At 37.3% G+C, this 57,671-nt stretch carries 59 protein-coding genes, 4 tRNA genes, 1 pseudogene and 1 riboswitch (1 of these 65 only partly in view); of the genes and pseudogenes, 5 read left to right on the plus strand and 59 right to left on the minus strand.

Annotated elements, in window-relative coordinates; genetic code table 11:
* The 5 genes from OC533_RS03795 to OC533_RS03815 form a co-directional block, all read right to left on the minus strand.
* Window positions 1–909 carry the 5' portion of an NAD-dependent succinate-semialdehyde dehydrogenase gene (locus tag OC533_RS03795; protein WP_194323331.1) on the minus strand. 558 nt of this gene lie to the left of the window's left edge, so only the first 909 of its 1,467 coding nucleotides appear in the window; the start codon lies at window positions 907–909; its stop codon lies off the left edge, out of view.
* Window positions 910–1,131: 222 nt separating this feature from the next.
* Window positions 1,132–1,944, minus strand: coding sequence for a formate/nitrite transporter family protein (locus OC533_RS03800; protein WP_003766162.1), 813 nt, complete (start codon window positions 1,942–1,944; stop codon window positions 1,132–1,134).
* A 114-nt stretch (window positions 1,945–2,058) separates the two neighbouring features.
* Entirely contained in the window at window positions 2,059–2,562 is a 504-nt protein-coding gene (locus OC533_RS03805; protein ID WP_003771151.1) for an effector binding domain-containing protein, read from the minus strand.
* Window positions 2,563–2,664: 102 nt separating this feature from the next.
* Window positions 2,665–3,768, minus strand: a complete 1,104-nt coding sequence (locus OC533_RS03810; protein WP_194323330.1) for a DUF1648 domain-containing protein — start codon at window positions 3,766–3,768, stop codon at window positions 2,665–2,667.
* 2 nt (window positions 3,769–3,770) lie between these two features.
* Window positions 3,771–4,163 carry a GntR family transcriptional regulator gene (locus tag OC533_RS03815; RefSeq protein ID WP_003761337.1) on the minus strand — a complete coding sequence of 131 codons (393 nt, stop codon included), beginning with the start codon at window positions 4,161–4,163 and terminating at the stop codon, window positions 3,771–3,773.
* A gap of 141 nt (window positions 4,164–4,304) precedes the next feature.
* Here OC533_RS03815 and OC533_RS03820 point away from each other — a divergent pair, with 141 nt between their 5' ends.
* On the plus strand, window positions 4,305–5,441 hold the full coding sequence (locus OC533_RS03820; RefSeq protein ID WP_003761335.1) for an AI-2E family transporter: 1,137 nt from the start codon (window positions 4,305–4,307) through the stop codon (window positions 5,439–5,441).
* 42 nt (window positions 5,442–5,483) lie between these two features.
* Here the strand turns inward: OC533_RS03820 and OC533_RS03825 are convergent, their stop codons facing one another.
* The 30 genes from OC533_RS03825 to OC533_RS03970 form a co-directional block, all read right to left on the minus strand.
* Window positions 5,484–6,158: a histidine phosphatase family protein gene (locus tag OC533_RS03825; RefSeq protein ID WP_003761333.1), complete on the minus strand. Its 675-nt coding sequence runs from the start codon at window positions 6,156–6,158 to the stop codon at window positions 5,484–5,486.
* A gap of 28 nt (window positions 6,159–6,186) precedes the next feature.
* Window positions 6,187–7,536 (minus strand): glutathione-disulfide reductase, encoded by a 1,350-nt coding sequence (gorA, locus tag OC533_RS03830; RefSeq protein ID WP_194323329.1) that lies wholly within the window; start codon window positions 7,534–7,536, stop codon window positions 6,187–6,189.
* 35 nt (window positions 7,537–7,571) lie between these two features.
* Window positions 7,572–8,069 carry a tyrosine phosphatase family protein gene (locus OC533_RS03835; RefSeq protein WP_003766152.1) on the minus strand — a complete coding sequence of 166 codons (498 nt, stop codon included), beginning with the start codon at window positions 8,067–8,069 and terminating at the stop codon, window positions 7,572–7,574.
* A gap of 130 nt (window positions 8,070–8,199) precedes the next feature.
* A complete protein-coding gene (locus OC533_RS03840; RefSeq protein WP_070753394.1) occupies window positions 8,200–8,874 on the minus strand; it encodes a YdeI/OmpD-associated family protein in 675 nt (224 codons plus the stop codon).
* A gap of 117 nt (window positions 8,875–8,991) precedes the next feature.
* Window positions 8,992–9,372: an OsmC family protein gene (locus OC533_RS03845; RefSeq protein WP_194323328.1), complete on the minus strand. Its 381-nt coding sequence runs from the start codon at window positions 9,370–9,372 to the stop codon at window positions 8,992–8,994.
* Window positions 9,373–9,499: 127 nt separating this feature from the next.
* Window positions 9,500–9,572 (minus strand) — tRNA-Asp (locus tag OC533_RS03850).
* Window positions 9,573–9,598: 26 nt separating this feature from the next.
* A tRNA-Glu gene (locus tag OC533_RS03855) sits at window positions 9,599–9,670 on the minus strand.
* Window positions 9,671–9,870: 200 nt separating this feature from the next.
* Window positions 9,871–10,584 (minus strand): GntR family transcriptional regulator, encoded by a 714-nt coding sequence (locus OC533_RS03860; RefSeq protein ID WP_194323327.1) that lies wholly within the window; start codon window positions 10,582–10,584, stop codon window positions 9,871–9,873.
* 80 nt (window positions 10,585–10,664) lie between these two features.
* Window positions 10,665–11,951 (minus strand): PTS cellobiose transporter subunit IIC, encoded by a 1,287-nt coding sequence (gene celB / locus OC533_RS03865; protein WP_010990670.1) that lies wholly within the window; start codon window positions 11,949–11,951, stop codon window positions 10,665–10,667.
* A gap of 142 nt (window positions 11,952–12,093) precedes the next feature.
* The gene (locus tag OC533_RS03870; RefSeq protein WP_003761325.1) at window positions 12,094–12,486 is read right to left on the minus strand and encodes an iron chaperone; all 393 of its coding nucleotides are present in this window, start codon (window positions 12,484–12,486) and stop codon (window positions 12,094–12,096) included.
* 113 nt (window positions 12,487–12,599) lie between these two features.
* Window positions 12,600–12,687 (minus strand) — tRNA-Ser (locus tag OC533_RS03875).
* Between the two features lie 3 nt (window positions 12,688–12,690).
* Window positions 12,691–12,764 (minus strand) — tRNA-Asn (locus OC533_RS03880).
* Between the two features lie 53 nt (window positions 12,765–12,817).
* On the minus strand, window positions 12,818–13,285 hold the full coding sequence (locus tag OC533_RS03885; protein WP_003761323.1) for a SprT family protein: 468 nt from the start codon (window positions 13,283–13,285) through the stop codon (window positions 12,818–12,820).
* Window positions 13,285–15,462: a Tex family protein gene (locus OC533_RS03890; RefSeq protein WP_185625187.1), complete on the minus strand. Its 2,178-nt coding sequence runs from the start codon at window positions 15,460–15,462 to the stop codon at window positions 13,285–13,287. The genes OC533_RS03885 and OC533_RS03890 overlap by 1 nt, the downstream gene beginning before the upstream one ends.
* A 67-nt stretch (window positions 15,463–15,529) precedes the next feature.
* On the minus strand, window positions 15,530–17,164 hold the full coding sequence (locus tag OC533_RS03895; protein ID WP_262265226.1) for a SulP family inorganic anion transporter: 1,635 nt from the start codon (window positions 17,162–17,164) through the stop codon (window positions 15,530–15,532).
* A 203-nt stretch (window positions 17,165–17,367) separates the two neighbouring features.
* A complete protein-coding gene (locus OC533_RS03900; RefSeq protein ID WP_003771134.1) occupies window positions 17,368–17,967 on the minus strand; it encodes a PP2C family serine/threonine-protein phosphatase in 600 nt (199 codons plus the stop codon).
* Window positions 17,968–18,747 carry an RNA polymerase sigma factor SigB gene (gene sigB / locus OC533_RS03905; protein WP_010990669.1) on the minus strand — a complete coding sequence of 260 codons (780 nt, stop codon included), beginning with the start codon at window positions 18,745–18,747 and terminating at the stop codon, window positions 17,968–17,970.
* The gene (rsbW, locus tag OC533_RS03910; protein ID WP_003761314.1) at window positions 18,725–19,198 is read right to left on the minus strand and encodes an anti-sigma B factor RsbW; all 474 of its coding nucleotides are present in this window, start codon (window positions 19,196–19,198) and stop codon (window positions 18,725–18,727) included. The genes sigB and rsbW overlap by 23 nt, the downstream gene beginning before the upstream one ends.
* Window positions 19,182–19,526 (minus strand): anti sigma b factor antagonist RsbV, encoded by a 345-nt coding sequence (gene rsbV, locus OC533_RS03915; RefSeq protein WP_003721460.1) that lies wholly within the window; start codon window positions 19,524–19,526, stop codon window positions 19,182–19,184. The genes rsbW and rsbV overlap by 17 nt, the downstream gene beginning before the upstream one ends.
* Before the next feature lie 149 nt (window positions 19,527–19,675).
* Window positions 19,676–20,680, minus strand: coding sequence for a PP2C family protein-serine/threonine phosphatase (locus OC533_RS03920; RefSeq protein ID WP_070753402.1), 1,005 nt, complete (start codon window positions 20,678–20,680; stop codon window positions 19,676–19,678).
* A gap of 16 nt (window positions 20,681–20,696) precedes the next feature.
* On the minus strand, window positions 20,697–21,107 hold the full coding sequence (locus OC533_RS03925) for an anti-sigma regulatory factor (protein WP_010990667.1): 411 nt from the start codon (window positions 21,105–21,107) through the stop codon (window positions 20,697–20,699).
* A gap of 2 nt (window positions 21,108–21,109) precedes the next feature.
* The gene (locus tag OC533_RS03930) at window positions 21,110–21,466 is read right to left on the minus strand and encodes an STAS domain-containing protein (protein WP_003721457.1); all 357 of its coding nucleotides are present in this window, start codon (window positions 21,464–21,466) and stop codon (window positions 21,110–21,112) included.
* 5 nt (window positions 21,467–21,471) lie between these two features.
* Window positions 21,472–22,308, minus strand: coding sequence for an RsbT co-antagonist protein RsbRA (locus tag OC533_RS03935; protein WP_003771126.1), 837 nt, complete (start codon window positions 22,306–22,308; stop codon window positions 21,472–21,474).
* 251 nt (window positions 22,309–22,559) lie between these two features.
* Window positions 22,560–22,907 (minus strand): type II toxin-antitoxin system PemK/MazF family toxin, encoded by a 348-nt coding sequence (locus OC533_RS03940; protein WP_010990666.1) that lies wholly within the window; start codon window positions 22,905–22,907, stop codon window positions 22,560–22,562.
* Between the two features lie 3 nt (window positions 22,908–22,910).
* Entirely contained in the window at window positions 22,911–23,189 is a 279-nt protein-coding gene (locus OC533_RS03945; protein WP_003761302.1) for a CopG family ribbon-helix-helix protein, read from the minus strand.
* Between the two features lie 205 nt (window positions 23,190–23,394).
* Entirely contained in the window at window positions 23,395–24,501 is a 1,107-nt protein-coding gene (gene alr / locus OC533_RS03950; RefSeq protein WP_010990665.1) for an alanine racemase, read from the minus strand.
* 18 nt (window positions 24,502–24,519) lie between these two features.
* On the minus strand, window positions 24,520–24,876 hold the full coding sequence (gene acpS / locus OC533_RS03955; RefSeq protein WP_003761296.1) for a holo-ACP synthase: 357 nt from the start codon (window positions 24,874–24,876) through the stop codon (window positions 24,520–24,522).
* Between the two features lies 1 nt (window position 24,877).
* Window positions 24,878–26,257 (minus strand): protoporphyrinogen oxidase, encoded by a 1,380-nt coding sequence (gene hemG / locus OC533_RS03960; protein WP_185484316.1) that lies wholly within the window; start codon window positions 26,255–26,257, stop codon window positions 24,878–24,880.
* 150 nt (window positions 26,258–26,407) lie between these two features.
* Window positions 26,408–27,892, minus strand: a complete 1,485-nt coding sequence (locus tag OC533_RS03965) for a PH domain-containing protein (protein ID WP_160464035.1) — start codon at window positions 27,890–27,892, stop codon at window positions 26,408–26,410.
* A complete protein-coding gene (locus tag OC533_RS03970; protein WP_262265227.1) occupies window positions 27,885–28,367 on the minus strand; it encodes a PH domain-containing protein in 483 nt (160 codons plus the stop codon). The genes OC533_RS03965 and OC533_RS03970 overlap by 8 nt, the downstream gene beginning before the upstream one ends.
* Window positions 28,368–28,500: 133 nt before the next feature.
* On the opposite strand from OC533_RS03970, the gene OC533_RS03975 reads away from it, so the two are divergent.
* A complete protein-coding gene (locus OC533_RS03975) occupies window positions 28,501–28,977 on the plus strand; it encodes a hypothetical protein (RefSeq protein WP_185501398.1) in 477 nt (158 codons plus the stop codon).
* A 40-nt stretch (window positions 28,978–29,017) separates the two neighbouring features.
* Here the strand turns inward: OC533_RS03975 and OC533_RS03980 are convergent, their stop codons facing one another.
* The 9 genes from OC533_RS03980 to OC533_RS04020 all read right to left on the minus strand — a co-directional run bounded on the left by OC533_RS03980 (window position 29,018) and on the right by OC533_RS04020 (window position 38,430).
* Window positions 29,018–30,409, minus strand: a complete 1,392-nt coding sequence (locus OC533_RS03980; protein ID WP_185543219.1) for a collagen binding domain-containing protein — start codon at window positions 30,407–30,409, stop codon at window positions 29,018–29,020.
* Window positions 30,410–30,523: 114 nt separating this feature from the next.
* On the minus strand, window positions 30,524–31,291 hold the full coding sequence (locus tag OC533_RS03985; protein ID WP_194323326.1) for a sugar phosphate isomerase/epimerase family protein: 768 nt from the start codon (window positions 31,289–31,291) through the stop codon (window positions 30,524–30,526).
* A gap of 17 nt (window positions 31,292–31,308) precedes the next feature.
* Window positions 31,309–32,262, minus strand: coding sequence for an aldo/keto reductase (locus OC533_RS03990; protein ID WP_194323325.1), 954 nt, complete (start codon window positions 32,260–32,262; stop codon window positions 31,309–31,311).
* A complete protein-coding gene (locus tag OC533_RS03995; protein ID WP_262265228.1) occupies window positions 32,262–32,990 on the minus strand; it encodes a glucosamine-6-phosphate deaminase in 729 nt (242 codons plus the stop codon). The genes OC533_RS03990 and OC533_RS03995 overlap by 1 nt, the downstream gene beginning before the upstream one ends.
* A gap of 22 nt (window positions 32,991–33,012) precedes the next feature.
* Window positions 33,013–34,338, minus strand: a complete 1,326-nt coding sequence (locus OC533_RS04000) for a PTS sugar transporter subunit IIC (RefSeq protein ID WP_003771099.1) — start codon at window positions 34,336–34,338, stop codon at window positions 33,013–33,015.
* A gap of 19 nt (window positions 34,339–34,357) precedes the next feature.
* Entirely contained in the window at window positions 34,358–34,693 is a 336-nt protein-coding gene (locus OC533_RS04005) for a PTS sugar transporter subunit IIB (protein ID WP_003766106.1), read from the minus strand.
* Window positions 34,694–35,023 carry a PTS lactose/cellobiose transporter subunit IIA gene (locus OC533_RS04010; RefSeq protein WP_003766105.1) on the minus strand — a complete coding sequence of 110 codons (330 nt, stop codon included), beginning with the start codon at window positions 35,021–35,023 and terminating at the stop codon, window positions 34,694–34,696.
* A 14-nt stretch (window positions 35,024–35,037) separates the two neighbouring features.
* Complete coding sequence (locus tag OC533_RS04015) at window positions 35,038–37,056, minus strand: BglG family transcription antiterminator (protein WP_070753412.1); 2,019 nt, start codon at window positions 37,054–37,056, stop codon at window positions 35,038–35,040.
* A 207-nt stretch (window positions 37,057–37,263) separates the two neighbouring features.
* The gene (locus tag OC533_RS04020; protein WP_077957581.1) at window positions 37,264–38,430 is read right to left on the minus strand and encodes an MFS transporter; all 1,167 of its coding nucleotides are present in this window, start codon (window positions 38,428–38,430) and stop codon (window positions 37,264–37,266) included.
* 127 nt (window positions 38,431–38,557) lie between these two features.
* On the opposite strand from OC533_RS04020, the gene OC533_RS04025 reads away from it, so the two are divergent.
* A complete protein-coding gene (locus OC533_RS04025; protein WP_003727117.1) occupies window positions 38,558–38,911 on the plus strand; it encodes a winged helix-turn-helix transcriptional regulator in 354 nt (117 codons plus the stop codon).
* 293 nt (window positions 38,912–39,204) lie between these two features.
* On the opposite strand, the gene OC533_RS04030 is transcribed toward OC533_RS04025, so the two are convergent.
* From OC533_RS04030 to OC533_RS04040, 3 genes are read right to left on the minus strand one after another with little or no spacing between them, the layout of a single operon-like run.
* Window positions 39,205–40,716 (minus strand): UvrD-helicase domain-containing protein, encoded by a 1,512-nt coding sequence (locus OC533_RS04030; RefSeq protein WP_149061098.1) that lies wholly within the window; start codon window positions 40,714–40,716, stop codon window positions 39,205–39,207.
* Window positions 40,713–42,395: an ATP-dependent nuclease gene (locus OC533_RS04035; RefSeq protein WP_194323323.1), complete on the minus strand. Its 1,683-nt coding sequence runs from the start codon at window positions 42,393–42,395 to the stop codon at window positions 40,713–40,715. The genes OC533_RS04030 and OC533_RS04035 overlap by 4 nt, the downstream gene beginning before the upstream one ends.
* Before the next feature lie 41 nt (window positions 42,396–42,436).
* On the minus strand, window positions 42,437–42,679 hold the full coding sequence (locus tag OC533_RS04040; RefSeq protein ID WP_149061096.1) for a helix-turn-helix domain-containing protein: 243 nt from the start codon (window positions 42,677–42,679) through the stop codon (window positions 42,437–42,439).
* A 158-nt stretch (window positions 42,680–42,837) separates the two neighbouring features.
* Here OC533_RS04040 and OC533_RS14900 point away from each other — a divergent pair.
* A pseudogene (locus OC533_RS14900) lies at window positions 42,838–42,983 on the plus strand (TetR/AcrR family transcriptional regulator); the annotation flags it as partial.
* Between the two features lie 31 nt (window positions 42,984–43,014).
* On the opposite strand, the gene OC533_RS04045 reads toward OC533_RS14900, so the two are convergent.
* From OC533_RS04045 to OC533_RS04090, 10 genes are all read right to left on the minus strand, one after another.
* Window positions 43,015–43,503: a QueT transporter family protein gene (locus tag OC533_RS04045; RefSeq protein ID WP_003724800.1), complete on the minus strand. Its 489-nt coding sequence runs from the start codon at window positions 43,501–43,503 to the stop codon at window positions 43,015–43,017.
* A 5-nt stretch (window positions 43,504–43,508) separates the two neighbouring features.
* Window positions 43,509–43,556, minus strand: a riboswitch (PreQ1 riboswitch).
* Between the two features lie 95 nt (window positions 43,557–43,651).
* Complete coding sequence (locus tag OC533_RS04050) at window positions 43,652–43,828, minus strand: hypothetical protein (protein ID WP_077957582.1); 177 nt, start codon at window positions 43,826–43,828, stop codon at window positions 43,652–43,654.
* 128 nt (window positions 43,829–43,956) lie between these two features.
* Window positions 43,957–45,507: a degradosome RNA helicase CshA gene (gene cshA, locus OC533_RS04055; RefSeq protein ID WP_077918158.1), complete on the minus strand. Its 1,551-nt coding sequence runs from the start codon at window positions 45,505–45,507 to the stop codon at window positions 43,957–43,959.
* 451 nt (window positions 45,508–45,958) lie between these two features.
* Complete coding sequence (locus OC533_RS04060; protein ID WP_194323322.1) at window positions 45,959–47,632, minus strand: phospho-sugar mutase; 1,674 nt, start codon at window positions 47,630–47,632, stop codon at window positions 45,959–45,961.
* Window positions 47,629–48,696, minus strand: coding sequence for a glycoside hydrolase family 130 protein (locus OC533_RS04065; protein WP_003761245.1), 1,068 nt, complete (start codon window positions 48,694–48,696; stop codon window positions 47,629–47,631). The genes OC533_RS04060 and OC533_RS04065 overlap by 4 nt, the downstream gene beginning before the upstream one ends.
* A gap of 21 nt (window positions 48,697–48,717) precedes the next feature.
* Window positions 48,718–49,632, minus strand: a complete 915-nt coding sequence (locus OC533_RS04070; protein ID WP_194323321.1) for an MTP-1 family protein — start codon at window positions 49,630–49,632, stop codon at window positions 48,718–48,720.
* Window position 49,633: 1 nt separating this feature from the next.
* A complete protein-coding gene (locus OC533_RS04075) occupies window positions 49,634–51,166 on the minus strand; it encodes an alpha-glucosidase (RefSeq protein WP_194323320.1) in 1,533 nt (510 codons plus the stop codon).
* A 15-nt stretch (window positions 51,167–51,181) separates the two neighbouring features.
* Window positions 51,182–52,015 carry a carbohydrate ABC transporter permease gene (locus OC533_RS04080; RefSeq protein WP_003724791.1) on the minus strand — a complete coding sequence of 278 codons (834 nt, stop codon included), beginning with the start codon at window positions 52,013–52,015 and terminating at the stop codon, window positions 51,182–51,184.
* Complete coding sequence (locus tag OC533_RS04085; RefSeq protein WP_033533234.1) at window positions 52,002–52,880, minus strand: carbohydrate ABC transporter permease; 879 nt, start codon at window positions 52,878–52,880, stop codon at window positions 52,002–52,004. Before OC533_RS04085 ends, OC533_RS04080 begins: the two co-directional genes overlap by 14 nt.
* A complete protein-coding gene (locus tag OC533_RS04090) occupies window positions 52,877–54,199 on the minus strand; it encodes an ABC transporter substrate-binding protein (protein WP_003761234.1) in 1,323 nt (440 codons plus the stop codon). The genes OC533_RS04085 and OC533_RS04090 overlap by 4 nt, the downstream gene beginning before the upstream one ends.
* Window positions 54,200–54,443: 244 nt before the next feature.
* On the opposite strand from OC533_RS04090, the gene OC533_RS04095 reads away from it, so the two are divergent.
* Window positions 54,444–55,469 (plus strand): substrate-binding domain-containing protein, encoded by a 1,026-nt coding sequence (locus OC533_RS04095; protein ID WP_262265229.1) that lies wholly within the window; start codon window positions 54,444–54,446, stop codon window positions 55,467–55,469.
* Window positions 55,470–55,479: 10 nt separating this feature from the next.
* On the opposite strand, the gene OC533_RS04100 is transcribed toward OC533_RS04095, so the two are convergent.
* A complete protein-coding gene (locus OC533_RS04100) occupies window positions 55,480–56,193 on the minus strand; it encodes an alpha/beta hydrolase (protein WP_003761230.1) in 714 nt (237 codons plus the stop codon).
* Window positions 56,194–56,259: 66 nt separating this feature from the next.
* Window positions 56,260–57,633, minus strand: coding sequence for a UDP-N-acetylmuramoyl-tripeptide--D-alanyl-D-alanine ligase (gene murF / locus OC533_RS04105; protein WP_010990643.1), 1,374 nt, complete (start codon window positions 57,631–57,633; stop codon window positions 56,260–56,262).
* Window positions 57,634–57,671 lie beyond the last annotated feature (38 nt).

Consider the following 57,671-nt stretch of genomic DNA (forward strand, 5'->3'; position numbering starts at 1 on the left):
TTTGATTTCTTTTGCGACAAATATGCGGTTTGGTGATACACATACTTGACCATTGTTACGGAATTTTGCTGCGATTAAATCATCTACAGCAGCTTCAAGGTTAGCATCCGCAAATACGATAAATGGTGCGTGTCCTCCGAGCTCAAGCGAGATTTTCTTCAATGTGTCAGCAGATTGTTTAAATAGGGTTTGACCGACTTTTGTAGAGCCTGTAAACGTTAATTTGCGGACATCATCACTATCTGTTAAAGTTTCACCGATTTCTTTCGAGCTACCCATGACGATATTAGCAACGCCTTTTGGTAAGCCTGCTTCTTCAAAAATTTCAAAGATAGCTAAAGCCGAAAGTGGGGTATCTCCAGATGGTTTTAACACAATTGTATTACCTGTAGCTAGCGCTGGTGCGAGTTTTCGTGTCACCATTCCACCCGGGAAATTCCACGGAGTAATTGCTGCTACTACGCCAATTGGTTGTTTTTTAACGATAAACGCATGGTTGTTTGGAGCTGGGATTGTTTCACCGTATAGTCTTCTTGCTTCTTCAGCCGCGAATCGGAAGTTTTCTGCGCCGGTTAAGACTTCTCCTTTTGATTCTTTTAATGGTTTACCTTGTTCTAAGGTCATAATTTTTGCTAAAGTATCTGCTCGTTCTTCCATTAAATCAGCAATATTATGCAAGAGTTTAACACGGTCAGCTAGTTCCATTTTGGCCCAATCAGGAAAAGCATCTTTTGCAGCTTTAATCGCTTGTTTTGTTTCTTTAGGTCCTGCTTGAGCAATTTTTGCGATGACTTCGCCGTTTGCTGGATTTACAATATCTTTTGTTTCTTTATTATCGCCGTCTGTCCATTTTCCATTAATAAATAATTTAGTTTGAACTTTTGGTAAGGCTGTTTCTTTAATACTCAAAAATACCACTCCTTAGTAAATTTTTCTGTCCGAATCTATCGTTGCTTATAATAGTGTTTTCCACAAATCGAAAAATTTAATCAGGATTTTCTTCTTAAACCCAGAAAATGGCTTATAAGAAAACTTGCTCCATCCCGGCATGATGGGCACGAGTGACTTTCTAAAAAACTTTAATTTTTTTCAAAAAAAACTAGCTGCAACGGGTGCAACTAGCTTTTTTGATTAATTTTCTTCAATTGGTTGATGTATTTCTTCTTTTACTTTTTTCGGTGCGTTTTTCTTATATGCAAGGAAATAGAAAAGGCTGACAAAAACTGCTCCGCCGACTACATTTCCGAGGTATACTGGGATGACGTTCCAAATAAAATCTGCCCATGAATAGTATCCAGCGAAAATTGCGGCTGGGATAATAAACATATTGGCGACAACGTGCTGAAATCCGATAGCTACAAAAGCCATGACGGGGAACCAAATACCGAGGATTTTCCCAGCAAAGTCTTTTGCCGCGTAACAAAGCCAAACAGCAATTCCAACAAACCAGTTACACCCGATACCTGAAACGAAAGCAACCCAGAAAGGATCGTTAATTTTTGCTCCAGCTGTTGCAAGTGTTTTTGGTAAAAAATCTCCTTCAGTTAAGCCGACGAAATGCCCAAAGAAGTAAGCAACGAAAAAAGCGCCTACTAAGTTCATGACGGACACAATCGCCCAGTTTCTAAGTAATTGTTGGAAGGAAATCTTTTTGTCATACCAAGCAATCGCTACCGCCATCATGTTGCCAGTGATTAATTCTCCTCCACCGAGTAAAATGCACACAAGCCCAACTGGAAAAAGGCTCGCACCAATAAACGTTGCAAAACTGCCCCATTCGTGAGGCATTGTTCCTACTGCACGTATGTATAATAAGTAACCAAGAGATATAAAGGCGCCACCCAAAAAACCTAGTAAAACGAGCGTTAATGTACTCGAATTTGCTTTTTGTGTTCCTTTTTCAATCGTAATCTCTGTTACTTCCTGCGGGCTATAATATCCCACATGAATCCCTTCCTTCTTGTTAAAATAATCACAAAATTGCGTTCTTATTATAGCATAATCAAAAACAGCTTGCTAGTATCAAAAAGCCCGGCACAAAAGTCCCGGGCTCGCGTTTTACGTATGGAGTTCTTTTACTACGGGTATCCTAATTTCAATATCCGCACTTTCCTCACCGTTTTTCGCATAAATTTCTAATTTAAATGGTAAAGGATCAAAAACTGGATTGTTTGCAGTAATATACGGCTTGTACTCTTTTTGTTGTATTGCTCGAGCTATTTCCTCGTAACTTTCTAGTATATCGGTCTCTGCTATATGTTCCGCTACAAAATAAGTATGTGCTGGAACTTCAATCCATTCAAGAGGTTCTTTTAAATGAGCGTACTTTTGCTCAACTGGGATAACAGCGTAATGCGTTATACCATCTTCTATATTATGGACGGAAATACCATAGACCTCTTTTAGTTCTGAAAAATCATCTAATTCTTGCGCAAGATTGAGCATTTCTTTAAAAGCTGTTTTAATTCCGGTATGAAATGCTTCTGTTTTTAGTCCTTCGTGAACAAGCGCAATCCCCGTGAAACCTTCCCATTCTTCTAATCGTCCTTGTCTAATCGCCATGATTAACACTCCTTTTAAAAAGAATATTACGGCAGAAGATTCATAGATGATTTTAATTTTTTTATCCGCATAACACATGATAAATACCCTACTAAACTTTACTTAAAACAAGATACTAAGGAAAATAATCGCTGCAATAATAAAAACAAAAGTGAGCCATGCAACAGGACGAGCAGTGTTGATCGTCCAGCCAATGCCAAAACGTTTTTCAACAAATAAAGCAGGATCATTCCTGTTAAAATAGATTACTCCAGCTTTCCAAAACGCATCATCATCACGAATTGGTTTATTCACATTATCTGGTTCGTTAGCAAATTTTAGCCTACTTCCACCTTGTCCTACTTTTACGGCTAGAAGAACTGTTCCAAGTAAAATTAAAATGATAGAAATGCTCATGGTAATCATCATAATTTCAGGCGAGAGTGAAAGTAAAATAACTGCTTGCATTACGAGAAAATCAATAACCAGAATAACGCACATAATCAACATTGCTTTACTAGAAATTTGTCTAAACAGCATATTCCGTTTTAATGAATCTGCCGGGTTTTCATTTTCCACCGTTTGTTTGCTTCTCGCAATAACGAAATTAATAAATATAAATAAAGCAATCATCCCTAATTGTAGCATTGGTAAAAGTAAAGCAGCTCTCACCGATTTTTGAACGGTGTCAGTCACAATCCCATTCATGTCAAAATGGACTGGAAAAGCCTCTGGTGCAAGCGGATAGAATACGGCTGTAATGGCAAGTGTGATAATAAAAATAAGTAATGGTACTACAAACCAAGTATACGAAATAACCATTTTCCTGCGATGAAAACTAGTATCTACCATGATAATAGAATTGGTTGAAATTTCGCCAGACTCGATTTTTTCTCTTTTCCACTGTAATGTTGTGTGATGAAAACGATAGTAAATAATGAAAGAAACAATTAATTGACCAAACATGGATATGATAAAGATTCCCGCTTGGATGTTTTCACTCCAATGGAAACCTTGAATTAACGCAATTCCAATGATAGCGACCAATACAGTCCACAAAATCACTTGACCAACATATTGTTTTTTAAGTTGGGTTAGTTCTGCATTTCGATTAGCTCGTTCGCCCACATTTACCCCGAAACATTCGGATTTACGTATTACAAATGGCGTAATTGCTTGCAGTGAAATAATAGCAATACTGACAAAAATATAAATGATGATTTCCATAACTACTCCACTCCCCGCCCTTTTATTTCGTCAAAAATAGCTTTACTAATTTCTAGCCACTCTTCCTCACTCACGCTACGCACAATCGATTCTGCAATTAATGGTCTTAGTTTTGTTTGCAGCTTAGTGAAAAATAGTTGATCTGCTTTTGCCACGCCATCTGGATGTATAACTACTCCTTTTTGGCGGTGTATTTGAATAAATCCTTCTTGCTTTAAGATTTGGTATGCTTTATTTACGGTATGAAAATTAATACCAATATCCGCACCAAGACTCCGCACGGAAGGAAGTTTATCTCCCGGTAAAAGTTCCCGTTTTGCCATGCCTTCAATAATTTGATTACATATTTGTGTATAAATCGGCTCGTCTGATTGTAAGTCAATCGCGAGTAACATACAAACACCTCTCCTCTAACTGTTATACATATTGTATAACACATATATTTTTAAGTCAACATCATAAATTCAGTGGCTATTTAAAGCAGTTAATGGTACTATAAAATTTAACAATAAGGTTTATAGAAAGAAGGGGATCATTTGAAATTTTCACGTTTTAGGGATAGTAAATTGTTTTTTTGGACTATTGAAATTTTAGCAGTTGTGGCAGTTTTATTTATTCTGTTGCAGATGAAGTACATATTTTCACCAATCGGTATAATCGTTTCCACTTTATTTATGCCTATTCTAGTAGCAGGATTTTTATTCTATTTATTCAATCCGCTAGTTTTATTTTTAGAAAAGAGAAAAGTTCCGCGACTTTTAAGTGTTATTTTGATTTTTATCGCGTTTATCGCGCTTGTTGTTCTAGCTGTAATGCAACTCGGTCCAACACTTGCTGACCAAGTAGCTGAACTTGCAAAAGCAATACCAGGTTACTGGCAAGATTTTGAAAAATGGCTACAAAGTCTCTCAAATAATTCTGCATTAAAAGATATTGATATGAAACAAGAACTTTCGAAACTCAACATTTCCTTACCGAAAATTATGTCTGTGGTAGTTGATGGGGTAGCTTCTAGTTTTGGCGCGATTATCTCGTTTGTTTCTGGTTTTGTTATGATTCTTGTAACAGTTCCATTTATCGTCTTTTATATGTTTAAAGATGGTCATAAATTCGTTGAGTCTTCTGGCAAATTTTTCCCAGCAGGCATTCGTACTGAAGCGAAACAAATTATTAAAGAAATGAACAAAACAATTTCTACTTATATTAGTTCTCAAGCGATTGATTGTATGTTTGTTGGTTTGTTTACTTTTATTGGTTACTTAATTATTGGTCAACCATATGCGCTTCTGTTTGGATTTATTGCAGGTGCAACGAACATTATTCCTTATCTTGGACCATTCCTTGGAGCAGCTCCCGCGGTTATCGTGGCGCTATTCACTTCTCCAGTTCAAGCTTTACTCGTAATTGTTGTCGTTACTATCGTTCAACAAATTGACTCTAACTTACTTTCTCCATATATTATGGGTAAATCATTATCAATTCACCCGCTCACTATTATCATCATCTTGATTGTTGCAGGTAATTTAGCAGGAATTTTTGGAATGATCTTAGGTGTTCCACTTTACGCGGTAGTAAAAACAATTATCGTCAATGTGAATCGGTTAATTAAATTAAGGCGAGGACAGCTGGCAATTGATAATAATCCACCTGGGTCTAATCCGCCGACAGAATAAAAAAACGAGCTTTGGGAAACTAGTTCCTAAAGCTCGTTTTTTCTATGCTTTTTTAAAATGAGAAGTATCGTTTAAACGTTCTAATTTGAATAAACCATTTTCATAAGCTAAAACAGTAACACTCGCATTGTCTAGAATGACCGATTCGTCCATGGATGGTTCTAGTTCGTGGACAATATTGCGAATGGTATTTCCGTGAGCGACAATTAGAACATTCCCGCCTGTTTCACGGTGCCGGTTAATGACATGTAAGAAACCTTGTTCTACCCGAGTCCAAAATGTCATAAAATCTTCCGCATCACCAGTTGGGTCAGCGGCTTTCGTGCCATTCATCGTTTCTCGAACATCTGCGTTTTTGAATAATTCGTCTTGATTTGCGTAGCCCATGTGATGAGCGATTTCGTTCCAAGCTACATCGCCTTTTTCACCTTCATAGGAACCGAAGAATGTTTCCCGAAATTCGCTTAGTGGTTCAAGAGTTAGACCGAATGCATGTTTATTTTCTTTTAGTAAGTGTCCTGCTGTTGCGATTGTACGGTGTAAGTCACTTGAATAGGCTGCGACGAATTCCGTTTCGGCAAGTCCGCGACCACTTTCTTTTACAACTTCAATTCCTTCTGGTGTAAGCGGCGTATCAGCCCAGCCCTGCATACGTAGATTTTTGTTTAAATATGTTTGACCATGTCTTACAAAATAAAGTGATAATTTTTTTCCCATTACGTACTTCCTCCTCCATCGTTGTTTTCTATTTCATTGTAACAAATTCTTCAGATCCTGTTGGGTGGATAGCAACTGTATTGTCAAAATCAGCTTTTGTTGCTCCCATGTTAATAGCAACGGCGAATCCTTGAATCATTTCATCCACTCCGTAACCAATACCGTGCAGGCCGATTACGCGTTCTGTTTTCCCTTCACAAATCAATTTCATCCGGCAAGGTTCGCGGTGGTCTGTAATAGCTGTATACATCGACGTAAAGCTAGACGTATATACTCTAATATTTTCTTTGCCATATTTTTCAATAGCTTCTGGTTCTGTTAAGCCAACTGTACCAATAGCTGGATGGCTAAAGACAACAGTTGGAATATTTTCATAGGTTAAATGAGCATCTTTTTTATTATTGAAAAGGCGTTCTGAAAGACGACGACCAGCAGCAATCGCAACTGGAGTCAATTCGTAATGCCCCGTTACATCGCCAACTGCATAAATCCCGTCTACATTAGTATTTTGGAATTTATCTACCGCAATATGCCCGCTATCTACAAGTTCAACGCCCGCTTTTTCGATTTGAAGCCCTTTAATAACCGGTTTACGTCCGATTGCCCAGATTAAAGTATCTACTGTTTCCGTACGACCATCTTCTAAAAAGATAGTTAAACTACCATCCGAGTTTTTTTCCACTTTTTGAGGAACGGCATGTTTATGCAAAGTCATGTCAGATTGCTCGATCAGCTCAGTCAATGTATCTGTTAAAATCGGGTCAAAATTACGAAGAGGAGCATGTTTACGTACAAAAAGATGCGTATCTGATCCAAATTGCTGTAATACACCGGCTAACTCAACAGCAATATAACCCGCGCCAACAACCGCCACTTTTTTAGGAAGTTCTTTTAACGCAAAAAAGCCGTCTGAAGTAATGCCATATTCTGCGCCAGGGATGGAAGGAAGTGCTGGTTCGCCGCCCGTCGCAATTAAAATATGATCCGCTGTCACTAATTCACCATTCACTCGTAACGTTTTTTCATCGACAAATTCGGCGTAACCTTTGATCCATTCAACTTTATTGTTATCAAGTCCATTTTTGTAGGAACCACGAATTCGTTCAATGTAAGCTTCTCGGTTTTCTACTAATTTTTGGAAGTTAAAGCTTGAATCCACTTGGTAACCATAAGCATCTGCGTATAAATCCATTGCTTCTTTGATTTGTGCGCCGTACCACATTACTTTTTTAGGAACGCAGCCAACATTTACACAAGTACCACCTAAAAATTTTGGTTCAATTAATGCACACTTTGCCCCGTGCATTGCCGCGCGGTTAATAGAAGCAATCCCGCCACTACCGCCACCAATCGCAATATAATCATAATGCTTCTCCATACAAAATCTCTCCTAACATTTCTTCGTTTTCGTTTTTATAAATACGCTTCGCCCCGCATAATCGCGAGAACCCGCGGATTTGGTAAGTAACGTTTAATCACTTGAAGTTTTTCATAGGTGTCGGTATCTCCTAAATGTTCAGCAATACCCATAGCAACGGCGCTACTTCGACTGACTCCAGCATGACAATGGACTACGATTTGCGTGAAATCTGGATGTTCATCCACAAAATCATAAATCAAGTCACGATGAACCTCATTAAACAGCTTCATCTCGGCCTGCTCTTTGTCACTTAATCCCCAGTAATCGTCTTCTTCGTTTATGTCGTTAAAATGAACGGGCAAAATAGCTTCAAAAAGTGCTTCGTGTTTGAGCGGCTGATACGTTGCGCCAACATCCGCAATACGAATAAGTAAAGTATGTTCTGAGCGCGGCTTAAATTGAACCGCTACTACTTCTGGTACGGCAATTATCCGTAAATCAAATGGATCAAAATCAATTTGGCGCCTTTCTTTGTTAATATAATTCGCCATCCTGCATGTCCCCTTTTCCAGTGCAACAAGATTTTCCTTCGCCTTATTCCTCCTCTATTCTATCACGGTTCCACACTTTTACATAAAGAAGCAGTTTCAAACGCAAAAATAACCAAATAAAATTATCTGGTTACTTTTTTCCTTGGCGGTAAAGATCTTTTGTTTTGTATCCTTGACTCAAAATATCGACCATTTCTACGCGTCTTTTTTCTTGAGTGGCTGGTTGTTTGGCAGAATAAATATAACGCGCCCAAACACGCTGGTATCCTGTCGCTAAATTATTGTAAAATGCTTGTAAATCACCTTTATCTGCTAAAAATTCTGCGACAAGCGGTACATAATCGGCATATTCATCTGCGGAAGGATTATTTTTCTTTACGCCCTTCGCTTTTAGTTTTGCTGCTTCTTTTAGACCAACAACCGTGTATGTTTCATCAAGCGCAACCATTCGCGTGAATTTGAGGGTGCTACCGTCGACGTAACCTTCCTCATCGGTTTTAAGCGCCGGCATGAGTTCATCGCGGTGGACATATGTAGCGAACTTTTTATTGCCTTTTTTCGGATAAGCGAAAAATAAATAACCATTCGCGGAAAGTTTTTTAGTAGCAATGACTTCTTTCGTAAAAGACACCAATTCTTCTAGCGTTTCAACAAAATCGAAAATTAAGTCATATTGCTTATTTGCTAGTTTTTCTTCGTAATTCGCTAGATTTCGAAAATAATCCGCTCCATCTGGTTGATTTAGGATGACTGCTTCTTTGTATTTAGTCAGTTGTAATTTTTCTACTATTGTCTTCTCTGCCATATTCCAGCACCTCGTTTGTATAGTTTGGTTTCAGTATATAGCCTTCCCTCCAAGTAATCAAGCCAAACTCAATGTAAAAAAATAGACCGAGCAATGGGGCCCGGTCTACTAATCATTTTATTTAAAAACAACAATCTCGTTAATTTCAATCGAAGGGTCTAAACTTTTCGCAACCGGGCAGGCATCTTTCACTAAATGCACGGCTTTTTCGGCTTTCGCTTCGTTACTTTTATCCACTAAATCAACTGTGAAAGTAACGTTAATTTTCGTTAAAACATGCACGGCACTTTCTTGATTTTGCTCATAATCGGTATGAATGCTTAAATCATTTATCTCAATTCGTTTTTTCTCAAGTAATGTTTGATATACATATCCGCTGCAAGCCGCAACCGCAGCCACTGTTATTTGAACTGGAGAAAAACCTTCATCTTTAATTAATGTCCAGTTTCCATTTGGATGTACAAGTTCTAATACTTTCCCATTTTTCACTAAATCCATGATTAATTCCTCCAATTTAATTCTTACAATTCTTATATGAATAATAAGATTATAGCTCAAATAAAAAGCCATGTCCAATTTCCGATACGAAAAAAAGAATCCAAGTTAAACTTGGATTCTTTTTGAGCGGTCCCGACGGGATTTGAACCCGCGATCTCCTGCGTGACAGGCAGGCATGTTAACCCCTACACCACGGAACCATATGTATAGAAAATGAATAAAAAAGTGACCCGTACGGGATTCGAACCCGTGTTACCGCCGTGAAAGGGCGGTGTCTTAACCGCTTGACCAACGGGCCAGATAAAAAACGAAAAATGAATATATATTCAATTGAATTCATTTCTCTTACACCAGCTTTTTTATTATAACATAATCTCAGTCACTGTCAACGGCTTTTTCTAATTTTATTTACAATTTTTTTATCTCATGATTTTTATGCATTTTTGCTAGTATAAAATAAAGTCAGCTATGCTTATAAAAAGGCACGCTGACTTTATTTTACTTTTCTCGGTGATCTACCATAATAAAACTTCTCGTATCATAGCGATGTCTTGAACGGGAATATTCGACTGGTCTACCATCTTTTAAATATACTACTTGCTCCACTTCTAAAACTGGATCATGTTCCCCGCACGCTAAATATTCTTGGTCATATTCAGATGGCTTATCGGCATTAATTTTTCGAAATGCACCACTTAAAACAAGTCCTAGTGTGTCTTGTAAGTATGCATAAATAGAATGATGCAAAATCTCTCTCGTTAAACCTGGAACTAAATCTGCTGGCATGGTTGTATGCTCTAATACATACGGCTCACCATCTAACAGGCGCAAACGAATCAATTTATACACTGGTTGGTCTACTTTAATCAAGAGTTGTTCTTGCGTTTTTTCATCTGGGAAAGCAATATCGAATGCAATGATTTTACTTCGGATTCGATTGTCTCCCATCATTTTTGTTAGACCGTCATAATCTCGCAAACTCGCATCTTGTTTATTAGCTAAGGCATTTTTCATCACAAAAGTTCCTGCACCACGTTGTCTGTAAACAAGTCCTTCAAGCGCCAGTACGTCAAAGGCTTTTTTTATTGTCATTCTGCTACAATCATACGCTTTAGATAAGCTCACTTGATCAGGAAGAATGGATTCTGGTGGATAAGTACCGTTGTTTATTTTTTCACGGATTTCTGCGGCAATCAGTTCATACTTAACCAAGTCGATCGCTCCTTCGTTTGAATTAAAAATGTCTAGCCATTTCCAATCAAATTATAGCATATCGAAAAGGAAAACATAACTTATTTGATAGCTGCTTCGGATTCTCTTGCTATATTCGTGCGGTCAACAAGTTTAAGGAATGGATACCAGATGATTAAGACGATGAAGAAATCCACCACTTGAAGTGCCCCGCCGAGCCATGAGTTTGTTGCTAAAATTCCATTGATGATAATTGGCACTGTCCAAGGTACAGATACCCCAGTTGGAGCTGGTACAATTCCAGCAGCCATCACAAAGTAATTAAGTGTAGTGACAACTAATGGTGCAAGTATCCACGGAATTAAAATCGTTGCATTTAACACGATTGGCATCCCGAATAATACCGGTTCGTTTACATTAAAAATACCAGGTCCGAGCGCTAAACGACCGATTTCCTTGCTTTGTTTGCTCTTCATTAGAAAAGCGAGCGCGATTACTACAGCAAGTGTCATCCCAGATCCACCCATGCCGACAGTAAATACTTCCATGAATGGTTTTGTAATAATATGTGGTAACGGAGACCCAGCTTTATAGGCATCCAGATTTTCAAGCATTAACGTATTCCAAATTGGGTCCATTACCGAGTTTACAATAATTTGACCATGTAACCCGAAGAACCACAATACTTGGACAAAGAAAAGTGCAATCAGAGTTGGTATAATTCCCGATCCTAAACCAACAAGCGGTTTTTGAATAACCGTGTACACGACATCATGTAAGTTGGTATTGAAGAAGAATTGAACAATAATATTAATTACTAAAAAGATACTTAATGTCAAAACTGCTGGTATTAATGCAGCAAATGATTTAGCAACTGCTGGAGGCACCCCATCAGGCATTTTAATCGTCCAATCACGTTGCACGAAGAAACGATATAATTCTCCAGCAATAAAACCAGTAATCATCCCAATAAACATACCTTTTGCGCCAAGTCTGTCTAAAGAAAGTGCTCCAGTAACTAATTCCCCATTAGCACTATTAAAGAAAAATGGCGTTAAAATCAAGAAACTAGCGAGCGCAACAGCACCACCATATATAGCTTCTACTTTATAATACTTCGATAACGAATAACCAATACCAAAAACGACAAAAACCGTCATAATACTCATCGTCGCATTTTGGGCATTTCCTAAATAAAGTTGTAAAGTAGCTTTCGTTTCATCACTCCAAAATGGCAGATTCATCAAAACTACAGCAATAGAACCAAACATTGTCAGTGGAAACGCTAACATAAAAGCATCTCGTAAAGTCGTTAAGTAACGATTCTCCCCTAACTTTGCAGCAAGAGGCATTAATTTATCCCCAAGCAACTCCATAAATTTATTCACTTTTCTTCCCCCAAACGTATTTTTTTCTATAAGAAAACGTTTTCTATTTATTATTATACTCATTTATTTTTAAATGTCTAGTCTTTTTAAAATAAAAGACCAAACAAAAAAGGCTTCCATCATATTGATGAAAGCCTCAAACTTATTTTTTCTTTTTCTTTGCTAGCTTTTCTGCTGCTTTTTGTTTATTTTCTGCTAATCGGAAAAGTGTCATTTCTTTAATTAATTCATAAGGAACTTCTTCTTTGATAGGAAATTGAACCGCACCTTTTGAATACTTATACTTTCCTAATTGCTTCTCAAAGGCCGAAATGCCACTAGGCGCTGGATAAAACCCGTAATGATTTTTCGCGACTGCAAAATGCACTAGATTGCCTTCAAAATAAAAAGTTGGCATTTGATAGCTGATTTTCTCAGTTGCTTCTGGGGCAGCAGCTTGAATTGTCTCTCTTATTTTTTGCAACACTTCTTTTGTTTCCGGTGGCGCTTGGGTAATATATTCATCAATCGTTGTAAATTCTAGTTTATTATCCATAGTCCATTCCTTTCTGAAACGTTTTTCTTATTATAGCAACTCTCTTCTTAAATGCCAATTTTAGCGCGCAAAAAAGGTTACCTTAACATTTATAAGGTAACCTTTCTTAATTACGGAGAAGGAGGGATTTGAACCCTCGCGCCGCGTGAGCGACCTATACCCTTAGCAGGGGCACCTCTTCAGCCACTTGAGTACTTCCCCAAACGCAACAGGCAGGATTCTTGTTCCTGCGCCCACTCGGTTAACAGCCAATTACGCTATCAACGGAGCTACTGTTGAATTATCTGACTTCCATTAGTATACGCAGAATTAAGCAAAAATGCAAGGCTTTTTAGGGGGATTCTGTATAAACTTTTTTTGAACCAGTTTGCTTTAATCTTCCGCCGCAACTGCCACAGCGATAACGGTTTACATTAAATCTGCGTTGTCTTAAAAATGACTTCCCGCAACTTTTACATGTATATTCATGCATTGTAATTTCACGCGGAATCGCAGCACAAAACCTTGGGGCGTCTACTTTTTTTAATAATTCACGAAAATCCTTGTCGCGATGTTGGTAGCCTTTTTTCTCTAAATGAAGGTGATAATGACATAATTCGTGTTTCATAATGCCGAAAAAGTACTCTAAGCCAAAGTTTTCTAAGTACTTAGGGTTCATTTCGATATTGTGGCTTTTGAGTAAATATCTTCCGCCGGTTGTTCGTAAACGCGTGTTAAAAACAGCTTGGTGACGGAATTCTTTTTGGAAAAATTGCAGCGACACTTCTTCCATGTGCTGCTGCAATTCTGTTTGATTCATTATTTGACACTTCCATCTGGATTACGCATTGTTAAAGCAATTCGATTTTTCTTCGTGTCTACTTCATCAACCCAAACTGTTACAACGTCTCCTACTGAAACGACATCCATCGGGTTTTTAACAAAGGAATTACTTAGTTTTGAAATGTGCACAAGTCCGTCTTGTTTCACGCCAATATCAACAAAAGCGCCAAAGTCAACAACGTTACGAACAGTTCCTTGTAACTCCATTCCTTGTTTTAAATCTTCCATCGAAATAACATCTTGTTTTAATAGTGGAGCTGGTAGTTCATCACGAAGGTCACGTCCTGGAGCAATTAAGTTATCAATAATGTCGCGCATCGTTTCTTTACCAATGCCTAGTTTTTCTGCTTCTTCTGGGATACTAAGAGCTTGTAATGCTGCTTTTAAATCCTCACTACCAATATCATTCAAGCCAAAACCAGCTGCTTTTACAATTTGCTCTGCTGCTTTATAGCTCTCAGGGTGAATAGCTGTTTTATCAAGCGGATTTTCGCCCTCTAAAATACGTAAGAAACCGATACTTTGTTCATATGATTTCGCGCCGAGACGAGGAACTTTTTTCAACTCTTTACGAGAAGTGAAAGAACCGTTTTCTTCGCGATATTTACGAATGTTATTTGCAACCGTTTTGTTTAAACCGGCAACATATTGTAAAAGTGATGCAGATGCTGTATTTACGTTGACGCCTACTTGGTTAACGGCTGTTTCAACGACAAAAGTTAGCGTTTCATTCAAGCGTTTTTGGGCAACATCGTGTTGATATTGTCCTACTCCTACTGATTTTGGATCAATTTTTACAAGTTCTGCTAATGGATCTTGTAAGCGGCGTCCGATGGAAACTGCGCTACGTTCTTCTACTTGATAATCCGGAAATTCTTCACGAGCTGTTTCACTAGCAGAATAAACACTTGCGCCTGCTTCGTTGACAATACAATAATAAGCGTTTGATTTCGATTCGCGAATAACTTCTACGATAAATTGCTCTGTTTCACGAGAAGCTGTTCCGTTACCAATCGCGATAACTTCTACTTGATAAGTGGATAAAATCTCAGCTATCTTTTGTTTTGCTTCTGGACGTCGCGCCTTAGCAGTATGCGGATAAACAACACCGATTTCTAGCACTTTCCCCGTTTGATCTAATACAGAAAATTTACAACCTGTTCTAAAAGCGGGGTCAACGCCAAGGATGATTTTTCCTTTTAAAGGTGGTTGTAATAGCAGTTTGCGCAAGTTCTCGGAGAAAATATGGATTGCTTGTTCTTCTGCTTTATCAGTCAGTTCACCGCGAATTTCACGTTCAATTGCCGGACCGATAAATCGTTTATAGGCATCTAAAATCGCTTCTTCTACGTATGTTCGTGTTGCAGAATTACGGTTTTGGATTACTTTTTCAAAAAGATATTGGAAGATTTTTGTTGTGTCTACTTGGACTTGTACGCGTAAAATATCTTCTTTTTCACCACGATTAAAAGCAAGTATCCGGTGACTAGCAACTTTTCCAATCATTTCATTAAATTCGTAGTACATTTCGTAAACGCCTTTTTCATCAGCTTCTGCGTTTTTTGCTCGTGATTCAATCATACCGAATTTTCTAGTGAAGTTACGAATCCATTCACGGAAAGTAGGTTCATCACTGATTTGTTCGGCAATTATTTCATGTGCGCCTAGTAAAGCGTCTTCTGCTGACGTCACTTCTTTTTCTTCAGAGATGTATTTGGCAGCTTCTTCAAGTGGATTTGCTTCACCCGGAAAGCTCATTAACCAATCGGCTAGAGGTTCTAAGCCTTTTTCTTTGGCAATGGTTGCTTTGGTGCGTTTCTTTTGTTTATAAGGGCGGTATAAATCTTCTAATGCTTGATGCTTTTCAGCTTTTATGATTGCAGCTTTCAGTTCATCTGTTAATTTTCCTTGTTCATCTATTAAGCGAATAATTTCTTCTTTACGATTTTCTAATTTAGTAACGTATTCAAACGTTTCTTCAATATCGCGAATTTCAACTTCATCTAGGCTACCAGTCATTTCTTTACGGTAACGTGCGATAAATGGAACAGTGTTGCCTTCTTCCATTAGTTTAATTACGGCGTTAATTTGCGCTGGTTTATAAGTTAGCGATTTTTGGACTAATTTCATTATTTTTTCTTGCATTTGTTCCATACTTGATAGCCTCCAATTATTTCATTATCTATTAAGTGTAACATAATTACGTTTCAACTGACAAAAGCTATCTGCTAAGCTCACTTAAAGCATTTTCCGCGTAATGGACCGCGTCTTCGGTGTGTAAAAAGAAGTGTTCTTCCCCAATTCGGTCATAAAGTCCGCTACCTTTCAGACTTTCTTTTGCTTTGTCTGTTAGGCCCGTAATCAAGATTTGCCCACCTTGCTTCGAAAATTCTTTTTCAATTTGATGGAAATAACCTTCTGCCGTAGCATCGATAATTGGCACTTTTCCCATTCGCAAAATAAGAAATTCTGGTTTCACATGGATTGCTTTAATAATATTTTGTTGAAAAATTTGTGCTGCTCCAAAGAAAAGCGGACCGCGAATCGTAAATATGCTAATTTTATCATGTAAATGAGGAGCTATTTCGGCGCCTTCTGGTTCAATTTCTTCAATTTGCATCGAGCTGCCCATTTGTTTAGCGAATAGCACGACCGCAAGCAATAATCCCACTTCAACCGCTACTGTTAAACTTGCAAAAACCGTTAATAAAAAAGTAATAACAAGCACTAAAGTATCGCCTGATTTTAATTTGATAATATGTTGGAATGTTTTTCGTTCGCTCATATTCCAAGCAACTAACATCAAAATCGGCGCCATTGCTGCAATCGGAATATTAATAGCGACTGGTGCAAGGACAAGTAACGTAAGCAATACAAAAATCCCATGAATAACTCCTGAAACACGACTAGTGGCACCATTATTAATATTGGTCGCTGTTCTTGCAATTGCGCCAGTTGCTGGAATACCACCAAACATTGGCGTCACTATGTTTGCAATACCCTGCCCAATCAATTCACGATTACTATTATGTTTTGAATTCGTCATCCCATCCGCTACAACAGCCGAAAGAAGCGATTCAATCCCGCCGAGCATCGCAATAACAAAAGCCGGCCCAATCAATTTACTCATATTAGCAAATGTCATATCAGGAAATTGGAATGGTGGAAAAGTACTCGGGATTTCTCCGTATGCCGATCCAATTGTTGGAAGCGCGTCTTTGAAAAACAGCATAGCAATCCCGGTCGTAATCACAAGACCAATGAGTGGTGCTGGAATTCGTGGTAAAATTTTTGGAAAAACAAATAATACAAACATACAAATACAGGAAATCAACACGCTATAGAAATTCCATGAATCTAAGTGTAGCCAGATCTCTTTCATATTTGCTATAAATGATTCATGTTTTTCCATTCCAGTTAATCCAAGGAAATTCCCCACTTGCCCCATAAAAATCGTTACGGCAATTCCCGCTGTAAAACCGATAGTTACCGGGCGCGGAATAAATTTAATTAACGTTCCAAGTTTGAAAATCCCCATTAAACAAAGTAAAACCCCAGCCATCATCCCAGCTACAAGTAAATCCTGATAACCATAAGTTAAGACGATTCCAAGTAATACAGGAATAAACGCCCCAGTCGGCCCCGCTATTTGAAATCTAGAACCACCAAAAATGGAAACAATAATACCAGCAACAAAACTTGAATAAATCCCGTATTCAGGCTTTACTCCTGAAGCAATCGCAAATGACATCCCCAGTGGTAAAGCAATGATGCCCACGATAATCCCCGCAAGCAAGTCTTTTCTAAATCTCGCCCACGTATAACCTTTTACACTATTCGATAAAACTTTCTTCAATTTGCTCCTTCTCTCTTATTTATATTTTAATCCGCGCGAAAAAACGCAAAGCAATATCGCTTCACGCTTACTAAGTGATTTTTATCACATGATTAAGTATAAAAACTAGCGCTCTATTCTAATATACCATAAATAGACTAAGTTCTCACACCCGATTTTAAAAAACACCTTTTAAACCATCGCTCGTTTAAAAGGTGTTTTCGTTATTCTGGAAATTTTCCAATCATGAAAGTTACATCATCTGTTGGAATATCAAGTATATTTCGCTCGATTAAATGTCCTATTTTCACTACACAAAGTGGTGATTCGAGACTTTTTCGAACACGAGAAAGAACAAGCCCATCTGAATGCATCAAAAACTTACTGCCTGGTTTGTATTTAAAAGATTGCATCCGGTACTTCTGTTTTCTTCCGGATAAAAATCCAGAGCCAGAAAGCGGAAAAATAAGCTTATCTTCTATACCAATCATATAAAATCGGATATTACCCATACCAGTATAGTAAAGTGTTTTCGTTAAGTAGTCACCTTTAATAATTGCTATCGCAGCACCACGAAGTCCAGAAACGGCCTGGTTAGCTTTTTCAAGCATATCAGTAATATCCGCATGAATATCTTCCTTTATGGCTTCAACGGTCGCTTTGGCGGCTCTATTCGCCTCAAGCCCACTTCCGAGTCCATCAGAAAGAACATACAAAAAACCATTTTTGTCTTCATGGGTAAAATAAACATCCCCGCAGTATTGTTGTAATGCTTTAGAACGTTGAAATACAAATAAATTATTTGATTCAACCGCCTTGTTCATTTACTCCACTTCCTCATTCTGCAACGCCTCTCGAAGTTTTTTAATAGCTTGACGTTGGATTCTAGACACATGCATTTGTGATATATCGAGTAGTTCACCAGTTTCTTTTTGACTACGATTTTCAATGAATGTATATTGCAATATTTTCTGTTCTCGCTCATCTAAAACAGGGAGAACTTTCTCTAAAAGCATACGTTGATTCACACGTTCAAATCCATCATCCGTACCACCAACTACATCAAGTAAAGTAATGGTACTTCCATCCGAATCTGCTTCAATCGAATGATCTACAGAAAGTGCTTGGTAACTTTTTCCCATTTCCATTGCTTCTAAAACTTCTTCTTCCGTGACACCAATAAAATCTGCAATATCGCTAATTTGCGGTGAGCTTTGTAGTTCTCTTGTTAGCTCTTCCACGGCATTTTTAATTTTTGGACCTAATTCTTTAATTCGACGTGGTACATGAACGCTCCATGTTTTATCACGTAAAAAACGTTTAATTTCGCCAACAATTGTCGGCACAGCAAATGCTTCAAAGCTTTTCCCAAAAGTAGCGTCATAACGTCTAATAGCACCAAGCAAACCAATATTTCCAACTTGAACTAAATCTTCGTGAAAAGATTTACCTTGAGAATATTTGCGGGCAATTGATTCTACTAAGTTTTTATAATGAATGACTAAATTATATTGGGCATCTTCGTCACCGTCTTCTTGGTAAGCGGCAATCCAAATATAGACTTTTTCTTTTGCTTCTTTATCAGGTTGAGATACTTTTGGCATTCTCCTCCACCTGCTTTTCATTAATATATTTGGTCATTACGACAGAAACCCCTTCATCGTAATAAAGTTTCACATCATCCATTAATGTTTCAATTAAAAATAAACCTAGCCCTCCGATGCGCATCATCTCCGCATCTTCACCCACTTCATAAGGGCCAATTTCTTGTTTACGAGTTTCTAGGTCGAAGCTTGTTCCATTATCAGAAACACGAACTTCTAATTTGTCTTCATAGATATGGTATTCTACAGTAATTTCACCATCTTCTTCACCTTTAAATGCATGTTTTACGGAATTAGTGATGGCTTCACTTACAGCTATTTTCAAATCTTCAATTGCTTCATAAGAAAATCCTGCGCGACTTGCAATTCCTGATAATGACAGTCTACCTAAACTAACATATTCAGGTTTGGCAGGAAGTTGTAATGTAATTTTGTCATGCATTGTTGCCATTCATTTCACCCTCTACATTTTTGATTTCAATGATATCTGACAATCCTGTGATTTCAAACAATCGGAAAAGTCGGTCGCTTAAACCAAACAAGACAAGTTCACTTTGGCGTTGTCGTAAGCTTTTGAAAGCCCCTACAAATACGCCTAAACCGGTGCTATCCATATAACTTACTTCTGTTAAATCAATTCTAAGTACAATACCCTCTTTTACTTGATATACTTCAAGTGCTTCTTTTACCTTTGGCGCTGTATAAGCATCGATCTCCCCAGCAACAAATATGTCTATGTGGTCAGTATCACGTTCTTTTATTTCTATACTAATATTCATCACTTCACCCCATCTAATTTAAGTATACTGTCGATTTTACCCTAACAAATAAAATTAAAACATTAAAAAATAAAAACGTTCCACTCTTTAAATACGTTTACTCACCAGTAAATGCTCTTTAAAGAATGAGGTACGTCTCTACTTTGGACTTATTTAGTTCGTTTAATACAAATAAGTGTAAAGTCATCATGCAATTCAAAGTTTTGCATTTTAACTAATTGATCATAAATTGCATGTACCATTTTTTCAGCTGATAATGAAATATGCGCTGCTATAATTTCTGTTAACTCTTCTCGTTCGATAAATCCATTTGCTGTTCTTGTTTCAGTAACACCATCTGACATAATAAAAATAGCGTCTCCAACTTCAATTTTCTTATCAAATTGACGATAAACAGCATTTTTATCAACACCAAGAGGTAAACCTTTGGCATATAAATCAGAAAAGCTGTTTTCTTTATGTTGGTAATATAAACCTAGTTCGTGTCCAGCAGAACCATATTCAAACAAATGCGTATCTTCATGATAAAGCCCGTAAAACATCGTGATAAACATATTATCATTAATGTTCTCTTCCGCTACTTGGTTCAGTGTTTCTAGGACGATGGATGGTTTTCGGTCGTCACCAGTCATTCCTGCTAGAGCATATTTTATCATCGAGATACTAAATGCAGCCGGGATTCCTTTACCAATAACGTCAGCGAGCGCGATACCAATTTGCTTATCACCTTCTTCTGTAAAGCTATAGTAGTCGCCACTCATTTGTCTTGCTGCGACACTTATAACGCCAAAATCAAGTGCATCATGTTCTGGCACATCTGTTTTCATTAAGGTTTTTTGCATATCTTCTGCTTGAGCAATTTCGCTACGTAACGCTTTTTGTTCGGTTCTTAGACTCAGATGTTCCATATAAGCTAAGCCGTAACCTACCATTATTTCGAGTAATACATCAAATGATAATCGTACAAAATCTGGCAACTCTTTTCCGTATAATTCAAGAACTGAGCGATGTAAATGGACAATTTCTTCTGGTGAAACTCGCTCTTCCATAGCTTCTCTGGATAATTTTTCGCAAGTATAAAGAATTTCTTCATCTTGATGTTCTAAATATTGAATAAGAATATCACGGTATTTTCCTTCAAAAGCTTTTTCCATTTTTTTCTAGCTCTCCTTACCGAACCCATTTCGTTGTTGTAATTACCGTTCCTCTTGTGTCGCCTTCAATGCTGGATTCAATATCAAAACTGTCCATTAAGCGTTTAACTCCCGGAAGACCTGCTCCAAGACCGCCAGATGTAGTATAACCATCTTGCATTACTTTTCTAATATCTACAATTCCTGGGCCTTTATCTTTGGCCACAATAATCATTCCTTGCTTACCGGATTCGCTTACTTTTTCAATGCAAATCTCTCCTCGTCCAGCATAAAGGAAAATGTTTCTTGCTAGTTCACTGATGGCTGTTGTAATTCTTGCTTGGTCAACCGTTCCAAAGCCAATTTCTTTGGATATTTTTCTACCTAATTGTCGTGCAGCCACAATGTCCCATTCATTAATTATCTTTACACAGGATTGGAATGTCATGTTCATTCCCCCAATTCCTGTTTAAGTTTTTCAAGACCACTTTCAAGATCCATCGCCGAAAGCACTCCACTAAACGTAATTCCGAGTTCAATTAGTGTAATCGCAACTGCTGGCTGTATTCCAGTTACAACCACTTTTGCACCCATCAATTTAGACATACTTACTACATCTCCAAGAATCTTTGCAATAAATGAATCAATAAAATCGATCGAAGTTATATCAATGACTACTCCTCTGGCCGACGTTTCATGGATTTTTGCAAGTAAATCTTCCTGGAACTCTACCGCAGTATGATCATCTAATTCACTCTGGATAGAAATTAATAAACATTCACCTAACTTTAAGATTGGTATCCCCACAGTATTCACCCCTCTTTTTCTACTATCTCTCTGTTCGTCAAGGCTAGCGCACGCTCCATGCCTTTTTTCATTGTGTTGGTCGTGATAATTTGATCTAATTCAATTCCTAAGTTAACGATAGTTTGCGCGATTTCTGGTCTAATACCTACAAGCATTGCCTGACAGCCGACAAGTCTAACTGCTTCTGATGCTTGAATGATATGGTGCGCAACCATTGTATCAACAACAGGAACTCCCGTAATATCAATCAAAACCACTTCTGACCGATTTTTTACAACGCCTATTAGTAAGTTTTCTATGATTAACTTAGCTCTTTCTGTGTCAATCGTTCCAATTAGCGGCATTACAGAAATTTTTTCAAATATTGGTAAAAGTGGTGCGGATAATTCCTGTAAAGCACTTTTTTGGATAGAAACTGTCTTTTCCCACGTATCCGCGTAGGCAGTGACCACTTTGTTATACATGGAGGAAAGCCATGTTTCAAAGCGATAATAGGCATCATCTTCTGGTTTTTCTTCTCTTTTTAAGAATAAATCTTCATCTCTCATCGCTGTATATACTAAAAGCCCGAAAACTCGTAGGCCAGTGGTGACAAAATGAATCGGCCAACCTAGGTGGACCACTTTCTCTGCAAAATCATCAAGTTTTTCATTAAACTTAGAGCCATTTTCAGTAATATTCGAGACAATCAAATCAACAAATTCAATGCTTGTTTCTTCGTACATCGGTTCTTTAGCGATGTCGTTAATAAGCGGATCTGATTGTTTCTCCATTTCATTCATCCAATTATTTAGTAAGTCTTTTTTATTTGTACGGATGAAGTTTGCAAAATCTTTATACATCAGTTATTTTCCAACCTTTCTCCATTGTTAACAAAATTTTCTCTATTATTATGCGGTTTGATTAACTATTCTTTAAAAAAAGACATTAGAAACAAATTTAGCGAATAGGTTGATTACGCGTTGTTTGTAGGTTTCTGATGCCCTTTTTGCTTAGCCAGACTAGTTAATTATTTTCTTATGTATTAATTATCTTTTTTTACGTCAGACCCTTTGCCTGCATTCATCATTGTATGTTATTTCTTTAGGATTGTTTAGAATTCTACTACTCCTAGACTGACTTCAAGTGCCTGATTTACCTTGGCCATTAGTTCCTCGTCCAAATGTGTAATCTTATCTGTCAGGCGTTGTTTATCTATCGTTCTAATTTGTTCTAATAGAATGACAGAATCTCTTTCAAAGCCGTCTTTACGAGTAGCTTCCACATGTGTCGGCAACTTCGCTTTTTGAATTTTTGCAGTTATTGCTGCCACGATCACAGTTGGACTGAATCTATTACCAATATCATTTTGAATGATGAGAACAGGCCTTATTCCCCCTTGCTCGCTTCCGACCACGGGGGAAAGGTCCGCGTAGTAAACGTCACCACGCTTCACCATCAGCCATTAACCTCCTAAAATACTAATATTCCTGTCTTCTGCCTCTGCTTCGACATGAGTACACTCGCACGCGATAGCGAAATTAATCGTCGCCATTTCTGCATAGCCGCGTTCCATCTCGTCTCTTAATTCACGAGCTCTTTTCTCCTGTAAAAATTGTTGCGTTGCTTCCATTATAACTTCACTCCGCCCCATTTTTTCTTTTTCTACAACTACGTCGAGTTCTTGTACCATTTCCTGTGTCAGTTCTACGGATATTATCATCCGTTTTTCTTTCTCTAACACGTGTCACACCCCCAAAGCCTCGTACCTGTAAGTAACAACTATATCGTACCATTATCACGCCATGAAGAAAAGAGTTATTTCGCATTTTATTGTTAAGAATGTTACAGTTTCAGCTTAGGAACTCCCTTAAGTCCTATATATAGCTATAAAGTTTCATATGTTAGATTATAAAGGCTTCTCTTAAAAAAAGCACGAATATTACCTTCTAATTGATGTATTTCCTTGGTATGCGCTCCGTTAACAAACAAGTAACTTCATAATTAATTGTGCCTAAATATTCTGCTGCATCATCTGCTGTTACCTTATTTCCATGATCTGAACCGATTATCGTTACTTTTGTACCAGTTTGAAATTCACGAGGAAGTTTTATGATGGTTTGATCCATACAAATCCTTCCGATAATTGGTGCCCGCTCGCCTTCTACTAAAACATGAAAGCCACTATAATGGCGAATAAGGCCATCTGCATAACCAATTGGTAATGTCGCAACCCACTCTTTTTCGGTTGCTGTATAAGTTGCGCCGTAGCTAACACTGTCACCTGGCGCTAGTTCTTTCACATGAACCATTTCCGTATAAAGTGCAAGTGCAGGCTTAAGTTCAAAGGGCAAACTATTTTTAATTTCCGTGGAAGGTGTTAAACCATACATCGAAATCCCAAAGCGAATAGCATCGAAATCAATTTGCGGTTGTAGCAATGAAGCTGCTGAATTTGCTGTATGAACGAATGTTGGGCGTGTTGTTAAACTACTTAAAATTGCTTGGAATTTTGCTAATTGTTGTTCAAAATAACTTGTTTCTAATTGATCGGCTGTCGCAAAATGCGTATAAATACCTTCTAAAATCATTTGATGATCTATCGCTATTGTTGTTTCGATTCGCTGTGCTTCTTCTCTACTACGAATACCAAGGCGTCCCATGCCACTATCTACTTTTAAATGAATCCGGAGTGGCGCCTCTAAAGTTAAATCGTCCAACCAATCTTCTCTAAAAACAGTAACTGAGATATTATTTTTAGCAGCAAGGTTGGCGTCTTCTTTTCTAGTTGCTCCTAGGACGAGAATAAATTCATTTCGAAACCCAGCTTCTCTTAAAGCAAGAGCTTCATCTAAAATAGCGACACAAAAACCTTTTGCTCCGGCTTCTTTCGCTATTTTTGCTGTTTCAATAATTCCGTGACCGTATGCATTTGCTTTTACTACGGCCCAAAGTGCCACCTTATCTGGTAGTTTATTTTGTTCATTTTTTATATTTTCGCGAATTGCTGCGCGGTCAATTTCAATCCATGTCGGACGGTGCCAGCCTGTTACCACTATCGTTCACTTTCCTTTCTATTGTTCAATTATCACTTGAGCTGCGGCTGATCTGGCTGTATGGGTGATACTCACAAAAACAGTTTCACCTTGTTTTATCGGCATCGTTACGTGAGGTCGCCCATCTTCTACTTGCAAAATTTCTACATCAGTAAAACTTAAATGTTTACCAAATCCGGTTCCATTGGCTTTCGCATAAGCTTCTTTCGCTGCGAAACGTCCTGCTAAAAACTCAATTTTACGGCTACCTTCGTATTTTTCATATTGTTTTGTTTCTTTTTCTGTTAAAATTCGTTCGATAAAGCGAGGGTTCTTTTCGACCGCTTGTTTTACACGGTCTAAATCAATCATATCGAGTCCAATTCCTTTAATCATGTTACACCTCTTCCAAGAAATCTGCTAATTCAGTAACCGCAGTTTGCGCTCCAGCTATACAGTCAGGAATTCCTACACCTTCGTAACTCATCCCTGCAAAATAAACGCCTGGATAGTCTGTCTGGATGTTTTTTTTCAATTGTTTAAGACGATCTTGGTGATCTACTAAATACTGCGGCATGGCTGATTTCATTCGACTTACTTCATAAAAAAGTGGTGCGGCATGTAAATCCATTATTTCCGCATAGTCCGTTAGTACAGCAGTGACGATTGCTTCATCGCTTGCTTGCTCTAACCAAGATTCACCAGCTTTACCAACAAAGCCACGTAATAACATTTTATCTTTTGGTACCATGTGAGGCCATTTTTTTTGCACCCAAGTACAAGCAGTTGTTTTATACGGTGCGGTTCGAGCAACTAAATAACCTGTTCCATCCGGCAAAATTGGTACATCTTTTTCGTCGTAAGCTAATGAAACGGTCGCGAGTGTCGTTAGTGGTTGTCCTGCAAAAGGTGCTGTCGTTGTTTCTGCTAACAAATGAATCAGGGCATCATGTGTAGCTGCAATAATAACGCCATCTGCTACTTTTTTATCTCCATCAGCAAAAGAAATTTCATAAGAAGTATTTTTTTTCGTGATTTGTGTTGCTTGTTTCGCTGTATGCAAGTTTTCAGCTGGCAGAGCGTCGGCAATTGCTTTTGGTAAACGGTCTAAGCCTCCTTCTAACGTTCGAAAGGCGCCAATGGTTCCTTTTGTGCCAGTTGTTTGCATAGTACTTTCCTTCAACCCGTCCATTAGATTTCCATACTTTCTGACGGTTTGTTCAAATTGCGGAAATGTAGCACGCAAACTCATTTTGTATATATCACCCGCGTAAATTCCTGATAAAAGAGGTTCAATGATTGTTTTCACTAATTCCTTGCCGAAACGCGCCTCAAAGAATTCGCCAAGTGGCTGATCTGTTTCTTGATTATTTGGTTCGATTGTCGGTTCTTGGAGTGCGCGTGCTTTGCCTATTTCAGAGACAAGCGTGCTAGCTAGAAGTGCTTCTCTATCAGTTGGAATTCCCATCACAGAACCTTCTGGAATTGGATGAAGCGCTTTTTGATGGTAAATGTAAGACCGTCCTGTCGCATTTGCAATTAATTTATCTTCGAGCCCTAAGTCCTTCACTAAGCCCACTCCAGCAGGCTTTCTAGCTAAAAAGGAATCTGGGCCTTTTTCAATTAAAAATCCGTCCCGTTTTACTGTTTCAAATTTCCCGCCTAATTTCTCGTCTTTTTCAACTAATTCCCACGTATAATTCGGATGTGTTTTTTGTAGTTCATAAGCTGCTGCAAGCCCCGATAATCCGCCTCCGATAATCACTATGTGTTTCACTACTTAACCAATCCTCTCTATCTCTTGTGTCGTTTATTCTTTCTATTTTACCAGATTTCCACCTAATTGAAAAAAAATAATAGAACATTCGCTTCCAAAAACCTATGCGTTTACCTCCACAGATTTTTTAGGAATTGAATGTTCTATTTATTAATTAATCGTTTTTGATGGGCTGTACCAGTTGTATACGCTTATTGCTTGGTCTTGATTTAAATATCGCACATATGCCTCAGCGCTCGTACTGCCTGATTTAAGCCAGACGTTTAAATGGCGGGAATCCCCTTTTTCCATCCAAATGCTTTGTCGTAAGCTTAAACCTTGGATTCGTTCTTTACGGATAATATGGGTTAACTTAGAGAAAATTGGTCGTGACTGTACGAGTAGTGTGTGTGTATCCATGAAAACCCCAGTCGCCCGGTAACTTGCTATCGCTTTTATTCCCGCTAAAATTGGTAAAATAATACTAATTAAGCCAAGTGGGAAGAATAATATACTTGCTATGATAGCTGGAATAACTGTCCAAATGAGGTAAATCTGCAAAAATCTGCGCAAACTTGCTTTTGGAGCACGTTCCATTTCTTCTATTTCAAATAAATAATCGGGTAGCATTTCTTTTAACGTTTTTAAGGCTAACTCTTTTTTCATGATTGGTAAGAGTAAAATGTCGCCTGATTGTTTTTCATCACCTGAGTTGCCGGCTGTAATTACCTTGACAGCAACTAGTCCAAGCATTTGTCGTAGTGGTGATTCAATAATGGTAATTCCTTGAATCCGGGCAAGTGATATAGTTGTATGGTTTCGTTCTAATAATCCTTTTTCCACGACTAGGGAGTTGGGGTATTTCATTAGTTTGAACTGAAAATATTTAAAAAGGGTCGTAACAATCGAGATGCCCCATAATACTAGGAGAATCAAAACGATTAAGACAATAAGTACAATTATTCCCATTTTCCATAATTCTTCTGCTTGAGCTTCCATCCAATCTGTCGGAATGACTTCACGGAATTGTTGCATGAATGCGAGGACGATTAGGAGCGTTCCGAAAACTCCACCTGATGTTACGGCCATTAATATGAGTTGTTTTGTTTGTAACATCACCGTTTTTTCTGGAGCTTCTTCTGTCTCAAGCACTTCTACTTCTGGATCTTCGGTTTCTTTCACTTCATCTTGTATGGTTGCTTTTTTCCCGTCACGTAAATCCTTCAATTCGTCGACCACGCTCACAGGAACAGCAACTAAGTCGGCCTCCGCTTTACCATTACCACCTGCTGTTTCAATTAAAATTTGGCAGACGTTAAATGGAATAAAGAAAAACCATTGTTTCTTTTGGACGGTTTGAATGCGTTCATAAGGTATGTAAGTATTTTTTCGGAAAATCAAACCGTATTTAATACGAATCCCTTGGTCTTCCAGTGTGTATTTATATGTAATGTATTTTAAAACCGCGGGGGTTAAAACGAGCAATATAACGATGACAATAATAAGATATACAGCCCAGTTCGGTAAGTAACCGTTGCTATTAATTGCGCGAAAAACAGAAAACAAACCGACGACGATAGGAACAATATTGCGCCTTACGTTTGTGATAATTTCTTTAATTAGAGCAATTGGATGGAGGCGTCTTTCTTCAAACATCTTCTTTCGCCACCTTCACAAGCTCAAGGATATGATGTCTAAGTTCATCTGACTCGGATGCGTTTACCGCTTCAATCTTATGTGTCCTTGCAGCTGTTGTAATTGATAAGGAAACTAATTTTTGTCTTCTAAGTAGTGGGCCTTGCTCCGTTTCCACGTGTTGGATGCGAATCATTGGAATTAATACACGACTTCTAAAAATAATACCGTGCTGAATTTCCATTTCATCAGGTTTAATTTGATAGCTCCACCTCGCAAAACGAAACGGAATAATGAATAAGTAAATAAAAGCGGCATATAAAAGAGTGAAACCAAATCCAATAGCACTCCACCAAACCGAGGCTCCAGCATAATATAAAATAATTTCCGCGGCCACCGAACAAACAAGAAAAACAAAAACAGCAATTCCCTCTGTTTGCCGCCATACAGTTTTAATTTTCTTCGGTAATTTCTTTTCTAAATTTTCAAGTTCCATTGCTCTACTCCTTTTTTCTTTTTATCTTACGTTAAAACCATCCAAATTGGTAGCGATTTTTTAAAACTATCATATTTTATTCATAATTTGTTCATATTTCTTTTTTATAATGGAAAAAGAAGAGGTGAGAATGATGAAGAAAAAAGGTTACGTTCTATTAATAGTTGCGCTTTTGTCGCTAACTTTAAACTGGCTTCCAGAAATTGCCCATGCGAAAAAAGAATCAACAGGAGTCACCTATACAACTGCAACAACAGGCGAATTAATGGAAATGTTCCTAACTTATTCCATTCAAAACCCTTATATCGAAACGACGAAAAATAGCGCAGAATTAATGTTTCAAACAGATACCGCTGCAACAATCTCGATTAAAACAAATAATCAGACCCAACAAATTGCCGGTAATACTGAAAATCACCAATTTACATTAGAAAACTTGGAGCCCGGAAATAATTTAGTGACTATTATCGCAAAAATGGCTGATGGAACAACAGAAAGCAAAACGATAACTATCAATCTTCCCGAAAAGCCAAACAAAAATTCCAAATCGTTTCATGATAAATCGAAAAATCAAACCGTGACACATCGAAAAAAAGGTCACCTTCTATAATATAAAAGGAAGCGCTCGAGAAATTCAGCGCTTCCTTTTTTTAGTTTTTACGTCCAAAAGTTAAACCGATTGCAACCAAACTTACTCCAGCCAAAAATGGAATTAGAGGGCTTTCGTCACCTGTATGTGGCAAAGTGCCAGATGCGTTTACTGCCCCATTCACTCTCGTTGTACTAGTCACTTTTTGCGGAGTTGGGACGGTAATTTTTGATAGTAGTGTTTTTTCGATAGTTAATTGTAGTTTTTGTCCCGTTTGTAAATTATCCGAGCTTAAATGGTTCCAGTCTTTGATTTCTGCAACAGTCACATCGAATTTTTTAGCAACGCCTGGTAAAGTATCGCCACTTTTCACTTTATAAATGACTTTGATTTTACCGTCTTGTTCGGAATCTTTGACAACTTCAATTGGTCCAAAGTCTGTTTCAACGATTTTTTCAATTGGTTGTTTATCTGCCGGGATAAATGGTGGTTCTTCTTTAACTGGCGGTGTTGGTGGCGGTGTTCCTGTCCCTTGTCCGCCGCTTCCGTAATCATTAACGGTTGCATTTCTTGAAACTGCATCTAAATTGTCACCTGATAAAGTGGCTTTATTTGTATAACTTTTTTGTTTCGTAGTGATTTTAGTATCGTAAGTAATGACGACTGATTGATTGTTCAGTGTACCGATTGTTAATTCAAAATTACGATTACTATCGAGCGCAATTGGTTGGACGCTGGTTGATAGAACTTTTTTATTTGCATCGCGGTATTTGATTGTTGCATTTCCAAGAAGATTTTGGCCAGTTCCAAGTGTATCGGTGTAAATCGCATTATCAATCGGTGTAAGTGCATTGTTTAGAGTCACAGTCCAATGAATAATACTCGTGTCCTTATCATCCATTCGACCTTGTTTAAAGACGATAGTAGGTGAGCCAGTACCGCCACCTGTTGTTACTTTGCTTATATAAGTATTAATGGTTTGCGTGGTGTTATTTACTGGAAACTGGATTGGATTCACTTGGTCTGTTTGGATATTCTTGCTGTTAAAAGTGGCATTATAAAACAAGCTACCACTTAAGTTTGTATGTGTATTGACGTAATCTGTAAAAGTTAAGGTAATCGTTCCTGTTGCTGGATCAATTGTCGCATTCGCAATAGTATTTCCTGATGCATCATTCACTGGAAAACCACCGAAATTGATTAATTTTAGCTGATCCGGAATCGTTAATGTCATTGTCTCTCCACTTACAACAGGTTGCGTAATAACAAAATCATACGCTACCCGCACTTTGCTATTTTCTTTAAAATTAGTAACTGGATCCCCGTTTTGATTTTGCAAAGCTACATTAGTAAAAAAGCTGCTACCGTAATCTGTTGCAGCCTCTGCTTTTGGGCTCAAAAATCCACTTGCAATTAAAAAAATGATTGCGAAAATTAGCCACTTTTTTTTCATTTGTTTCATTCCCCCTTAAAACATCTACATGTACATTCCCAAACCTTACTCGTTGTAAACGTTGCTACTATTTTCACATAAGAAAACGCCAGAGAAAAATCTCTGGCGTTTTTACTATAGTTCTAATAAATAGTTGTAACTTGCTTCTAAAGTTTCGAACATATTTCGTTTCGATCTATCTTGCTCGATACAGTAATATTCCACTCCATTTGTTTCGCCCCACTCGATGATAGCGCGGAAATCTACTTCACCCTCGCCCATTTCAACGAGATTATTATCCATATCTTCTAGCTCAAAACCACTTATAAAGTCTTTCATATGAACAATTGGCGCCCGCCCACTGTATCGCTTAATAAATTCCGTTTCATCATGTCCGGCTGCTTTAATCCAGTACGTATCTGGTTCTGCGTAAATGCAAATTCCATTAACTGGATCTGTGATAAAATCCATCACTCGGCGGCCATTGATGCATTCATTAAAATCGTATTCCGGATTGTGAAGACCGATGCGAAAACCAAGTCCGTGTAACTTTCCTGCTGCTTCTATGAGTGCTTCTTTTGTTGCAATGTAACCCGCAGTTGTTTGGTCTTCCTCTTCAATATATTTATCAAAAACTGTTTTACAACCGAAGTAATAAGCTTCTTCAATAATACCATCTAAATCATTCATAAAGCGGTCGTGTTTAATGTGCATCCCGATAACTTTCAACTCATATTTTTGAAGTAAGCGTAAAACCTCTGCCGGATTATTGCCTCGCATGCCATCAAGTTGCACATAACGAAAGCCGATTTCGTGAATTTTCTGCAGCGTACCTTCTAAATCGCGTTCCATTTCTTTTCGTACTGAATATAGTTGGACTGCTATTTTAGCTTGAATATCCATTTTCTCTCCGCCTTTCCTTATGCCTTTAAATCAAGCCAGTCAACTTCTGCTTGCGTTAATGTAATTTCTGCTGCCAAAATAGATGACTTAAGTTCAGCAGCATTTTCCGGTCCGATAACTGCGGCTGTTGGGAAAGATTGTGTTAAAACATACGCGAGCGAAATTTGAATTGGTGTACAGCCCTTTTGTTTAGCGAGTTGTTTGGCGCGACTGAATCGTTCCCAGTTTGCTTCACTATAATAAACTTCTACCATTTCCGTATCGCTTCTATCTTCTTTAGAAAATCGACCGGAGAAAAAACCGCCAGCTTGTGACGACCAAGAAAATAGCGGCAAGCCTGTTTTTTCATGCCAGTTAATCATCGCTTCGTTTGCTGAAACACAATTTTCCCAGCGTGGTCGATTCACTTTTGCCAAACTAAAATTAGGGCTATTGAAACTTAGTGGGGTTAAACCATGGCTTACTGCATATTCGTTTGCTTCGATAATCCGCGGCAATTCCCAGTTAGATAGTCCAATAGCATATACCCGGCCCTCTTCCACTTCTTGATGCATTGCTTCCATGATCTCACCCACTTCTACTTCTGGATTATCACGGTGAAGTGCAAATAATTCGACATGATCTGTTTGTAGCGTGTCTAAACTAACGGAAATATCTTCATGGATTGCTTCTGCCGTAACTCGTGGCACATCGCTTGCTTCTCGTACCGGATGTCCGCCTTTTGTTTGGATAATTACACTATCGCGGTTACCACGAGCTTTCATCCACGTGCCGATTGCTTTTTCGCTATGACGATAATGGCGCGCGGTATCAAATATATTTCCGCCCATTTCAAAATATTGATCTAATACCGGACCAGCAAAATCCATATTATCAGCGCGTAAAAAATCTCCAGCTCCCATGACTAAATTCGAACAAGCTATCTCGATTTGTTTCCCATTTTTTCTTCCTTGAACAATAATTTTTTCCATTATGCCATCACCCCACTAGCCGCTACTTTATCAATTACAAGGGTTGTATTTGCTTCTTTTACAAGCGTCGCAGGAATCGCAACTGTTGGCGCTTTTTCAATTACTTGTTTGACGATGTCGACTTTTTTCGCTCCTGTAGCTACTAAGTAAATTTCTTTCGCCGCTAAAATTTGCTTCATTCCAAGGGAAATTCCTTGTGTTAGCGGTAAGTCTGTATCGAAATATTTGCTCATTACACGTTTTGTTACAGCATCGAGCTCTACCACGTGGCAGTTCACATCCACCGGCACAAAAGGTTCATTAAAGCCAATATGCCCGTTAAGTCCAATCCCTAATAAAATAAAATCCATCCCGCCTCGCTCATCAATAAAGGCATCTACCCGAGCACATTCGGCAGCTAAATCCTCCGCCTTCCCGTCAAAAAAGCAAATTTGTTCATTAGAAACATTTTCTAAACGGTCAAAAAACGCATCATACAACGTTTGGATACAACTGCCTTTTGTTTCGCGCCCTAAGCCAATCCATTCATCCAAACCAACAAATTGCGTTTGACTGAAATCTACTTCCCCAGTTTGACTAGCTTTTATTAGAGCTTCGATCGTAAGTAACGGCGTATCCCCACCAGCGATACAAATGAGGCTTGCTGGTTTCGCCTTTACCAATTCGATGATTCTTTGGCTTACCGTTTCCGCGACGAGTTGTTCATTTTCATTAATAATTAATTTCATTTTTTTAATCAACCTTCCTGTATTAGAAATCTAAGTCCAGTGCATCGTGCGCCGCTTGACGTTCTGATACCACTGTTTCTTCTTTGATTAAGCTCTTTTCATACATTTTAAAGAATGGATAATACATACAAACTGCTACTGCGAGAACGAAGATGATTAAAATAATCGCGCGCCAGTCCATGGTCGCTAAATACTGTGCGAGTGGAATCGGTGTCCCGCCTACATTTGCAATCGGTGGACGAACCCAACCAAAGTGGAACACAAACCACTGACCTACTGCTAAAATAGGTGTTCCAAGTACGAATGGGATAAATAAATATGGGTTAAAACAGATTGGAAGTCCAAATACCACTGGCTCGGAAATCGTAAAAATCGCTGGAACGACAGACACTTTTCCGACTGCTTTTAATTCTCTTGATTTACTAAATAAGGCCAGAATAACTAATGCTCCTGTAATACCAGAACCTGAGAATCCCATGAAGTAATCCCAGAAGTTTGGCGCAAATACGTACGGAATTGGTTCTCCTGCCGCATACGCAGCTGCGTTCGCTCCTAAATATTGTGTCATAAATGGAAGCACAAAACCAATCAAAATCGCATAACCATTTAGACCGATAAACCAAAATAGCATTTCAAGGAAACAGATAAGGAACACTGCATAAGGTGTATCAATGCTATTAATCGCCGGAGCTAGCATCGTCGTGAAGGCTTCTGGAATAATTTGCCCGCTCGTCACACTTTGCATTAGAATACTAAGTCCAACAGCACTGAATAGCAGTACTACGAGTGGAATAATCGCTTCAAAAGTAGTCGCAATCCCCGCTGGTAATCCTTTAATTTGAATCGTAATATTTTTTCTAATAAACAAACCGATAAGTTCAACAGAAATAAGTGCTGCAAATATTGCGATAAAGAGTCCTCTTGAATCTAGAAATTCTGTATTTAGAACCCCGTCAACCATTTTCGTATTGAGGATGAGTGTTACCATGACAGCGGCCATCACACTATGTAACACGGGTACTTTCATTTGTTTTGCATGGCTGTAGGAAATAGTTATGGCAGCATAAATCGATAGTAATCCAAACGTAAATTGAAACGGTAAGTTAAGTGCTGCTGCGTTTTGAACAAAGAATTCTTTCACAACAGAACCCGCTGGAAACATATTTCCGATTGCTGAAATAATCAGCGAAAATGATCCAATAATTAAAACCGAGATCAAAGCAATCATCCCATTTTTTATTGAGGAAATATGGCGTTGTTTTTCAATTCTAGCTGCGACTGGCTCAAAATACTTCTCCATAAAAGCGATAAAACGGTTCATAAAAGATTGTTTGTTTTTACTCGACATGTTGTTTCCCTCCACTTTTTTATTTGTTCATTTTAAGGATAATCGCGTCTTTTAAAATGTTTGCGCCGTTGACTGTGCCGTAATCTTTCGTATCGATGACTTGGATTGGTTTATTATATTCAGCTGCGATTTCACTTAAATGTTTTAGTTGGTGTTTAATTTGAGGCCCGACTAAAATAACATCGAAGTCTTCAATATGCTCACGTAATTCTCCAGCAGGATGTGCCTCGATTTTTACATCTGTATTCTTTAGTTTTTCACTATTTTGGGCAATTTCTTTCATTTTTGTTACCATTACTCCGGTTGATGCACCTAGATTACACACTAGAAGTACATGTAATTGATTTATTTCCATTTACTTTTCCTCCTCTTTTTTTAATGCTTTCATTTCTTGATGCATTTCAATCATTTCACGAATTAACGTCGATGCTAAAATAGTATTCATCAAGGTATCTTGCGCATGTACGAGTAAAACAGAAAAACTGGCTTGTTCGCCTCTCGTTTCTTGAATAAGCATTTCAGTTTGTACTTTGTGCGCTTCAATCATTAAATCATCCGCCTCTTTCAAAAGCTGATCTACTAGTTCTGTGTTCGATTCTTTTGCGGCTTGTAATGCTTCAATTAATTTAGAAAATGAATCCCCCGCTAGCGATATTAGTGAAAACGATATTTTTTCTATGTCCATTATGAAACCCTCTCTCATTCAAAGATAGCTGACTTAACGTAATGATAAATATCACGTTTTGAGCTAGCCATTTTAATTTTTTGCATTTTTTCTTCATTCAGCGCTAATTTCATTAATTGTTCGACGATTAAATGTGCCTCTTTTGTTTTTAAGGCCAAGGTGAAAATGACATGAACCGGCTTTTCGTATCTATCAAAAAACATAATCCCGTCCTCAATTATCGTCACCCCTATACCATCCATCAAAACACCATCACTTGCGCCCGCGTGCGCAATCGCAACACCTGGCGCAACAACCATATATGGCCCATAAACTTTTAAATTATGGATGATTTTTTCATGATAACTAGGCTCAATTACCCCAAGCTTTTCCATACATTTTGTTCCGAGTTTAATTGCTTTTCGCCAAGTAGGACAATTTTCTTCCATAATGATGGCCTCTTCTGTAAATTGAAATGGCGGGATAATTTTCCTTGGCGCCTCTCCCTCATCAGATATAAGCGCTTCCAATAAGTCGAACTCTAACTTACTTAAATTATTAATTTGCGTATTTTCCGCTATAATCGCTAAAATCTTACTAAATTTGTTAATAATCTGCTTATCACTTTTAACCAACTTCATTCGTAAATGCTTTTGCAGTAATTCCATATCTTCTTTTTGCAAATAGCTATTAATTCTGAGCACTTTAGCATCTTGCATATCTGGTAAATCCACTGTACTAATAACAAAGTCAAAATCTTTCATCATATCACGCTTAAATTTTCTAAGACCAATCGTCTGAACCGATTCAAATTCAAACATTCGTTTTAGCTGAATCGCAATCATATTTGACACTGCGACACCTTCTGGACAAATAATCAATAAGTTTGGCTTCATTTCAACAGTTTGTTTATTTCGCTGTACCTCAGATGCAAAGTAAATCGCTAAAAATGAAATTTCTTGAGAACTAACAGAAATCGGCAACACTGGCTTTAATGCTTCCAAACTTTCCTTCACCCGCATAAAAATTTCGCGATTATCACGCATAAATTCATTAAAAATCGGATTTTCAATAATAACCCCTGCTCGAACACGCCGAATCATTAACTTAATATGTGCCTTCATTTGTGTAAAAAAATCCGTATCACCATGCACAAAATCCACTTGATAAATTTCGCCCATTTTTTCGCAAATACCTCTTACAAAAGCTTCAATGATAGCTTCATCTTCACTCCCATATTGGTACTGCTTGAGCGAGCCAATAATCGTTTCTAGCGCTTTATCTAGCTCATCTGTCACCGCAAAATCCGCTTTAAACTTAAAATCTACTTTCGTTTCATGTTGTTTTAGTAAAATAGCAATTAAGGTTAAATAAAGTTGCTCATCCATCGCACGCGTCATATTCTCTTCAACCGAATGTGCCTCACGATTCACTTCCTGCAAAACTTCCATCTCAAAAAGGTTATAAAAAAATAACTCTCCTTTTTTAGATAAGCTATTTTCTGAATCTAAAAACTGATAAAATTCTCGGATGTTAATAAAACGCAAGAAACTCCTCGCAAAAAGGGATGTTTTCGTAATTAAATTACCTGTAACGAGAAATCCATGGCGCGGTTGGTGGGACAAATCCAAGTTATTTAAAAAAAGTTCACCTTCAATTGCGCGTAGATGATTTAGCACAGAAGATCTTGAAATAAAAAGAACTTCTTCAAAATATGTAACCGGGAGCACTTCTTCACTTAAAAGAAGCTTTAATAGTAAAAATTGCTGTACTTCTTCTTGACTGTAACGATATTTTTTCGGCGTGATTTGCTGTTTGAACTTACTCACCACCGGATTTATGATGTTCTTTTCTGGAAGTAGCACCCCTTTCCTCGTATGTCTGATAAGAGCTGGCAACGTTTGCTCATGGAGAAAAACATCGATTTTTTCCAAACTATAACGAACACTGCGCTCCGAACAACCAAGCGCGTTAGAAATATAACCAATATTTTTAAAATCTTCCTGCTCCATAAGAAAATCTAAAATTTGAATACACTGCTGATTTAGTTTCATCAGGTATCACTCCTCTTTCTAAATTCAATTTATCATTTTCATGATAGGGCTTACAATAAGCTATATAGCTATTTTTGTCAGACCTGTCGGGACAAAAAAACTATCCATTTTACTATAACTGGAAAAAAACCTTGCCGGAATAGGTCAGACCTACCGAAAGCACAAAAAAAGCCTTCTACATTCACTGTAAAAGGCCTATTATTTGAACTATTTATCTTTTTTCATATAGAAAGTTAAAATAATTGCGATGAAAACCATCAAAAATCCGACAATTGGTGTATAACTTAAACCAATATATTCCGTTACTAATCCACCAATAAATGCTCCGAGCGCGATTCCAATATTAAACGCAGAAATATTAAGCGCAGAAGCCATGCTCACCGTTTCTGGCAAATACCGTTCTGCTAATTGCACCACATAAAGCTGCAATCCAGACACATTCATAAACGCGAAAAATCCCATTAGCATAATAGTAATTAAACCTAAAATAGCATTGGTCGACGTAAATTGAAGCAATAATAACGTAATCCCTTGCAAACTAAACATCACGAAAAGTGCTTTAGCTGGGCGCTCATTCGCAAAATGCCCACCAATCGTATTCCCAATCGCAACCATCACACCATAAATAATCAGTAAAATAACTATCATACTTGTCGAATAACCCATATTGCTAAACATTGGCGATAAATACGTATAAACAACAAATGTGCCCCCGTAACCAAACGCCGTCATGAGTAATACCATCACGATTTTTTTATTAACTAATAATTGCCCAATCGATTTAAATGAAATACTACTTGCATTAGATAAGTTTTTTGGAACTAAAAAGAAGTTGGCAATAATCGCAATCACGCCTATCGCAACAATAAACAGAAACGACACCCGCCAGCCAAATAGTTGCCCGATAAAGGTTCCAAGTGGCACCCCAGTCACTGTTGCCACTGTTAGCCCCGTAAACATCACAGCAATCGCACTAGCTCGTTTGCTCGGATGAACGACATCTGCCGCAATAACCGAAGCAATCGACATAAACACCCCATGCGCAAATGCCGCCACTACCCGCCCGGTAAGGAGCATTCCAAAACTTACAGCAAATGCCGAGACAAGATTCCCTATCAGAAATACTAACATTACTAATAATAGTAGATTTTTACGGTTCATTTTCGACGTCATTGTTGTTAAAACCGGCGCCCCCACCATCACACCTAGCGCATAAATCGATACAGTTAATCCCGCTGAACTAATCGACACACCCATACTAGAAGAAATCAGTGGAAGAAGCCCTACACTAATAAATTCTGTTGAACCAATCCCAAACGCACTAATCGCCAGCGCCAAAAGTGTCAAATTAGGATTTACTTTTTTCATATCCACGTTATTTCCCCCTAAAAAATTGCAAATTGTTTCGTTCTGTTATACAGTATCTTATATACCGTACAAAATAACAAGAAGGTACTTGAAAGTCATATAGATACTAAAAAGTGCCTATAGGAGGATAATAATGACCAAAGTATATAATATTGGTGTCGAAGCTACACTTGAAGTTATAGGCGGTAAGTGGAAGCCAGTCATCCTTTGCCATTTACGCGAAGGCAAAAAACGAACTGGCGAATTAAAACGACTCATCCCCAACATCACACAAAAAATGCTCACACAACAATTGCGCGAGCTGGAAAAATCTGGAGTTATTGTTCGTAAAGTATATGAGCAAATCCCACCGAAAGTTGAGTATTCATTGAGTGAGTACGGCGAATCGTTGTCGGAGATTTTGAACAAACTTTGCTTATGGGGCGAGAATCATGTGGATTTATTGCTGACGAAGAATGAAGATATTGTTTTGTTGAAACGAGATTAATAGAAAAATAGCACTATTTATAATTTCAATATTTTCTATTCTTCACTTTGATTAATCTTATTACCGCTCTTATTGAGTTCTACAGTAATATTTTCCGTCTCAACATGATTTTTAAAAATAATGACTCTATCTACCGCTATTTTTCTTAAATAAGCTCCTAGATTTGATATTCCAAAATTTTTTGTAGTATTTCTTACTAATGCTACAACAGAAAGTTTGATTTTCTTGCAAAGTTTATTTTTTTACAAAAAAGAACACCGATTATTAAAATAGATGTTCTAGTTTTAAATTAATTATGGAATTGTAACCATATCAGTAAAGTCTATTCTATAGTTAGAAAAAATATTTTTCAGATTTGCTTCAAAACAGTTAGCATTATAATTTTTCTTTTTTATAATTATCAACTTTTGTTTTGCTCTAGATGAAGCCACATAATGATTAAATATGCTGGAATTATCATCCAATCTATAATCTTCTGCAAAAACAATTACTTGATCAAATTCTAATCCCTTAGCAGAATGAATAGTACTAGCTGTGTGTCTATAAATATCTGTATCAAAAGCTACATGATATTCTGTATTATCAATAGTATCATATAATTTTTCTAAGTGTTCAGTACGAACACTTAGATTAAGATAAGATGCTAATTCTTCAACCTGCACATTAAATTTAAGCAAATCCGAAGTTTCAATAGCATTTTCAATTTCTTCGAGGTTCTTCTGTATAACTGTTATCTTCGAATTATCCTCATATTTCCCTGATGGAATTACAGCAACCAAATCATATACTGAGTAGTGCTCTAAAATACAATAGTTGGCAATAGCTTTGTATAGCCATGCGGATTCAGTTGATATTTCTGAAATTGGTACTTTAGGAATAAAAGTATATTCCAATCCTTTTTGAGTTAGTTCCGATGCACCTAATTTGGCATCTACCATTCTATACCTCAATAGCGCAGATTGTCCTGCCTTATCAATAACTTCTAATACCTTCTCACTCCATAATTCATTTGAATCAATTGTAAGCCACACAATGTTATTGCTATTATCAATTTTATAATATAAACCACTAGTATCCTCACATAATAAATTCGTGTAATTCTGAATTTGTTGGCAAGAACGGTAATTCTCCCGCATAAATAAATTTTCAAAATTATCTTTTTTCCAAATCTCTTTGAAAGCATCTGGAAAGGCACCTCTCCACATATAAATAGACTGTTTCTCATCACCTACAATAAAAGTATCAATTATTAATTCTTCACATAAGTACATAAAAAGTTTGTGCATATCTTTATCACAATCTTGATACTCATCAATATAAATTTTGAAATATTTTGAAACGAAGTATAACTTACATGCGGTAGATTCAACAATAATATTATATGCTAATTCAAAAATAAAATTTTTCTGTGTATTAGAATATGAAGCAAGTATCCCAGTTGTTTTAAGAACAGAAAGCCCCTGTTTAAAGGTATCAACTTTTTTTAAATAGTCTGCATCCATGTCAATGTCATAATCTGTTCCATATACATCTTTCATGAATGGTTTTATTATTTCTTCGATAGCAAAACTATTATTAGTGCCTATAAAAAGTTGTGAAGTATCACAACTTAATCGTTTTCTTATTTCTTGCGCTGCTTTTATAGTGAATGTAATTGCTGCGATAACTTTATGTGAATTATTTTCTTCGATTTCTTTCATTATTTTCTGTACCATGGTAAAAGTTTTTCCAGTTCCGGCGCTAGCTCTAACTATTAGATTCCCTGGAGTATTTATTATTTCTTCCTGAATTAGAGATAGTGTCATTTTAACACCTCTTTCAGACAAGCAAAATTGTAATGTTCATAAATTTTATTACAATCTTCTTTTTTTAAATGCGTAGTTAGCTTTACCATATTATTGTTTTTTGCTTCTTGCAAATATTTTACAGGGTCTTCAGTATTCAAATAAGTTATTAGTTCATCATGTAGAACTTCATCCAAGTCATTTTCAAGATCTGTTTTTGAAAGATAAATACCATACTCTTCACGTATTACATCAAGAACATTCTTATTTTCAGTATACAAACTTCTTTTTGACTCGATGGTATTATTTTGCAAACTATCTTTAGGTAATTCATGTTGTTTTTTAATATACTTGTTTACTCTAGAAAAACCTAAAGCACTGTAATCACCTGTCTTTTTAACAATACGCAAATCATTATCTGTTTTAATAGTATTTAATATCTTCAGATTTTCAAGTATATCTCTATATTTTTTAAAACCAATTCCGTTAACAGGAAGTATATAAATACCATCACTTTCAAAAAAAGGATTAATTGAAGAAAGTACTTTTTCAAAAAGAATTAACTCGGAAGGTCCTTCAACTAGTAGCACTTTATCTGCAAATATTGCTTCCGAAAGACCTTTATTTAACATTTTTTTATTATCTCCATATTTTTGTGGAACAGTATAGAATTCACTAGTACTATCAATTTTAGTTTTATTGTATATTCTGACTAAATTCACTTTATTCATTTCATATAGTATAAATGGAGAGTGTGTAGACATGAACAAATAGTTGAATTTATTATCTTCAAAAAGTATTTGGGATAACGCAATTTGTATAGATTTATGGAGATGATTCTCAGGCTCTTCAATTAAGAACAGGTTTATCTTCTTTTCCTCATGTTCTGCTGAAATTAAGCTGAATATTGAGTAGACTAGTAGTTTCTTGCGTCCTTCACCTGATGTTGGATATAAAGTTTCATCTGGTTGCGTTCTTATGTAAGGAACAATATTAGAGTAAAGTCCCTTAATAGCTATCTCTGATTTAACGGAAACAGAAATATTTTCGTCTCTAAATTTTCGATATTCAGGAGTAATTCTTTCTTCAAATGATTTGACACCAGATAAGGAGGATATTCTACTGTTAAGAGAAGTTACAGTCTTTTCGATTTCTGTAATTATATTTTCATCTGCATTATCATCATTTTTTATCAGACTTCCAATACTTTTTTTGAATAATTTATTTAAGTCTACATAAGAATCAATATAAATGACATTCATTATATAATCAATATCGTACATATACCCACGTTGTTTCATCTCGTATAAATTGTCAATATCTCCCCCCCAAGATAATATAGGCATGGCTAACAACTCTGTTTTGTTATATTCTGCACTAAGCTTAATAAATACCTTATCATGATTACTTGAGATAGCTCCTTTTAGTTTTGCACGTAATTTTTGACTATCTACGCAGGAAGTATCACTTATATCAATTTTAACAACTATTTCAATTGGTTCATCAGTCTTTTTACAGTGAAAATCGGAATCCAGCAAATTATTTTTTCTAATCTCTCGATCAAAAATGAACCTAAATGCATACAAAAAATTAGTTTTCCCAACATTATTTAAACCCAAAAAAACATTTTTATTGGAAAGAGTCACTTGAATATCCTTGAAATTTCTGAAATTTTTTATTGAAATTGATTCAAAAATCATATTAAATACCCCGTTTCTTCTATTTTCTTCTATCTGTATCTCTATTTTAAAGGTAAATCATCAAAAAAATTGTCGAAGCCCGTATTAAAAATTGTTTTTAGCACCACTAGTTCGCTTACTCGTACATTCATACGATTTGTTTCTATTTTTGCATAAGTACTTTTAGAGATATTTAAACCCATGATATTTAGTTTTGCTACTACTTGATCTTGTGTCATTTTACAATCATTTCTTAATTGTTGAATATTTTTGCCAATATCCAAATCCGGCCTTATCTTTTGCATCGCAAATTCACCACCTCACATATAAGTTCGTTACAGCAAATTATTAAATTAATTTTACTATCTATTTACATTATAATATTTCGCAATAGGGAATTATTTCGTTATAAAGAATTATAAGAATAAATAATGAGATTGATAGTGAACAAGGCAATAATTAAACCTTATCTGACAATAAGTTTATTTCTAATTATCTAGCTAGAATGATTTTGAGTTCATAAACAAATTATATCAAACTTATAAAGACTATACGAATGACCAATTAGTTGAATTGATACAGGAGGCAGCCCGCTATTTACAAAAATAAAAAGAGCCTAAGTTCCCTTAGACTCTCTCATTTAATCAATCATTTTTCGGAAATTTAAACGTTTATTTAATAGATACATTAACGGAATCCCGACACCCATTACGATGAATTCACTTGCCGCAGTTGTTGCCCAAGTAATTAGGAACGGTAAGTCAAAAACAATCACTAGCTCCCAAGCGATAATTGCCATCGTTAGCGAGAAGAGGATCGTATTAATAATCATCCGCGGAATAATTCCTTTAACGTATTTAGAAATTCCAATCATTAGTAAAAGGGAAATAGCTGATTGTGCTACGCCAAAAACTAAATCAATCCAACCTAATCCGGAAAAGAACAAATTCGTAATAAAAACACCTACGATAATGCCCCAGAAGTATTTTTTATTAAAGACGATTAGGTGGTTAAAGATTTCTGGTATTCTAAATTGTAATGCCATAAACCCAATTGGTGCGACAATCATCCCGAGCACTACATACAGTGCGGCGATAATTGCATTCACCGTCAAAATTTTCATTTTCATTATTTTTCCTCCTAGTTTTTTTACGTGGGATGGTATGAATGAACCACGTGTGGCAATTTTGCCAACATGCTATTTTCTCATATTTGGAAATAAATGTAAATGAATTATTGCACATAAAAAAACGGCTACTTAGAGTATAGCCGTTTTTTTATCTGCTATATTTCCCATTCAACCTTTTGCCTACAAAATAAAGAACTATTGATAGAATTACTAATGAAATAAATCCTATATTTTTAGGAAGAATTTCTTTAATGACAATGAGGTAAGTCCACACTAGAACGATGATTGTTACTACAATATACTCGATAATTTTATTTATCTTCATGACTAGCGCCACACTCCCGTATCACTGAAATCGTTAATCATTAGTATTTATAAAAAAATAGACTGTAGATAAAGTTAAAACTTCTTTATCTACAGTCTATCTATATGGTAACTATTTGTCTAATAATCTTATTTAGATTTTTGTGAGTAGTTGCCTTTGTTGCCGCCGCTGCGTTGTTCTCCGCCGCCACGACGATCACGATTGCCGCCACCGCCAGAACCGCTTCCGCCGCCGCTACGACGACCTTTGCCGCTGTTGTTACGATCACGGTAGCTTCCGCCTTTACCGCTTCCGCCGCGATAGCCGCCACCTTTACCGCCTTTACCATTTTTACCTTTGTAGCCACCGCCACCACGGGATGGTAATGGGCGCTCTTCAGTAATATGGACAGGAGTTTTGTCTGGCTCTTTCGCTAACATTTTAAGCATTGCTGCTGCGATGTCAGTTGCATCGTATTTTTCAAGAAGTTCGTTAGCAAACGTTTTATAGTCAGCTAAGTTTTCTTCTGTAATTGCTTCTTGAATTTTTTCAGTTGCTACGCGTAATTGGCCTGCAAATGCTTCGTCCCAAGTAGGAGCTTGAAGTGGTTGCATACGTTTTTTCGTAGTTTCTTCAACAATACGTAGATAACCCATTTCACGAGGTTGTACGAAAGTAATCGCCATACCTTCTTTACCAGCACGACCAGTACGACCGATACGGTGAACATAGCTTTCTGGATCTTGTGGAATATCATAGTTATATACATGTGTTACGCCGGAAATATCAAGTCCACGTGCTGCTACGTCTGTTGCAACTAGAACATCAATTTTTCCTTCTTTAAATTTGCGTAGTACGCTCATACGTTTTGCTTGCGTTAAGTCACCGTGGATACCTTCAGCCACGTAACCACGCATATCAAGCGCGCGAGATAGTTCGTCTACACGACGTTTCGTACGACCAAAAACAATTGCTAGTTCTGGTGCTTGAACGTCTAATAAACGAGATAATACGTCAAATTTTTCTTTTTCGTGCACTTTTACGAAGAATTGTTCGATTAATAGTGCAGTCATTTCTTTCGCTTTAATGCGAATAAGTTCTGGGCTATGCATGAAACGTTCACCGATACGGCGAATTGGATCAGGCATTGTTGCAGAAAATAGTAAAGTTTGACGTTCTGCTGGTACTTCTTTTAGAATAGTTTCGATATCATCAATGAAGCCCATGTTTAGCATTTCGTCTGCTTCATCTAGTACAAGTGTTTCCACGTGGTCTAGTTTCAGTGTGCGACGGTTAATATGATCCAAAATACGTCCTGGCGTACCAACTACGATTTGTGGGTTTTTCTTAAGTGAACGGATTTGACGGCTAATATCACTACCACCGTAAACCGCTAGCACACGCACATGTTTGTCATAGCTAAGTTTATAAAGCTCTTCTGAAACTTGGATTGCAAGTTCACGCGTTGGAGCAATAATTAAAGCTTGTACGTTGTTATTCTTTTGGTCGATTTTGTGGATCATTGGAAGACCAAAAGCGGCTGTTTTACCAGTACCTGTTTGTGCTTGTCCGATTAAGTCTTTACCTGCTAGTCCTAGTGGAATTGTTTTTTCTTGGATTGGCGTTGCTTCTTCAAACCCCATCCGATTTACTGATTTTACAATTTTTTCGTCCAGTCCGAACTCCGAAAATTTTGTCAATGTCATTTCTCCTTTACCTGTTTAAAGTTTGGTAGGAGAGCTACTTTTATAATTCATCACAATACGCTTATTACGATTGTTTGTCTGTTCATTTGCAGTTGTTTTTATGAAAACTGCTATCTTTCATTTTCATTTTTCTGCAATAGAAAAGCCTGGGCGCACCAAGCAAAATGATTCACGGCATCAGAAAATTTCTCTGCCATTATAGCAGTTCTAACGCATCAAATAAAAAAGCCCTCATTAATCACTAGGCTAAATATAAACCTAATAAACTTCCATCTAACATCATAACACAATAACAATTTCTTTTCAATGTCAAAACCTTATCTTTCCATGCTATTATCGAATAAAAAAAGTTATTTCGTTTTAAATGTACGTTTATCAGCTGTTTTTAGTTATTTTTAATTTTAAAAAAGCTGGAAATCATCCGAAAACGATTTCCAGCTTTTTATTAGTCCCATACAGCTAATACGCGTTCTTTTAAGTCATTCATTGCTTTTTCTGCGTTTTCTTCTGTTTCAGCAATGGTTTGGAAATAGATTTTACATTTTGGTTCAGTCCCAGAAGGTCGGACAGCGAACCATGATTTGTCTTTTAAGTAAAATTTCAATACATTTTCTTGAGGTAGCTTGATGTATGTTATTTCTTTTGTGAGAAGATTTGTTCGCTCGCTAGTGAGAAAATCTTCAACAGCTACTATTTCTGGTAAAAAATGGGGTGCTTTTCGTAAATTATCTATCATTTGATTCATTTTTGCAGCGCCATCGTTGTTTTCGAGGGTAATAGTGTGCAAATATTCTTTATGATAGCCAAATTGTTCATATAAAGAAGTTAGTTTTCCAAGCAGGGTAGTTCCTTCTTTTTTATAGAAAAGAGCCATTTCTGCTGTAAGTAATGCCGCTTGCACCGCATCTTTATCGCGTACAAAAGGTGCTATTAAGTAACCGTAACTCTCCTCGTAGCCAAAAATAAAATTAGCTTGCGTCTTTTCCATTTCGGCTATTTTTTCACCAATAAATTTAAAACCTGTGAGCGTTTGGACGTGACGAATACCAAATCGACTTGCTATTTTGCCACCTAAATCTCCGGTGACAATCGTATTAATCATCGTATCCTCTTTCGTTACACACTCTTTCGCCGACAAAATATAGTCTAATAACAAAGCACCAAGCTGGTTTCCAGTTAAAATTTGATACTCGTTTTGATTGGTTAAAACTGCTACTCCGAGTCTGTCAGCATCGGGATCAGTTGCCAAAATTATATCCGCTTGCATTTTTTGCGCTTGCAGTTTGGCTAATTCAAAACTATTTTCTTCTTCTGGATTAGGTGAAACAACCGTTGGAAAATCTCCGTCTGGCTCACTTTGTTCTTGAACAAGTAGCGTATTTGAAAAGCCATTTTCCGCTAAGCCTCGCATAACTAGTTCTTTACCAGCTCCGTGAAGTGGTGTATAGCAAATCCCTAGTTCAGTTCCATAGTCAGCTAGCAATTCTGGTCGAGAAATCACTGTTGTTAAAGCCTGTAAATAGGCATCGTCCATTTCTTTTCCAATGGTAGTAACGAGTAAATTCGGTAATTCTCGTACTGGTATACGAAAAATATCCGTTATTTTATTTAAATAGCTAGTAATTTCCTGTGCCGCACCTAATGTGATTTGGCATCCATTTTCATCATACACTTTAAATCCATTATAAATAGAAGGATTATGACTCGCGGTAATCACTACTCCGGCAAAGGATTTCGTTTCTCTAACGCAAAAAGAAAGCGCTGGTGTTGGACGAATCGTATCTGATAAATAAACTCGAATGCCAAGTGCTGATAATACTTTTGCTGTTTCAGCTGCAAAAACGTCTGAATTATTTCTAGAATCGTAAAAGATCGCGACGCCCTTCTCTTTGCCTCCATTTGCTACCACATACTCGCCTAATCCACTTGCCACCCGTCTGATTGTAAAAAGATTGATGCGATTCGAGCCAATGCCCATTTTGCCACGCATTCCGCCTGTTCCAAATGTTAAGTATCCTTCAAAACGCTCCTGTTCATGTTCCACTCGCTTTAATTCACTTCGCCACTCATCAGATAAATCGGCATTTTTCCAAGCATTCAAATAGTTTCGCCAAGTCATTTAGCTTCCACTTCTAACTGATGTAAAATTTCACTGATTTTCATATCGCAACCTGCCATGGAAGTATCAGCTACCCCGTAATACATGTGTAACGTGTCGCCTTCTTGAATAGCTCCACAAGCAAAAACAACATCGCCAAAGAAACCATTTTTTTCATAATCAGCCACTGGTTCTAAAATCGGGGTTTTCGTTCTTTTCAATACAATTGTTGGATCATTTAAATCAAGCAAAGCCGCGCCCATCACGTAACGATTCTCTTCAGTTGCACCGTGATATAAAATCAGCCAGCCTTCTTCTGTTTTGATTGGCACACAACCGCCACCAACGCGACCACTGTCATATTCACCAGGACGGATGCCAAGTAAATGACGATGATCTCCAAAACTACGCAAATCCGGTGAAGAAGCAATCCAAATATCTAAGTTACCGATACTTTTTAAACTTGGGCGATGTAGTGCATAATATTTCCCATTAATTTTTTCCGGGAAAATAAGTACATCTTTATTTTCAGGAGCAAAAATATTGCCTTGATACTCCAAATTTTCAAAGTCTTTTGTTGTAACTAATGCGTCTGCTACACCAAACTCAGATACCGCACTGAAATTCACATGATAAGTATCTCCAATTTGTGTCACGCGAGCATCTTCAATCCCAAATGTCTGATATTCATTAAATGGGTATAAAAACGGCTTTTCATCTAAGGTAAAATGATGACCATCTTTACTGCGAGCGATTCGAATATAAGAAAGAGAAGTTAAATAAGAAAATCCTTCTAGTTTTGCTTTACTGCGAATCATTCGCGGATCTTCAAAATCATAATTTTCATCATCTAAACGGAAAGATTGTAATTCTAATTCTTTGTTTTTCGCATTATAAACTGGTGCAAGAACTATTTCTGGATCTTCACTAACTGGTTTTTCTGCCACACGAAGAAGTAAAAGCACTTCGCCATTATACTCGGCCACACCGCCGTTGAAAGCGCCAATCACTTCAAAACCTTCATGGATTGGTTTCACGTCTAAAGGTGTAATTAATGGGTTTTCTTCATAACGATAAATGTTCATTTCTATTCAAAACTCCTACTATTAGTTATTTTTAAATGGATCAGGAATGGTTAATTTTTGTGCATCAGAATCACCAATTCCTGCATAAAGTTCAGCAGTACCGTCCGAATTTCTGATTAAACCGCCGCTAAATACAACATCTGCTAAATCAGGTCTTTTCGGCTCACTTGGAGCAAAATCAGCACGTTCTGCAATAATTTTTTCTTGTTCGATTTGTGTAAAATCTTCATTTAAACAAAAAGAGCACGCGTAATAATGACGATCACCAGATTCATCAAAACAAGCAATATGACCAAGAACGCCAATTCGACCATCTTCTAGCAAATGAATCTCATTGCCACCGCCCCATTCATCACCTGAAAAGTTTCGTTTTAAAAGGGGCGCTTTTTCAATTTGTTCGATTGTTAAATCCGCTAGTGAATTAATGACGATTGCGCCAATTTTTCCGCGACCGCCTTTTTCGCCTTGTGGTCTTGTTAGTACTAAAATCCGGCCGTCTGTTAGCTCCTTCACTCGTAAATCTTTCATTCCAATTGGACCTGTAAAGATTTGCTCAAAGTCGGTAAGCGAAGTTGCGCGATATAAATTAGTGCGCCAATCTAACATTGCCCTGTCCGATTCTTTAGGAAAAACTTCCACGCCACCGATAATAAGTTCTCCTTGTACAAACGTTACAAATGGATCTTGCAGGGCTAGGATAGTCGTATTTTCAACTAATTGATACGTATCCTTTGCCGTATTTTCAAAAAAGCGCACTTCTGCAAACTCACTATCCCGTGATTCCACTCGTCCAGCAATATATTCTTTTCCGAGCCAAGTAAAAGGCGCAGTAATGTTATAGACATCCTTGTCAAAAGCGCCACTTAACTCAAGACGGGTGTAAGAAGCAGTCTTTGTTTCACGATAAACTTGCAATAAGGTTTCAATTGATTTCATGTTAATCCTCCACTCTGAGCGCAATTCCAGTATACGCTCCCATCTTAATGCCAGCTTCTAACATCACAGCTTCTCCAAAAACAAGCTCTGATTTCCCTTGAAGTGGATATGTCACCTCTGCCTCACCAAAATGCAGTAAAAATAAGAATTTCCCGCGCTGATAGCTAAGTGTTTCACCATCTAACGTTAATGACGCGTATTCTTTTTCTTTAAAATCATGACCTTTTCGAAAAGCGAGTAAAGCTTGGTAAAAATGCCACATTGATAATGCTTCATCCTCTTTTAAACTAGCCATTTTAATCCATGGTTGCCCGATCGTAAACGGCTTCCCATCCGGAAATACCATCGGCCCGCGTGCTTTATCGCGCGTTTTATTTATCGCAAGTTCAAGTGCACTTTGTTCATCTGAACCTGCTTGTAACGCTTGATAATAAGCTGCAGTTCCTTGAATATCACGCATTTCTTCCACGGAGGAAAAGGTTAAATCTGGCATCCCCACTTCCTCGCCATAATAAATAAACGGTATACCTTTAGCAGTTAACATTAAAAACGCTAACAGTTTCGTTTTGGACAAGTTTCCGTTTGAAAGTCGTGTTGTAAATCGACTCATATCGTGGCTACCAAAGAAAAGCGTTGGCCATTGTCCCTCTTGTAATGCTGTTTCCATTTCATTTAAAGTAGTAAATACCGATTGCGCATCAAGCAGTTCGACACTTCCAAAGTTAAAATTAAAGGTAACATCAAGCATTGTTTTCGAACTATATTTCGCAATTTCTGGCAATTTATCAGAACTAATTTCACCTACTAAAAATACCTCTCGCTCTTTGCGACAAAAAGCAGCAATCTGCTCTAAAGCTTGTTCGAGTCCTTGTTGATTTCGATCATAAACATGCTCCATTTCATTATCTACAACTGGATTATCTGGGAACTCAAGTACAAGCGTTAAATTATTAATCACGTCTAACCTGAATCCTGCCACACCTTCATTTAACCAAAATGCTAAAACTTGCTCGATTTCAGTGCGAACAGCCGGATTCGCCCAGTTAAGATCAGCTTGTTCCTTTGCAAAACTGTGATAATAATATTCACCAGTAAGTTTATCAAGCTCCCATGCTGAGCCACCAAAAAACGACTCCCAATTATTTGGTTTTTCACGCCAAATATAATAATCTCGTTTAGGATTTGTGTTGCTACTCCGCGACTCCTTAAACCACGCGTGCTCCGTCGAAGAATGATTTAAAACTAAGTCAATAATGACTTTTATGCCTCGCGCATCTGCTGCTTTCATAAATTCTCGAAAATCAGCCATACTGCCGTAATCTGGATTTATATCACAGTAATCCGAAACATCGTAGCCATTATCCACTTGTGGTGAAGGATAAAATGGAGTGAGCCAAATGCCATCAACCCCTAAATCTACCAAATAGTCTAACCTACTAGTCAATCCTTTAAAATCACCTAAACCATCACCATCACTATCTTGAAATGATTTCATATAAATTTCATAAAAAACATTACCTCGCCAAAATTCCAAGTTCAGTCGCTCCTTTTATTTCAAAGTAAATTGCATTCCTTCTTGGAATTTCTTTGAGAAGAATAAGAATAGAATAATTAGTGGTAGTGTGAGTAGTACAGAAGCTGCATACATTGGACCTGGATAAGTTGCATACGGTCCGAACATTTGCGAAATTAGTACATTCAGCGTTACCGTTCCATCACTCTTCGTTACAAGCATATCCCAAAGTAAATTCGTCCATCTGTCTGTGAACAGGAATAAAAAGATAACTGTTGTGATTGATTTGGACATCGGAAGTACAACCCGAAATAGAATTTTCAAATCACTCGCACCATCCAATTTTGCTGCTTCAATTAAAGTATCTGGAATCGCTTTAAAAAAGTTGGTATACATAAATACGGCCCATAAACTAAGCATGGTCGGAATAATCATTCCAGCGTACGTATCAAGTAACCCAAAGTCCGTAATCATTAAAAATTGCGGAATCAGCAAAATAATCGCCGGGAAAAACATTTGGAATAAAATCGCATTATTAACAATTTTTTTACCCTTAAAATCAACTTTGGCGAGTGCATAGCCGACCATTAAGCCAAAAAGTAGCATTAATCCTGTTGCAATAGTGGAAACAATGATGGTATTAATAAAGGCGTGAATCCACGGAGCAGGCGCTGCAACCACTGAATTCCCAAACAACCAATCCCAAGAACGAGTGGTAAATTCAGTTGGAATAAGCTTTTTATCTACTTGATCCCAAGCTGCAAATGAATTTAATACGAGATAAATAAACGGATAAATCATAACTAACATGAGCAATGTTGTCAGTATATAGCGAACAATTTTTCCTGCTTTACTATTATGTCCAACCATTTCTTTGACCCCATTTCTCAAGCATTTTCTTAATAACACCAATTGATGCGAACGTTACAGTAGCAGCCATTAGAGAAATCGCCGAAGCATAACCAGAATTCAAGTTAACGAATGCTTGGTTGAAAATCTCCATTTGCCATGTGTTCGTTGCAAAATTTGGACCACCGCCAGTTAGTTGGTATACTTCGGTGAAAATCCCAAAACTAACGCCTACCGCCAAAACAATTACGGTAAATAAAGCTGGATAGAGCATCGGAACGGTAACTTTCCAAAAGGTTCTAAAGCGACCAGAACCGTCCATCGCTGCTGCTTCATAAATTTCATGGTTAATACTAGCGAGTCCAGAAATTAAAATAAGCGCATAATAACCAGACATTTTCCATGCAATCATTAGCGAAATAATGACAAGTGCCGACATCGGCGTCCCAAGCCAATCAATATCCCAACCAAAATGCCCACGTAAGAACACATTTAGAGCACTGTTATACGAAAGTAAACCTTGCACAATTAGTGAAGTAACAACACCTGAGGACAAGTATGGTAGGAAAAACGCCACTAAATATAGTCCTTTAAACTTCGGTAGCCCATTCACAAGTACTGCGACAATCATCGAAATAATTAACGCCATCGGAACAAACACAATTAAAAATTTATAAGTGACAAAAAAGGCTGCTCGAACTGCCGGACTAGTAAAGGCTTTAATAAAATTATCAAAGCCAACAAAATTGATTTCCGGACTCATCATGTTCCAATCGGTCACCGACAACCAAATTGACCAAATTAGCGGTACTAAGAAAAATACCGCTGTGAATATGAGATACGGGCTGGTAAATGACCAGCCCAATTTGTTATTTCGCCGCTTCATTTTTGAAGCACCCCGTCCTCCGCTTTCTTCATGTCAGACCAAGCTTTATCAGGTTTTTTCTCCCCACGTACAATTGGATTCCACGCTTCTTCTCCAAGAACTTGTTGAATATCATTGTATTTCGCATCATCCATCGCTGGAATGCTATAAGGTACATTTGCTGCATACACTTCTAATTCTGGATTTTCTTTAAAGAATGCTGTGAAAGCTTCATTTTCAGTTGCATCATCACGTGCTGGAATTAAATTAGTAGTTTCAAGGAATTTCAAATCATTTTTATCGTCGTTATAAACGAATTTCAAGAAGTCCATTGCCGCTTCTTTTTCTTTATCTGTTGCTTGAGCGTACATTACAACCCCTTTTGAATCAGCATAAGTAGCAATATTTTTTTCATTTGCCATGCTGTCTGGTACAAGTGGCGCAGTTATTGCGTAGTTTTCGTTATATTTAAGTTCTGGGAATTTTTCGTCCCAGTTAGGGAAAGTCCACGGGCCATTGTCTGCCATGATACTTGTTCCTGTTTCAAATGGATCTGTTGCTTTACTTGCAAGAAGTAATTTATTTTTTTGCAATTCGGACATGAAGGTTAATAGTTCTGTTCCAGCTTTATCGTCTGCAACTAATTTGCCATCTTCAACAAATGCATTTCCTTTTGAAGCTGCATCATACAGTGGGAAGAAATCAAACCAGCGCATCCATGCTGTTGGGTCTGATAAATCGCCTTTAGCCCAAAGTACTTTATCTGGATATTTTGCTTTTAATTTTTTACCAACTTCAAGTGCTTCACTATATGTTTTTGGTGGAGCATCATAGCCAAGTTCTTTTAATGTATCTAAACGCCAAGCAAAAAGAATTGGATTGGAGTATACAGGTAGCACATATTGATTGCCATCAGAGAATTTCCAAGAATCCATTGTTTCGCTCATTTTTCTTTCTTTTACAACATCATCAAGACCTTTTACATCGTTCAAAGGTACAATAGCTTTACTATCTGCTAATTGTGCAGCGAAACTACGATTGATATTTTCAGACATAGTTGGTGCCGTTTTAGAGGCGATAGCTGATTGAATTGTCGCTTCTGATGATGGGCTTTCTTTCATTTGGGAAACTTCAACCGTTACATCTGGGTTTTCTTTTTCATATGCTTTTGCCATTTCATCCCAATATTTTACTTGAGTTGGATTTGGAGCTGCCCAAAACGTTACTTTTGTTTTACCGTTATCGTCTCCACTTTTGTTTCCTCCACCGCCACAAGCAGTTAGTAATGAGCCAGCAACCGCAACACTAAGAGCCGCAATAGCAATTTTTCTAATCTTCATATCAATAATCCTCCTAATTCCACTTTTTGTAATTGTAAGCGCTTGATTACGATTACATTATCACATTACATTTTTGTAATGTCAATAATTACTTTTATAAATTCTTTTATTATAAACGTTTTAAGCATTTGCTATCAAAAATCATAAAAATTACTTTTAACATTACTTTTTAATTATAAAATTTTTGCTATTTTGTGAATTAACTTCTATAATAGAATAAACAGAGGAAAACGGAGGGGGAAGCATGAAGAAAGTTACAATGCAAGATATTGCTGACAGGCTAAATATAACGAAAAATTCAGTTTCACAAGCTTTAGGTAATAAAAACGGGGTCAGCGAGCAAACTAAATTGGCTGTTTTTAAAATGGCTGATGAATTAGGTTATAAATATAAAAAAGAAATCGCACGAGAAGTCGTGAAAGAAAAATTCGCACTTTTAGCAACTTCATTCGCCTTATCACAACGTAGTTTTTTTGGCGAAATTATTGATAATATGAAACAAAGCATCATTGCTCATCAAGCGGAATTAATTATTTTTCCAGTGACGGATGAGGAGGCAGAAAAGAATCAACTTCCTGAGCAACTAACAAAGGAAAACTGGACAGGAATTTTCTTGCTATCGCATATTAATACAGCTTACAGTAAGAAAGTGATTGAACTTGGTATGCCAGTGGTACTAATTGATCATCACGATCCACATTTAAAAGCCGATGCCGTTATTAGCCAAAATAAAGACGGTGCTTTCACGGCAGTCGAATTTTTAATCGAAAATAAACATCAAAAAATCGGTTTTCTTGGTGATACTACTTTTTCTCCGAGTTATGAAGAGCGCTTTGAAGGATACAAAAAAGCATTGCAGTATCACCAGATTCCTTTTAATGAAAAATATGCCATTACACGAATTAAAGAAGAACAAACGACACTATACCGGACGTTAGACGAGCTAGATGAACTTCCAACTGCTTGGTTTTGCGTCAATTCAGGCCTTGGATTTATTTTAAATACTTATTTGCAATCAAAAGGATACAATATTCCGAAAGACTTATCGATTATTTGTTTTGATAACACCGAATTTACAGTACTTAGCAATCCTCCACTTACGACAATGTGTACCAATCTTTCGTTTATGGGTGAAAAAGCAGTGGAACTTATGTATAATCGCGTAAGAAAATCAGATGAAGGCTTTGTTCATCTGGCACTTGCGACTAATTTAATAGCCCGAGATTCTGTTGGCGAAAACAAAAAAACCGATTCAGCAACTGAGAGCTGAATCGGTTTTTTTAATTTGCATTTAGTACAGCTACATCTTTTTGTAAAAATGTTAAAACAGCTGCAAATAATTTATCTGCTTGTTCATCCTGACAAATCACATGTTTTGAACCTTCTAGAATAAATAATTCTTTCGGTCCTGGTATACTTTCCATTAAAAAATTGACACTTTTTTCAGCAGGAACAATAGGATCGGCACTGCCTTGTGCAATAAAAGTTGGAATTTCAATATGTTCAAATACTGGTTTTGCAAGAGCGACCATTTTTTTAAATTGAAGCGTGGATGTCCACGGGGTTTCAGTTACTTTCTTTTGATAGCGTTTGAACATCGGGCTATTTTTAAGTGTGACTTCTTTTGCTTCGGTAATTACTTGCTTGGAATTTTCGATAATTTGCGGCCATTCCATCGCATTTACAGCAGTGCTTAGAAGTACCAGCTTTTTCACTTCCGGATAATGCCTAGCTAGCCATCCCGCGAGCAAACCGCCCATAGAAAAACCAATAATATATACTTCATCGTCTTCTTTTAACATTTGACTTAAAATGCTATCTACAAAAACAATCCAATCTTTATACGTCACATTTTTTAAGTGGCGCAGGTGATCATGGCCAGGTAATGTGGGTGCTAAAACATCCCAATCTGTATGCTCTCGCAAATAATCAGCGAGCGGCTTCACCTCGGACGGCGAACCAGTAAAACCATGAATACACAAACAAGCAACCATTATGCCTTTCCTCCTGTCCAAATTATTACCAATTAATCGGTAATATCATATGTCCAATTTTATTCGTTACTTAATAATAAGATTTTCTACCACATCTTTCAAGCCCATTCCGTAAGAACCTTTGACCAGTATCCATTCATTTCCATTTATTTCTGAAAGAAGCGCCGTCTCAAGCGATTCCTTTGTGTCAAAATGTTGAACTTTTCCCTGACCAATTTTTGCCTCAGCCACTGATTTGAAAGCTTTCATCGCTTCACCGTATAAGAAAATCTTCTCAATCGTATCATTTTCTAGTACTTCAGCAGATTCTTGGTGTAGTTTTGTCGACAAATCGCCTAATTCAAGCATATCTGCAAGTACTAAATATTTTGGTTTACCTTTTGAGTCCATATGCATAAAAGTTTTTAAAACTGTTTTTAACGCTGTTGGGCTGGAATTGTAAGCATCATTTAAAATACGCGCGCCGCTTTTGGTCGTTATCCATTCTAAACGACTTTTAGAACGTTCCATATTTTTAAGCGCTGACTGTATTTTTTCTCCTTCAATACCAATTTCTCTTGCCGCAAGCATCGCCGCCATCGTATTGAAAACATTATGCTCGCCGATAATCGGAACAAAAATTTCTAAATCCGGCTCCCAATTTGTTATAAAAGAGGTCCCTTCTGCTTCAGCGCGAATTTCTAACGGATAAATTTCCGCTGCATCTGATTTACCAAAAGTTAGTTGTCTAAAGTCGCCATCTACATTTCCTAAAAGAAGGTTTTCTTCATGTGGATAAATTAAAATACCGCTTGGATTTAAGCCGGCTGTAATTTCGAGTTTTGCTTTGGCAATTTCTTCACGCGAACCAAGGTATTCAATATGAGCCTCGCCGATATTAGTAATAATCGCAATATCAGGTTTTGCAATTTTTGACAGCACTTCGATTTCATGACGATGATTCATCCCCATTTCAAGTACAGCCACTTCTGTATCTTCCGGCATCGTTAAAATAGTATAAGGTAAACCAATATGATTATTAAAATTCCCGCCCGTATAGTGCACTTTATAAGTCGTTTCAACAATTGCTGCCATAATATCTTTTGTAGTCGTTTTCCCATTGCTGCCAGTGATTGCAATTACTTTAGGTTTTACTTGCTGAATGTATTTCGCTGCCAGCTCTTGAAGTGCTAGCAAAGTATTTTCCACTAAAATAACCGGGAAATCAGTTGGTGGATTTGGTACATCTTTTTGCCAAAAAGTCGCTACCGCTCCCATTTCTCGTGCCTGACTTACGAATTCGTGCCCATCGCGTAAATTCCCTACAAACGGAACAAATAAATCTCCTGACTTTATTTGCCTTGTGTCAAAACAAATGCCAGTAATGACGACATCGCGAAATGTATCTACATGGATGGAACTATCTAACATTGCTACTACTTCGCCTACTGTTTTTTTCAAATTAAATCGCTCTCTTCCATAAAAAAGCAGCTTCCGCA

This window comes from Listeria sp. Marseille-Q6474 (assembly GCF_946902005.1).
Lineage (GTDB): Bacteria > Bacillota > Bacilli > Lactobacillales > Listeriaceae > Listeria > Listeria innocua.

Coding starts and splice junctions, on each gene's coding strand:
- OC533_RS03805 (WP_003771151.1), bottom strand. CDS start 2,562: ATGGCGATTAGACAAGGACGATTAGAAGAATGGGAAGGTTTCACGGGG.
- OC533_RS03810 (WP_194323330.1), bottom strand. CDS start 3,768: ATGGAAATCATCATTTATATTTTTGTCAGTATTGCTATTATTTCACTG.
- OC533_RS03815 (WP_003761337.1), bottom strand. CDS start 4,163: ATGTTACTCGCGATTGACTTACAATCAGACGAGCCGATTTATACACAA.
- OC533_RS03825 (WP_003761333.1), bottom strand. CDS start 6,158: ATGGGAAAAAAATTATCACTTTATTTTGTAAGACATGGTCAAACATAT.
- gorA (WP_194323329.1), bottom strand. CDS start 7,536: ATGGAGAAGCATTATGATTATATTGCGATTGGTGGCGGTAGTGGCGGG.
- OC533_RS03835 (WP_003766152.1), bottom strand. CDS start 8,069: ATGGCGAATTATATTAACAAAGAAAGGCGCCAAATTGATTTTGATCCA.
- OC533_RS03840 (WP_070753394.1), bottom strand. CDS start 8,874: ATGGCAGAGAAGACAATAGTAGAAAAATTACAACTGACTAAATACAAA.
- OC533_RS03845 (WP_194323328.1), bottom strand. CDS start 9,372: ATGGATTTAGTGAAAAATGGGAAAGTATTAGAACTTGTACATCCAAAT.
- OC533_RS03870 (WP_003761325.1), bottom strand. CDS start 12,486: ATGGATAATAAACTAGAATTTACAACGATTGATGAATATATTACCCAA.
- OC533_RS03885 (WP_003761323.1), bottom strand. CDS start 13,285: ATGAATCAAACAGAATTGCAGCAGCACATGGAAGAAGTGTCGCTGCAA.
- OC533_RS03890 (WP_185625187.1), bottom strand. CDS start 15,462: ATGGAACAAATGCAAGAAAAAATAATGAAATTAGTCCAAAAATCGCTA.
- OC533_RS03900 (WP_003771134.1), bottom strand. CDS start 17,967: ATGAACAAGGCGGTTGAATCAAATAATTTATTTGTATTTCAACGTTCT.
- sigB (WP_010990669.1), bottom strand. CDS start 18,747: ATGCCAAAAGTATCTCAACCTGATAAAGAAGCAAAAGAAAAAGTCTAT.
- rsbW (WP_003761314.1), bottom strand. CDS start 19,198: ATGGCAACAATGCATGACAAAATTACATTACAACTTCCTGCCAAACCT.
- rsbV (WP_003721460.1), bottom strand. CDS start 19,526: ATGAATATTAGTATAGAAATAAAAGAACGTGATACTGACCACATAGAC.
- OC533_RS03920 (WP_070753402.1), bottom strand. CDS start 20,680: ATGGAAAAAGCTTTTGAAGGAAAATACCGTGATATTCTTATTCAATAT.
- OC533_RS03925 (WP_010990667.1), bottom strand. CDS start 21,107: ATGACATTCCAATCCTGTGTAAAGATAATTAATGAATGGGACATTGTG.
- OC533_RS03935 (WP_003771126.1), bottom strand. CDS start 22,308: ATGTATAAAGATTTTGCAAACTTCATCCGTACAAATAAAAAAGACTTA.
- acpS (WP_003761296.1), bottom strand. CDS start 24,876: ATGATTAAAGGAATTGGACTCGATATGATTGATTTAGACCGTGTAAAA.
- OC533_RS03965 (WP_160464035.1), bottom strand. CDS start 27,892: ATGTTTGAAGAAAGACGCCTCCATCCAATTGCTCTAATTAAAGAAATT.
- OC533_RS03970 (WP_262265227.1), bottom strand. CDS start 28,367: ATGGAACTTGAAAATTTAGAAAAGAAATTACCGAAGAAAATTAAAACT.
- OC533_RS03975 (WP_185501398.1), top strand. CDS start 28,501: ATGAAGAAAAAAGGTTACGTTCTATTAATAGTTGCGCTTTTGTCGCTA.
- OC533_RS03980 (WP_185543219.1), bottom strand. CDS start 30,409: ATGAAAAAAAAGTGGCTAATTTTCGCAATCATTTTTTTAATTGCAAGT.
- OC533_RS03985 (WP_194323326.1), bottom strand. CDS start 31,291: ATGGATATTCAAGCTAAAATAGCAGTCCAACTATATTCAGTACGAAAA.
- OC533_RS03990 (WP_194323325.1), bottom strand. CDS start 32,262: ATGGAAAAAATTATTGTTCAAGGAAGAAAAAATGGGAAACAAATCGAG.
- OC533_RS03995 (WP_262265228.1), bottom strand. CDS start 32,990: ATGAAATTAATTATTAATGAAAATGAACAACTCGTCGCGGAAACGGTA.
- OC533_RS04000 (WP_003771099.1), bottom strand. CDS start 34,338: ATGTCGAGTAAAAACAAACAATCTTTTATGAACCGTTTTATCGCTTTT.
- OC533_RS04005 (WP_003766106.1), bottom strand. CDS start 34,693: ATGGAAATAAATCAATTACATGTACTTCTAGTGTGTAATCTAGGTGCA.
- OC533_RS04010 (WP_003766105.1), bottom strand. CDS start 35,023: ATGGACATAGAAAAAATATCGTTTTCACTAATATCGCTAGCGGGGGAT.
- OC533_RS04015 (WP_070753412.1), bottom strand. CDS start 37,056: ATGAAACTAAATCAGCAGTGTATTCAAATTTTAGATTTTCTTATGGAG.
- OC533_RS04025 (WP_003727117.1), top strand. CDS start 38,558: ATGACCAAAGTATATAATATTGGTGTCGAAGCTACACTTGAAGTTATA.
- OC533_RS04030 (WP_149061098.1), bottom strand. CDS start 40,716: ATGACACTATCTCTAATTCAGGAAGAAATAATAAATACTCCAGGGAAT.
- OC533_RS04035 (WP_194323323.1), bottom strand. CDS start 42,395: ATGATTTTTGAATCAATTTCAATAAAAAATTTCAGAAATTTCAAGGAT.
- OC533_RS04040 (WP_149061096.1), bottom strand. CDS start 42,679: ATGCAAAAGATAAGGCCGGATTTGGATATTGGCAAAAATATTCAACAA.
- OC533_RS04045 (WP_003724800.1), bottom strand. CDS start 43,503: ATGAAAATGAAAATTTTGACGGTGAATGCAATTATCGCCGCACTGTAT.
- OC533_RS04050 (WP_077957582.1), bottom strand. CDS start 43,828: ATGAAGATAAATAAAATTATCGAGTATATTGTAGTAACAATCATCGTT.
- OC533_RS04060 (WP_194323322.1), bottom strand. CDS start 47,632: ATGACTTGGCGAAACTATTTGAATGCTTGGAAAAATGCCGATTTATCT.
- OC533_RS04065 (WP_003761245.1), bottom strand. CDS start 48,696: ATGAACATTTATCGTTATGAAGAAAACCCATTAATTACACCTTTAGAC.
- OC533_RS04070 (WP_194323321.1), bottom strand. CDS start 49,632: ATGAAATCAATTGAAACCTTATTGCAAGTTTATCGTGAAACAAAGACT.
- OC533_RS04080 (WP_003724791.1), bottom strand. CDS start 52,015: ATGGTTGGACATAATAGTAAAGCAGGAAAAATTGTTCGCTATATACTG.
- OC533_RS04085 (WP_033533234.1), bottom strand. CDS start 52,880: ATGAAGCGGCGAAATAACAAATTGGGCTGGTCATTTACCAGCCCGTAT.
- OC533_RS04090 (WP_003761234.1), bottom strand. CDS start 54,199: ATGAAGATTAGAAAAATTGCTATTGCGGCTCTTAGTGTTGCGGTTGCT.
- OC533_RS04095 (WP_262265229.1), top strand. CDS start 54,444: ATGAAGAAAGTTACAATGCAAGATATTGCTGACAGGCTAAATATAACG.
- OC533_RS04100 (WP_003761230.1), bottom strand. CDS start 56,193: ATGGTTGCTTGTTTGTGTATTCATGGTTTTACTGGTTCGCCGTCCGAG.